43 protein-coding genes, 2 tRNA genes and 3 pseudogenes are annotated in these 44,098 nt (G+C 37.3%); 20 read left to right on the top strand and 28 right to left on the bottom strand.

Going from position 1 to position 44,098, the window contains the following annotated elements; genetic code table 11:
• Positions 1-54 precede the first annotated feature (54 nt).
• From AVJ19_RS13065 to AVJ19_RS13035, 7 genes and pseudogenes are all read right to left on the bottom strand, one after another.
• Positions 55-567 (bottom strand): tetratricopeptide repeat protein, encoded by a 513-nt coding sequence (locus AVJ19_RS13065; RefSeq protein WP_111860121.1) that lies wholly within the window; start codon positions 565-567, stop codon positions 55-57.
• Between the two features lie 88 nt (positions 568-655).
• On the bottom strand, positions 656-994 hold the full coding sequence (locus tag AVJ19_RS13060; protein ID WP_111860120.1) for a DUF3325 domain-containing protein: 339 nt from the start codon (positions 992-994) through the stop codon (positions 656-658).
• On the bottom strand, positions 991-2,694 hold the full coding sequence (locus AVJ19_RS13055) for a PepSY-associated TM helix domain-containing protein (RefSeq protein ID WP_111860119.1): 1,704 nt from the start codon (positions 2,692-2,694) through the stop codon (positions 991-993). Before AVJ19_RS13055 ends, AVJ19_RS13060 begins: the two co-directional genes overlap by 4 nt.
• 1 nt (position 2,695) lies before the next feature.
• Positions 2,696-3,052: a hypothetical protein gene (locus AVJ19_RS13050; protein WP_111860118.1), complete on the bottom strand. Its 357-nt coding sequence runs from the start codon at positions 3,050-3,052 to the stop codon at positions 2,696-2,698.
• A 215-nt stretch (positions 3,053-3,267) separates the two neighbouring features.
• Complete coding sequence (locus AVJ19_RS13045) at positions 3,268-3,654, bottom strand: carboxymuconolactone decarboxylase family protein (RefSeq protein WP_111860117.1); 387 nt, start codon at positions 3,652-3,654, stop codon at positions 3,268-3,270.
• Between the two features lie 129 nt (positions 3,655-3,783).
• Positions 3,784-4,182, bottom strand: a complete 399-nt coding sequence (gene paaI, locus AVJ19_RS13040) for a hydroxyphenylacetyl-CoA thioesterase PaaI (protein ID WP_111860116.1) — start codon at positions 4,180-4,182, stop codon at positions 3,784-3,786.
• A 216-nt stretch (positions 4,183-4,398) separates the two neighbouring features.
• A pseudogene (locus AVJ19_RS13035) lies at positions 4,399-5,185 on the bottom strand (rRNA large subunit pseudouridine synthase E).
• A 753-nt stretch (positions 5,186-5,938) separates the two neighbouring features.
• Here AVJ19_RS13035 and AVJ19_RS22040 point away from each other — a divergent pair.
• Positions 5,939-6,130: a hypothetical protein gene (locus tag AVJ19_RS22040; protein ID WP_162626604.1), complete on the top strand. Its 192-nt coding sequence runs from the start codon at positions 5,939-5,941 to the stop codon at positions 6,128-6,130.
• A 238-nt stretch (positions 6,131-6,368) separates the two neighbouring features.
• Here AVJ19_RS22040 and purD read toward each other — a convergent pair whose 3' ends face one another.
• The 7 genes and pseudogenes from purD to AVJ19_RS12995 all read right to left on the bottom strand — a co-directional run.
• Positions 6,369-7,655, bottom strand: coding sequence for a phosphoribosylamine--glycine ligase (gene purD / locus AVJ19_RS13025; protein ID WP_111860114.1), 1,287 nt, complete (start codon positions 7,653-7,655; stop codon positions 6,369-6,371).
• Positions 7,656-7,833: 178 nt separating this feature from the next.
• Positions 7,834-9,408, bottom strand: coding sequence for a bifunctional phosphoribosylaminoimidazolecarboxamide formyltransferase/IMP cyclohydrolase (purH, locus tag AVJ19_RS13020; RefSeq protein ID WP_111860113.1), 1,575 nt, complete (start codon positions 9,406-9,408; stop codon positions 7,834-7,836).
• Positions 9,409-9,502: 94 nt separating this feature from the next.
• Positions 9,503-9,772, bottom strand: coding sequence for a DNA-binding transcriptional regulator Fis (gene fis / locus AVJ19_RS13015; protein ID WP_001086304.1), 270 nt, complete (start codon positions 9,770-9,772; stop codon positions 9,503-9,505).
• 373 nt (positions 9,773-10,145) lie between these two features.
• Entirely contained in the window at positions 10,146-11,018 is an 873-nt protein-coding gene (locus AVJ19_RS13010; protein ID WP_111860112.1) for a DUF3426 domain-containing protein, read from the bottom strand.
• Positions 11,019-11,038: 20 nt separating this feature from the next.
• Positions 11,039-11,941: a 50S ribosomal protein L11 methyltransferase gene (gene prmA / locus AVJ19_RS13005; protein ID WP_111860111.1), complete on the bottom strand. Its 903-nt coding sequence runs from the start codon at positions 11,939-11,941 to the stop codon at positions 11,039-11,041.
• Positions 11,942-12,080: 139 nt separating this feature from the next.
• On the bottom strand, positions 12,081-12,971 hold the full coding sequence (locus AVJ19_RS13000) for a bile acid:sodium symporter family protein (protein WP_111860110.1): 891 nt from the start codon (positions 12,969-12,971) through the stop codon (positions 12,081-12,083).
• A 433-nt stretch (positions 12,972-13,404) separates the two neighbouring features.
• A pseudogene (locus tag AVJ19_RS12995) lies at positions 13,405-13,638 on the bottom strand (hypothetical protein); the annotation flags it as partial.
• A 247-nt stretch (positions 13,639-13,885) separates the two neighbouring features.
• On the opposite strand from AVJ19_RS12995, the gene mnmG reads away from it, so the two are divergent.
• Positions 13,886-15,766 (top strand): tRNA uridine-5-carboxymethylaminomethyl(34) synthesis enzyme MnmG, encoded by a 1,881-nt coding sequence (gene mnmG, locus AVJ19_RS12990; protein ID WP_111860109.1) that lies wholly within the window; start codon positions 13,886-13,888, stop codon positions 15,764-15,766.
• An 89-nt stretch (positions 15,767-15,855) separates the two neighbouring features.
• On the opposite strand, the gene AVJ19_RS12985 is transcribed toward mnmG, so the two are convergent.
• From AVJ19_RS12985 to AVJ19_RS12970, 4 genes are all read right to left on the bottom strand, one after another.
• Complete coding sequence (locus tag AVJ19_RS12985; RefSeq protein ID WP_162626603.1) at positions 15,856-16,443, bottom strand: hypothetical protein; 588 nt, start codon at positions 16,441-16,443, stop codon at positions 15,856-15,858.
• Positions 16,444-16,498: 55 nt separating this feature from the next.
• Positions 16,499-17,068, bottom strand: a complete 570-nt coding sequence (locus AVJ19_RS12980; RefSeq protein WP_111860107.1) for a hypothetical protein — start codon at positions 17,066-17,068, stop codon at positions 16,499-16,501.
• Positions 17,069-17,253: 185 nt separating this feature from the next.
• A tRNA-Asn gene (locus tag AVJ19_RS12975) sits at positions 17,254-17,329 on the bottom strand.
• A gap of 5 nt (positions 17,330-17,334) precedes the next feature.
• Positions 17,335-17,410, bottom strand: a tRNA-Asn gene (locus AVJ19_RS12970).
• Positions 17,411-17,653: 243 nt separating this feature from the next.
• Between AVJ19_RS12970 and AVJ19_RS12965 the strand changes: the two genes are divergently transcribed.
• Positions 17,654-18,406 (top strand): class II aldolase/adducin family protein, encoded by a 753-nt coding sequence (locus tag AVJ19_RS12965; protein WP_111860106.1) that lies wholly within the window; start codon positions 17,654-17,656, stop codon positions 18,404-18,406.
• A gap of 77 nt (positions 18,407-18,483) precedes the next feature.
• Here AVJ19_RS12965 and AVJ19_RS12960 read toward each other — a convergent pair whose 3' ends face one another.
• A complete protein-coding gene (locus AVJ19_RS12960; RefSeq protein WP_111860105.1) occupies positions 18,484-19,173 on the bottom strand; it encodes a pirin family protein in 690 nt (229 codons plus the stop codon).
• 181 nt (positions 19,174-19,354) lie between these two features.
• A complete protein-coding gene (locus AVJ19_RS12955) occupies positions 19,355-20,635 on the bottom strand; it encodes a L,D-transpeptidase family protein (RefSeq protein WP_111860104.1) in 1,281 nt (426 codons plus the stop codon).
• A 219-nt stretch (positions 20,636-20,854) separates the two neighbouring features.
• Between AVJ19_RS12955 and hemE the strand changes: the two genes are divergently transcribed.
• The 3 genes from hemE to AVJ19_RS12940 all read left to right on the top strand — a co-directional run bounded on the left by hemE (position 20,855) and on the right by AVJ19_RS12940 (position 23,515).
• Positions 20,855-21,928 carry a uroporphyrinogen decarboxylase gene (hemE, locus tag AVJ19_RS12950; protein ID WP_111860103.1) on the top strand — a complete coding sequence of 358 codons (1,074 nt, stop codon included), beginning with the start codon at positions 20,855-20,857 and terminating at the stop codon, positions 21,926-21,928.
• 12 nt (positions 21,929-21,940) lie between these two features.
• Complete coding sequence (locus tag AVJ19_RS12945; protein WP_111860102.1) at positions 21,941-22,747, top strand: DUF817 family protein; 807 nt, start codon at positions 21,941-21,943, stop codon at positions 22,745-22,747.
• Positions 22,748-22,849: 102 nt separating this feature from the next.
• Complete coding sequence (locus tag AVJ19_RS12940) at positions 22,850-23,515, top strand: hypothetical protein (RefSeq protein ID WP_111860101.1); 666 nt, start codon at positions 22,850-22,852, stop codon at positions 23,513-23,515.
• 30 nt (positions 23,516-23,545) lie between these two features.
• Here AVJ19_RS12940 and AVJ19_RS12935 read toward each other — a convergent pair whose 3' ends face one another.
• The 7 genes from AVJ19_RS12935 to AVJ19_RS12905 all read right to left on the bottom strand — a co-directional run bounded on the left by AVJ19_RS12935 (position 23,546) and on the right by AVJ19_RS12905 (position 28,605).
• A complete protein-coding gene (locus AVJ19_RS12935) occupies positions 23,546-23,905 on the bottom strand; it encodes a cupin domain-containing protein (RefSeq protein WP_111860100.1) in 360 nt (119 codons plus the stop codon).
• A gap of 87 nt (positions 23,906-23,992) precedes the next feature.
• Positions 23,993-24,541: a GTP cyclohydrolase I FolE gene (gene folE / locus AVJ19_RS12930; protein WP_171334213.1), complete on the bottom strand. Its 549-nt coding sequence runs from the start codon at positions 24,539-24,541 to the stop codon at positions 23,993-23,995.
• Positions 24,542-24,668: 127 nt separating this feature from the next.
• On the bottom strand, positions 24,669-25,370 hold the full coding sequence (locus tag AVJ19_RS12925; protein ID WP_111860099.1) for a Smr/MutS family protein: 702 nt from the start codon (positions 25,368-25,370) through the stop codon (positions 24,669-24,671).
• A gap of 161 nt (positions 25,371-25,531) precedes the next feature.
• Positions 25,532-26,041, bottom strand: coding sequence for a GNAT family N-acetyltransferase (locus AVJ19_RS12920; RefSeq protein ID WP_111860098.1), 510 nt, complete (start codon positions 26,039-26,041; stop codon positions 25,532-25,534).
• Between the two features lie 88 nt (positions 26,042-26,129).
• Positions 26,130-26,936, bottom strand: coding sequence for an indole-3-glycerol phosphate synthase TrpC (gene trpC / locus AVJ19_RS12915; protein WP_111860097.1), 807 nt, complete (start codon positions 26,934-26,936; stop codon positions 26,130-26,132).
• Positions 26,937-26,966: 30 nt separating this feature from the next.
• Positions 26,967-28,013, bottom strand: coding sequence for an anthranilate phosphoribosyltransferase (trpD, locus tag AVJ19_RS12910; protein WP_068976101.1), 1,047 nt, complete (start codon positions 28,011-28,013; stop codon positions 26,967-26,969).
• Between the two features lie 7 nt (positions 28,014-28,020).
• On the bottom strand, positions 28,021-28,605 hold the full coding sequence (locus AVJ19_RS12905) for an anthranilate synthase component II (protein ID WP_111860096.1): 585 nt from the start codon (positions 28,603-28,605) through the stop codon (positions 28,021-28,023).
• Between the two features lie 690 nt (positions 28,606-29,295).
• On the opposite strand from AVJ19_RS12905, the gene AVJ19_RS12900 reads away from it, so the two are divergent.
• From AVJ19_RS12900 to AVJ19_RS12870, 8 genes are all read left to right on the top strand, one after another.
• Positions 29,296-30,075: a hypothetical protein gene (locus AVJ19_RS12900; protein WP_228203365.1), complete on the top strand. Its 780-nt coding sequence runs from the start codon at positions 29,296-29,298 to the stop codon at positions 30,073-30,075.
• Positions 30,076-30,083: 8 nt separating this feature from the next.
• The gene (locus AVJ19_RS22560; protein WP_228203364.1) at positions 30,084-30,239 is read left to right on the top strand and encodes a hypothetical protein; all 156 of its coding nucleotides are present in this window, start codon (positions 30,084-30,086) and stop codon (positions 30,237-30,239) included.
• An 82-nt stretch (positions 30,240-30,321) separates the two neighbouring features.
• A complete protein-coding gene (locus AVJ19_RS12895) occupies positions 30,322-30,855 on the top strand; it encodes a GTP-binding protein (RefSeq protein WP_111860095.1) in 534 nt (177 codons plus the stop codon).
• Positions 30,856-31,348: 493 nt separating this feature from the next.
• Entirely contained in the window at positions 31,349-32,764 is a 1,416-nt protein-coding gene (gene glnA, locus AVJ19_RS12890) for a type I glutamate--ammonia ligase (protein WP_171334211.1), read from the top strand.
• Between the two features lie 86 nt (positions 32,765-32,850).
• On the top strand, positions 32,851-33,126 hold the full coding sequence (locus AVJ19_RS12885; RefSeq protein WP_111860093.1) for a hypothetical protein: 276 nt from the start codon (positions 32,851-32,853) through the stop codon (positions 33,124-33,126).
• A gap of 145 nt (positions 33,127-33,271) precedes the next feature.
• Entirely contained in the window at positions 33,272-34,159 is an 888-nt protein-coding gene (locus AVJ19_RS12880; RefSeq protein WP_162626605.1) for a tyrosine recombinase XerC, read from the top strand.
• Between the two features lie 94 nt (positions 34,160-34,253).
• Positions 34,254-34,628, top strand: a complete 375-nt coding sequence (locus AVJ19_RS12875; protein ID WP_111860091.1) for a hypothetical protein — start codon at positions 34,254-34,256, stop codon at positions 34,626-34,628.
• 178 nt (positions 34,629-34,806) lie between these two features.
• Positions 34,807-35,187, top strand: coding sequence for a hypothetical protein (locus AVJ19_RS12870; RefSeq protein WP_111860090.1), 381 nt, complete (start codon positions 34,807-34,809; stop codon positions 35,185-35,187).
• On the opposite strand, the gene AVJ19_RS12865 is transcribed toward AVJ19_RS12870, so the two are convergent.
• A complete protein-coding gene (locus AVJ19_RS12865) occupies positions 35,180-35,770 on the bottom strand; it encodes a GNAT family N-acetyltransferase (protein ID WP_111860089.1) in 591 nt (196 codons plus the stop codon). The two genes, AVJ19_RS12870 and AVJ19_RS12865, sit on opposite strands and share 8 nt — an antisense overlap.
• 593 nt (positions 35,771-36,363) lie before the next feature.
• On the opposite strand from AVJ19_RS12865, the gene AVJ19_RS12860 reads away from it, so the two are divergent.
• The 6 genes and pseudogenes from AVJ19_RS12860 (at position 36,364) to gyrA (ending at position 43,961) form a co-directional block, all read left to right on the top strand.
• Complete coding sequence (locus tag AVJ19_RS12860; protein WP_087552476.1) at positions 36,364-37,116, top strand: electron transfer flavoprotein subunit beta/FixA family protein; 753 nt, start codon at positions 36,364-36,366, stop codon at positions 37,114-37,116.
• A gap of 18 nt (positions 37,117-37,134) precedes the next feature.
• Positions 37,135-38,066, top strand: a pseudogene (locus tag AVJ19_RS12855) (FAD-binding protein).
• A 168-nt stretch (positions 38,067-38,234) separates the two neighbouring features.
• On the top strand, positions 38,235-39,158 hold the full coding sequence (locus AVJ19_RS12850) for a DUF2628 domain-containing protein (protein WP_111860088.1): 924 nt from the start codon (positions 38,235-38,237) through the stop codon (positions 39,156-39,158).
• Positions 39,159-39,316: 158 nt separating this feature from the next.
• Positions 39,317-39,733: a hypothetical protein gene (locus AVJ19_RS22345; RefSeq protein ID WP_213067228.1), complete on the top strand. Its 417-nt coding sequence runs from the start codon at positions 39,317-39,319 to the stop codon at positions 39,731-39,733.
• Between the two features lie 302 nt (positions 39,734-40,035).
• Positions 40,036-40,527 carry a DUF2147 domain-containing protein gene (locus AVJ19_RS12840; RefSeq protein WP_111860087.1) on the top strand — a complete coding sequence of 164 codons (492 nt, stop codon included), beginning with the start codon at positions 40,036-40,038 and terminating at the stop codon, positions 40,525-40,527.
• Positions 40,528-40,964: 437 nt separating this feature from the next.
• Entirely contained in the window at positions 40,965-43,961 is a 2,997-nt protein-coding gene (gene gyrA / locus AVJ19_RS12835) for a DNA gyrase subunit A (RefSeq protein ID WP_111860086.1), read from the top strand.
• Positions 43,962-44,098 lie beyond the last annotated feature (137 nt).

Genomic DNA, 44,098 nt, shown 5'->3' with positions numbered 1-44,098 from the left:
AATTTAAAAATAAAAGCCCACATACGTGAGCTTCTTCATTGTATTTGCTTAATTTTACTCAGCAGCCTGCGCTTTTTCCGCCCAATAATCTGCTTTTTCTTCATCAATGTCGACACCTAAACCATGCTCATAGATCGCAACAAGATCACGCATAGCTTGAGCATCGCCCCATTCAGCAGCTTGTTTGACCAATTTCACAGATTTTTCCACATCTTTTTCGATGACATCACCACGGCGAAAATAGCCCGCTAACTCTAAAGTCGCAGCAGGGTGCTTTAAAATATTGGCTTTACTTAACCAATAATATGCCAATTCAAAATGTGATTTAGCTTCTTCAGGTTCTTCTTCACGCAATTCTTTGGCATATACGGTATAGCCCTCACCGAGCCAATACATTGCTTCAACATTGCCATTTTCAGCCGCTTTCAATGCCCATTCTTCAGCAAGTTCAATGTCATCATCATGCTCACTTTGCATATAGTATTCAGCAAGTTCAAATTGTGCTTCAGCATTTCCAGCAAGCGCACGATTTGCTAGTGTGATTGGGATTGAAACACGTTTAGACATAATGATTCCAAAATAAAGCAGTTCTAAAAAATAAAAACCAATCCGAAGATTGGTTGTCTATTGTAACGCAAAATAAAAATGAAAGAGCTTATATTAAAATGATCAAGCCACTTATTAAGCCAAGAGCGATATTACATAATGCAATGATTTTAATTTTCTCAGCGATGTAGCTCAAACATAGCCCAACAAAAAGTGCAGAAAAAGTTAATACACCCACCCAATAGCTCAACATATTGCTTAAATTTCCAGAATAAGCGCAGATGATCATGGCAATAATGAGCAATAACCATCCAAGCCCTGACAGAATTCGTGTCTGTTGTTCAGATAATGTTTTATTGAAAATCTGTTTTTGATGTTTCGACATTGCACTGGCAAGCGCAAAAAATCCTAAATTACACACAGACCAAATCAAGATAAAGAAGATCAATTTTCAACCTCCTGTGCATTGCCTTGTTTGGCTTTTTTGCTAGGAATAGGTGAATGATTTTTCACTTTGCGATAAGCACAGAAGAATAGAATCGCCAATAACCACATAGCAAGGTCAAATGTTGCAATCATCCATTGTCCAGATGGGATGGATTGCCAAAGTGCTGCACCACCTGTGAGTCCATTGAGTATGGGTAAAAATGCAAATGCAAGGCTTGCAAATATGAGTAATTCTAACCAAGCTTGTCGATGTGAACGCACAGCAGCGTAGATGAAACACAGTAACCAAACACAAAAGAATGTACGGATTTCCCAGTTTAAGCGCATATCCATTGCAGCAGGAATTAAACGATTGGCATAAAAATAAGCAGCACATGCAATTGGTAAACCGATGATCGCCGTAATATTGGCAATTTCAACAAAGTGGAAACCTACAGATTTATAGCCTTGTTTTTGTTGCTGTGGCGCACGTTTTACACACCATAAAATCAGACCCGTTGCGACCATGAATGTACCCATGATCCCCGATAAAAATAACAACCAACGTAATGCAGTGCTGATACCACGTCCTTCATGTAGTACTGTCGTGACGTTATAAATTCCATTGGCAATAGATGGATTATTTAACTGTGTTGCAGGGGTGAGATTTTTGCCTGTTACACCATTAAATTCCAAACTGTCATAAACATTACGATGAGCCACACTGACTGCATGTAAAGCACGTATTTCGATTTTCGCTTGGCTGGTATTTGGTGCAATGATGCTGATCGAACCAATTGGGTTGCCTTTCCATTCAGACTGTGCAAATTGCACAATGGGTTTTAAATCGGTGAGTGCTGCGGCTTGAACATGCTCTTGGCGGGCTTTTCTATCACCACGTTTTGCACCATTTTCAGTATTTCCATCACGATTTCGAGCTGGATTTTCTCCACGAGCAATTTCATTTTTCTGTGAATGATCTTGGATAAGCGCCTGTCGTTGGTCTTGTAAAAATTCACCACGATTGGCATAGATCTGATTAATTCCCCAAGGCATAAACGTGAACATCAGTAAAAGTAGTCCACTGAAAGTAATCATCAAATGAAAGGGCAGTGCAAAAATAGCAGTGGCATTATGCGCATCTAACCATGAGCGTTGACCTTTACCTGTACGGAAAGTAAAGAAATCTTTAAAGATTTTTTTATGGGTAATGATACCACTGACAATCGCCACTAACATCAACATGGTGGCTAAACCCACGATCCAACGCGCCCAAATACGCGGCAAACCATATAACTCAAAATGAAAGCGATAGAGGAAGCTACCACCACGTGTGTCACGGGCTTGCAACACTTCACCAGTATGGCTGTCGAGATAAATTCGTTCACCACCACGTCTTGCACGAGGGTCTTCACCTTGTTTGCGAATAGTGACTGTGGTGATATTTTGCCGAGCATCGGGGAGTTGAATTGACCAACTGCCTGCTTGTGCGTGATTTTTTTGTAAATAATTCAATGCCACTTGAGTATTTTCAAGCTGCGAATCACTTGGGATGGATTGGTGAAATTCAGGCTTCATCCATGAACTGATCTCGGTTTGGAAGAAACTTAAAGTTCCTGTCAGGAAAATGGCATAGAGCAACCAACCTAAAATTAAACTTGCCCACGTATGCAGCCAAGACATGGATTGGCGAGGACCTTCAACTTTTGCATCTGCACGCATCTTAACTTCCTAACAGCTTGTAGATCGACCATAAAATCAGGCAAGGAATGAGTATTCCCAAACTTGCTTTTAAGGTTTTATTCACCATGAATACCCAAATAAAAGCAGCACAATGCAGGCTGAAAGCAATCAGAACTGATGCCGTTGCAGCACTAGAACGATAGTCTGCAAAATACTGGGCGATCACCAAAGCTGAAAGCGTGGCAAGTAAGTAACCACCAAAGATTGCCAAAATAAAACGATAAAAAATCATCACACGGTAGGAGATGGAAACAGAAGATTTTACTTTGGCTTTTCTAGATGAGGGCGTTGTTGCAAGAGAAGCTGAGTTTTGTATCTCAAAGTCGGTGCTAGACATAAGCATCATTCAACACAAAAATTAACATTAATGTAAATGATAACAATTATTATTAATAATTAAAATATTGACAAAATAATATATTTATCAAATGAATAATTTAGAATGCCTTGAATCAAAAATTTAAATTAGAAAAGTAGTGATAGAAAGGATATGTAGGTAGGGGGAGAAATGTTGAAAATTAAGGCTGAACATATTCAGCCTTAATATAAAAATCATTCAGCTTTTTGGTATTCATTAATCACTTCAAGTGCAGCACGAAAAGCTTCTTGCGTTGCAGGTGCACCACAATAAGGTAGGCTATGAAGCAAAACTTCTTGGATTTCTTCAACAGTTGCGCCATTGTTCAATGCACCACGTACATGACCTTTGAGCTCAGTTGGGCTTTTTTGAGCAGTTAAAAAAGCAATGGTGATGAGTGAGCGATATTTACGTGGTAACACACCTTCACGTTGCCAAGTTGAACCCCATGCATGTTCATTGATCCAATCTTGTAAGGGTTGAGTAAATGGCACAGTATTGTCTTGTGCACGTTGAACAAAACTTTCACCCATCACTTCAGTACGCACTTTTAAGCCATTGTCATAGTCTTGTTGTGACATTGATTTATCCTAAGGAGTTAAAATGATGCATATTAGCCTAATCCTTTTTAGGCAGAAAACCATAGGCGGAACGTCTAACTTTGCGATAAAAATGTGACAATGCAGCATGATTTTGATGAGCATTTAGAGCTATTTGGTCAGATTGACCATTCTCGAAATACCACGAAACTCGGCAATAATTTCGTCTTTTTGATTATAAACACTAATGTCATAAATCTCAGAACGACCACTTGGTGCTTTAAAGATGGCTTTTGCCGTTAATGTATCACCAACTTTACCCGGTTTGAGATAGCTGATGGTGCAGTGCTGTCCAACAGAAGTTGTTTCAGAATTACAAGCAACAGCAAATGCACTATCTGCTAATGTAAAAATAATACCGCCGTGACAAGTGCCATGTCCTTGTGTATGTGCTGTGGTGACAGTGAGTGAGAGTTGGGCTGCTTTATGTGAATAGTGGTCAAGTTGAATCCCTAAATTTTGCATGACAGTGTCATTTTCAAAGATTGTTTGTTGTAAATCTTGAGTCATTGTAAATTCCTTTTATTGATACTTAAATATTTTAAAAAATAAAATAACGTATCATAAATAGCATTTTGATCTTTTTTAGGCAAGTTGAATTTAGTTTTTAATTTTGATATTCAGTGCTAATATTTTAAAAAATAATGAAAAATATCTAAGATTTATTTACACAATAAAAAAGCCCACATCTGTGAGCTTGATTAAACATGAACTGAACGCTAAATATTAACGTCCGTTACGTCCACGACCACGTGCGCTTTGTTATTTGGACGAGTTGTACCATTGGTTTTACGTTTTGGCTTTTCGCTGTCATCCATTTGCCAAATACGTTTAGTCCCTGATTTTTTGACTGAACCATCTTTATTTTTACGAACCATTGGCTTACCACCTGTACCACCCGGTTTTTTCACATAAGAACGTGAACGGTACGGTTCTTCCGCAGGCACATTTTGAAAATCAGGATAGAGTAATGGCTCGATTTCTTTGGTTTCACCCGGTTTTAAAGCCATTTGCACCAAATCAATCGCACCAATACGGGTACGAATCAAACGTAACGTTGGAAAACCAACAGCACCTGTCATACGGCGCACTTGACGGTTACGACCTTCACAGATCGAAATTTCAACCCAGGATGTTGGAATATTGGCACGGAAACGCACAGGAGGATCACGATCCCATAACCATTCAGGTTGTTCAACTTTTTCAGCTTTGGCAGGTAAAGTCATACCATCTTTCAGCTCTACGCCTTTGCGCAGTTGCTCAAGGGCTTCTTCTGTAATGTCACCATCGACCTGAACCAAATAGGTTTTAAACTTTTTATTGGCAGGGTTGGTAATGTATTGGTTCAGACCACCGTGATCGGTCAGAAAAACCAAACCTTCTGAGTCCATATCCAAACGACCCGCCAAACGTAAAGTGAGTCATTGACGAAGTCCGACATGGTCATGTGCGCTTCGTCTTTACGGAATTGGGAGAGAACCCCATAAGGTTTATTCAGGATGACAATTTTCATAAAATTAGCTATTTAAATAGAGAATATCGTTGGGCATGAACGAGATGAACCGTTAACTGACCCATTTCAAAATGGTGGTGTGGGAGTGCGGAAAAATTGAAGCCCACAGAATGTTGCTGATTATAGCAGAATTAAATTTGATGCTCTGCAAATTTCTATGCTGATCTTTCTTTGCAAATAATGTATAGGTGTTTTGCATGATTAATCATCATTTTGAGTATGATTTTAAAGGATAATTTTTATAAAAAATGCAGCTTCGCTTTAGATCAATTCAAAAAACAGTATATTTTATTCAATAAAGGGAGGTACTTCAAAAAGCATGCTGACTATATTTTACTCACCACCTCAATGTTATAAAATCTTGAAAATATAGTGAATTTAGTTCCTATATTTTCAATTTTTCTATTGACAGATTTGGGTAACATACTTTTTAGAACACCACCAAAAAATCTTCAAAATTTTCACGTATAATCACACGATAACCAATATCTTTATGGTATTGAACCCCCTTTTTGAGATTTCCATTTTTGAATTATTACAGCTCCAATAACTGGTATCCAAGGAAAGGTAAGTATTACAAGATTCCATGTATAAATACGAAGAGGAATGGACTTTTCAGAACTAAACATTCCCCACCAAATCAACTCTAATAAGATAGTCATAAGCAATACACTGAGGATAATGCTCAGCATAAAACTGGTGGTTTTCTTATGGATTTTCTGAAATATGTGATGTATGCACAGGAATGTTGCAATGAAACAAACATGTCCTAAGAGAAAACTGGAAATTACTAAAAATGGTGAAATAAGTATAATTATAGCTTCTCCGAGTACAGCTGAACCATTCGCATTATGTTGCCCTAAATCTATAATAAATATGTACCAGATAAATGGTAGAAATGAAATTGCGACCCAAAAACACCGTTTTATAAATAGATGGATGTAAGTGTTTTTATATTGTTGATCAAATTTTGATATGATGAATCCTATTGGAATCATTAAAAAAAAATGTAAAAATAAGAGAAATATACATAAAACAGATTCAAAGGTTATTGCAATGATCATCCTGTATTAGTGTCAATGTGAAGTGAAGTATATGTGAAATGATTGTGATTTTTATTGGTTGAATGAACAATAAAAAAAACCGCCTAAGCGGGTTTTTAAAATACTGAGACTCTGAAAACTTATTCAGCATTTTCACGTGCAATGGCACGGTAACCAATATCTTTACGGTATTGAACACCATCAAAAGTCACTTTTTGGCAAAGTTCTAAAGCTTTCGCTTGCGCTTCACCAATGGTATTACCCAGCGCTGTTACGCAAAGTACACGACCACCTGCAGTTACGATGTCGCCATTTTCATTGGCTTTCGTACCTGCATGGAATACTTTAGCATCTGCCATTTCAGTATCTAAACCTGAAATTACATCGCCATTGCTTGATGTTTCAGGATAGCCTTTCGATGCTAAAACGATACCAACTGTTTTACGCTCATCCCAATCAGCTTCTTTTGGTAAATTACCTGCAATACCCGCTTCAACCAAATCAACAAGTGATGATTTTAAACGCATCATGATGGGTTGAGTTTCAGGATCACCAAAACGACAGTTGAACTCGATCACTTTCGGTTGACCTTGTTCATCAATCATCAAGCCTGCATACAAGAAACCAGTGTAAACGTGACCATCTGCTTTCATACCATCTACAGTTGGACGCATCACTTCACGCATGGTTTTTTCAAATACATCCGCAGTCACAACAGGCGCAGGAGAGTAAGCACCCATACCGCCAGTGTTCGGACCTTGGTCACCTTCAAAAATACGTTTGTGATCTTGAGATGTTGCCATTGGTAAAATGTTGTCGCCATCAATCATACAGATGAAAGATGCTTCTTCACCTGCTAAGAATTCTTCAATCACGACACGAGAACCCGCATCACCAAATTTGTTGCCTGCAAGCATGTCATCAATTGCATCAAATGCTTCTTGATTGGTCATCGCAACGATCACACCTTTACCCGCAGCAAGACCGTCCGCTTTGATGACAATCGGTGCGCCATTTTTTTCTACAAATGCTTTAGCTGCATCTACTTCTGTAAATACATCATAGAAAGCTGTTGGAATGTTATGGCGTTTCAGGAAGTGTTTCGCAAATGCTTTCGAGCCTTCAAGCTGTGCAGCAAACTGAGTTGGACCCCAGATTTTAACGCCAGCTTCACGGCAAGCATCAACTACACCATTTACAAGTGGTGCTTCAGGGCCAACGATGACTAAATCAACTGCATTGTTTTTTGCAAAGTCGATGATCGCAGCATTGTCTAAAATATTTAAGGCAACATTTTCGCATTTATTTTCAGTTGCAGAACCAGCATTACCTGGTGCTACAAATACTTTTGCGACTTTGTCATCTTGTGCGATTTTCCATGCAAGTGCATGTTCACGACCGCCATTACCCAAAACTAAAATATTCATCTAAAAATCCCTCAAAAGAATAGAATCCCACCTTGCGAACTCAGAATATATTCTGAGGATTCTCACCCTTTAAAAAGGGGAAGGGCATCGCAAATAAAACACAGTTTTATGATGCGAAAAGTCCCCCTTTTTACAAAGGGGGATTTAGGGGGATTAATAAATACGACTTATATATTAATTAGTGACGGAAATGACGCATACCCGTGAACACCATTGCAATACCAGCTTCGTCAGCAGCAGCAATGGTTTCTTCATCACGCATAGAACCACCCGGTTGGATAATGCATTTGATACCTGCTTTCGCAGCATTATCAATACCATCACGGAATGGGAAGAATGCATCAGACGCCATTACAGCACCTTCAACCACTAAGCCAGCATGTTCAGCTTTGATCGCAGCAATACGTGCAGAGTTTACACGGCTCATTTGACCAGCACCTACACCAATCGTTTGACGCCCTTTAGCATAAACAATCGCATTTGATTTCACGTATTTCGCAACTTTCCAAGCAAAGATTAAGTCATCAATTTCTGCTTCAGTTGGCACACGCTTCGTCACAACTTTAAGGTCATCTTTAGTGATCATGCCTAAGTCTTGATCTTGAACTAGTAAACCGCCGTTTACACGTTTATAGTCAAGTTGAGCCTGACGTGCATCGATTGCAGGAAGTTCGCCACATACAAGTACACGGACATTTTTCTTCGCGCCAGTCACTTCAAGTACACCATCAGCGATGCTTGGCGCAATGATCACTTCAACGAATTGACGGTCTACAATCGCTTGCGCAGTTGCAACATCTAATTCACGGTTGAATGCAATGATGCCGCCGAATGCTGATTCAGGATCGGTTGCATAAGCAAGATCATAAGCAGCTTGGATACCATCTAAAGAAACCGCAACACCACAAGGATTTGCATGTTTCACGATCACACAAGCAGGTTTTGCAAATGATTTCACACATTCAAGTGCTGCATCTGTATCTGCGATGTTGTTATAAGACAGCTCTTTACCCTGAAGTTGTTTCGCTGTAGAAACAGACGCTTCAGTCGCAGTATCCTCTACATAGAATGCAGCAGATTGATGCGGGTTTTCACCATAACGAAGGTCTTGAACTTTGTTTAATTGGGTATTGAAAGTACGTGCAAATTTGTCTGCTTGACCTTCTGCTTTACCTACGCGAGCGCCTAAGTAAGAAGCAATCATACCGTCATACTGTGCAGTATGTTCAAATGCTTTAACTGCTAAGTCAAAACGTGTTGCATGAGATAAAGCACCGTTTGCTTTTAACTCTTCAACGATAGTTGCATAGTCAGATGCATTGACAACAATACCGACAGAAGCATGGTTTTTCGCAGCAGCACGAACCATGGTTGGACCACCGATGTCGATATTTTCAATCGCATCTGCAAGTGAACAGTTAGGTTTTGCCACAGTTGCAGCAAATGGATATAAGTTCACAACAACAAGATCAATCGCATCAATGTTGTGTTCAGCCATTACAGCTTCGTCTAGACCACGGCGAGCCAAGATCCCACCATGAATTTTTGGATGTAATGTTTTTACACGACCATCCATCATTTCTGGGAAACCTGTGTGCTCTGAAACTTCAACTACGGCAACATTGTTGTCTTTAAGCAACTTGTATGTACCACCTGTAGATAAAATTTCCACCCCAAGAGCAACAAGGTTTTGGGCAAATTCAACAATTCCAGTCTTATCTGAAACAGAAATTAAAGCGCGTTTAATAGTCATGATCTTCGTCAACAGTTCTTTAGTCTAGAGATTTAAACAAATAGGCAAAACGTAGGTAAAAAAATGCCCACGCAAGCCGTGAGCATTTTATCATTTATTCACTCATTAAACCGTGAGCTTTCAACTTTTTACGTAAAGTTCCGCGGTTTAGTCCGAGAATTTCAGCAGCGCGAGTTTGATTACCACGCGTATATTCTAAAACAACAGATAAAAGAGGTTTCTCCATTTCTGCTAGCACCATGTCGTACACTTGAGATGGTTGCTCACCTTGCAATTGTGCAAAATAGTGACGAACTGCGCGATCTACGTGAATACGAAGAGCGACATCAGATTGTGCAGTAAAAATAGGAGATTTGCTATTCATGCGAGTTAATCCGAAAATTCAGATACTACTTGGGTAAAGTAATATAAATGTGGTCTAAAAAATATCGAGCTCCGTTTTAGATCCTAAAACGGTGGGCTCTAAAACAAGAACAATTAGCTTGCCACAACTTACGCAATTGAGTGAAAAATAAGCGTAACAATAAATTAATATTTGTTACTGATCACTTTAAAACAAAAATAATCCCTGATGCGCAAAATAGAAGATTAAGCACATGGTCAAGACTATATTTGTTGTGAAAAATTGCGAGGAGTTTGCGGTACAAAGCTTTCGTGGCGCGTATGATACCATTGTCTAAGAAAAAGTGAGCAAGAAAACTACATTTTTTTTAATTTTTTTATAGTTTTTTTCAATATTAAGGGTGAATTATTTCTAATTTCCAACTGTCAATGCTGTTTTTTGAAATTGGTAAGGTAAATTTAAAGGTATAAGGACTATTTTGTGGAATACGTCGAATCCCTGTTAAGCTTTCCACGAGATATTCGTCTGAGGATACAATAAAAGTTTTGATTTGCTGATTCTCCTTATATAAAGAGACTTTAATTAAAGGTAACTCTAAGCTTTTGGAAAACTGATTGAGTAATTGACCTGAAAATTCAGTTTCGTTGATCGTTATTACTTTGACTTGTAGATTCTTGACCAAAATTTGTTTATAGCGTTGGTCAATGGTTTCACAACGTAAAATAGAACAAGTCTGGGTAAATACTGTATTTAAAATCGGATAACGGTCTAATAAATTCGGGTTAAACCACAACACTTGGAAGCTAAGTATAGAGACCAAGGCAATATTAATCAGTGTCCACATGATGTAATAAAGACGTGTCTTTTGAATTTGTGTATGTGGTTTATGGTTATGATGGGTCGCTAAATGTAAAGATGGAAATGTATTTAGCGTATTGTCTTCGACAAACTTCAGCGTATTTAGATAGGTTCTTAAGTCAATATTGGAATTTTTAATTTTGCGGTTAAAGAAATCGGCGAGGTTTTGTTTTTCGAGTTTAAAGTCGACCAATTCTTCTCTGCTAATTTGTTGAAAAATCGGTTGAGTGACTGTTCGAGGTGGGGAGGTCTCAATGAGGTCGTTTTGATTCACCACTAAATTTAATAATGCATTAAATTCGGCTGAACATTTAGGACAACAGACCCTACCTTCCGCAACAGTCAGTTGCATCACAGAGACTTTATATAAAGTTAAGCAATTTGGACAGCGGGTCTGTTTGTCACTCATAGTTTCATCAATTTTGGGGTTTATACTTGATGACGTTTTCCTGAAATACGACACCAATTTTCATCACGTTTTTCAACTTCTAATATATCAAAAAATTGAGAATAAACATCAGAAACATCAGTTACTTGTTCTTCAATTACACCTGCGAGTGCGAACTCACCCTCAGATTTGATTAAAGTTGAGAATTCTTCAGCAAGCATCATTAACGGACCTGCAAGAATATTGGCAACAAAAACATCAGCTTTTTGATCAGCGAGCTCTTGGTTAAATTCTTCAGGTAAGCCAACATAGAGTTTATCTAATACACCATTGAGCTCAGCATTTTGTTGGGTCGCCAAAACGGCTTGAGGGTCAATATCAGTGGCATAGACTTTTTTTGCACCAAGTAAGAGAGCAGCAACGCCTAAAATACCTGAACCACAGCCATAGTCGATGACAATCTTATCTTTTACATCAGTTTTACCAAGCCATTGTAAGCATAAGAATGTTGAAGCGTGATTACCTGTACCAAATGCTAAGCCTGGATCAAGTTTAATATTCACTGCATCTGCTTCAGGGGCTTCCATCCATTCTGGTACGATCCAATATTTTTCAGCAATCTGAATGGGTTCATAGGCATCCATCCAAGTGCGCTCCCATTCTTGATCTTCGATGAACTCGCTACGCATAGGTGCATCAGGCATTTGTGAACGGATAAATGTTTCTAAAGCAGCAACATCGATTTCTTCATCATCTTCTTGCGCATAAATGCCAGTAACGATAACTTTTTTCCATAGTGGTGTTTCACCTGGAAGCGGTTCTAATAAGTCTTGGTTTTCCGCATCGTCCAAAGTCACACTGACTGCACCAATAGAACTCAGTAATGTTTCAGTAAAATCGACTTCTGCTTGTTCAACAGTAATATGAATTTGTAACCACTTCACGATTAAAAACCTAATTTATTTTCATCAAAGGGCTATTGTAGCCGAATAGCATCTGATTCACAGAAAAAAATAAGAGAATAAATCAGATTCTCTTATTTTTATGGGAAAAGACAGGTCATTTGCAGTATTTAAACATTACTTATTGAGGCTTTACTAAAGCGGAGTTGTTGATCTCGATCGGATGAAACTTATTGAGTAACATGCCAAAAATAGCGGCGAAAACATACATGAAAATTGAATATACTGCTGCAGGCATGGCAACTGTGGTATTGGCGATCACAGTCAAGGCGATGGTCATTGCCAAAGTACTGTTGTGAATGCCGATTTCAAATGCACAAGCGCGAGCTTGGGCGCTATTAATCCCTAAAAGTCTAGGTACAAAATAGCCAATGACTAGACTACAAATACAGAAAACGACTGTGGCTAAACCGACTTGTGTAAGGTATTGTAGAATATGTGCACGTTCTTTGGCTATCGCTCCGATGATAATTAAAATCAAGAACACGACTGAGAATATTCGTAAAGGCTTATTGAGTTTCTCTGTAAAATGTGGCGCATAATTGCGAATCAACATACCGATACAGACTGGCACTAAAATAATCGCAAAAACTTGTAAGATTTTACTGAATTGCATACTAATTTGTTGTCCATCATTCATAAAGTATTGAATGGAAAAATTGACAATCAAGGGCAGGGTAAAAGCAGCAATCACAGAATTAATCGCCGTTAAAGTAATATTTAAGGCGATATCACCTTTAAATAAATAACTAAATAAATTTGCTGTACTACCCCCAGGTGAGGCTGCGAGCAGCATTAAACCGACTGCAAGTAACGGCGGTAAAGCCAAGATTTTACAAAGAATAAAAGCAATGCCAACCAAGAGCACCAATTGACAAAATAATGCAATTAATACTGCTTTAGGGTGTTTAGAAACACGAGCAAAATCTTTGGGAGTAAGTTCTAACCCTAAGCCGATCATGATGATGGCAAGTGCTAGGGGTAACATAATGGTAATAATCCCTGAATCCATATCTTTTCCTTTGTTGTTGTTTTAAATCATCCTTCGGTTTAGCCTAAACGATTTATAGAAAAGTGGAATAGAAAATTAGATGAAATTACACATTTTTGATCACATTTAAATTTTTATTTGATTTATCTGAGCAATATAAAAAGCGACCAACAGATGATGATCGCTTTTTGCCTTATATTTTCACAATGAAAATATAATTTGAAGTATTTAGTTTTTATTATTGTGCTAGAGCTGGAGCTTCTACATCGGCTTCAGGACTAGCTTGTTGTGTTGCGTCTGTTGCAGGTGCAGCAGCTTCAGGACTAGCTTGTTGTGTTGCATCGGTTGCAGGTGCAGCGGCTTCTGGTTGAGCAGCAGGAGTATTCTCTACTGCAGGTGTATTTTCAATAGCAGTTGGCTCTGCTTGAGCAGCGGCTGCTGAAGCACCTCCAGCGGGTGCAGGGAAAGCAAATTGTAATTTACCATTTTCATTAGGTTCACATGAACCATTGTAGGTCACGCCTTTATTGGCATAGACTACCCAATCACCTTGCTTTTTATTTTTGCACACTTGAACTTGTTTGTTTACTTCGGCTTTGCTTGAGTTCTCATCAGCTGCATGTGCAAAGCTTGTACCAACAAAACACATAAGTGAAAGAGAAAGTGCTTTTAAAATAGTATTTTTCATAACATGCGTCCTTTATTTAATCAAATAATATAATGAGGGAAAAGCAACCCTGACCTCTGTTCGTTATTCATACTAGGAACTTTTTTAAAAAAGTTATATTTAGTTTGTAGGAGTGAACTGCTACAAAATGTGACGGTATGTAAGGGTGTGAAACGGCAAAGGAAAATAAAAATTGTAAATCGTTCTCATACTAAAGTTAAAAATTTGCTATAATTTTACGTCATTTTATTTTCTCTCAATTACCACTATGCATTATCCTAAAGTTTACGATGTTATTGTTATCGGCGGCGGTCACGCAGGTACGGAAGCGGCACTTGCTGCGGCACGTATGGGTCGACAGACTTTACTCCTTACTCATAATATTGAGACTTTAGGGCAGATGAGCTGTAACCCAGCGATTGGTGGTATTGGTAAATCACATTTGGTCCGTGAAATTGATGCCTTAGGCGGTGCGATGGCACTTGCTGCTGATAAAGGCGGTATTCAATTCCGTATTCTCAACTCACGCAAAGGTGCGGCAGTTCGAGCGACACGTGCACAAGCAGATCGTATCCGTTATAAAGCAGCGATTCGTCATACTTTAGAAAATCAAGCCAATTTGGACATTTTCCAACAAGCGGCGGATGATTTGATCGTTGAAGGCGATACCGTTAAAGGTGTTGTGACACAAATGGGCATTCGCTTTGATGCGAAAACGGTTGTATTAACAACGGGGACTTTCCTTGGCGGTGTGATTCATGTTGGTTTGAATAATTCATCAGGTGGTCGTGCGGGTGATCCTCCATCTATTTCACTTGCGGCACGTTTACGTGAATTAAAACTTCCTGTTGGTCGTTTAAAAACAGGTACACCGCCACGTATTGATGCACGTTCAGTTGATTTTTCTGTGATGACACCACAACCGGGGGATTTCCCATCGCCAACCATGTCATTTATGGGCGATGTGTCGATGCATCCTGAGCAAGTGAACTGCTACATCACACATACCAATGAACGCACGCATGACATTATTCGTGGTGGTCTAGATCGTTCACCGATGTATACGGGTGTGATTGAAGGCGTTGGTCCTCGTTATTGCCCATCGATTGAAGATAAAATCAATAAATTTGCAGATAAAAACTCACATCAAGTCTTCCTTGAGCCTGAAGGTTTAGATACCCATGAGCTTTATCCAAATGGTATTTCGACCTCTTTACCGTTTGATGTGCAGTTTGAATTGGTGCGTTCGATTCGTGGTATGGAAAATGCACACATTCTTCGACCAGGCTATGCGATTGAGTATGATTATTTCAACCCGCAATCTTTGAAGTTCTCTTTAGAAACCAAATCAATCAATAACTTGTACTTTGCGGGTCAAATCAACGGGACTACAGGTTATGAAGAAGCAGGCGCACAAGGTTTATTGGCAGGTCTAAATGCTGCTCGCCGTGCGTGGGATCAAGAGCAATGGACACCAAAACGTGATGAAGCGTATATGGGCGTACTTGTTGATGATCTTATTACATTGGGTACCAAAGAGCCGTACCGTATGTTTACTTCGCGTGCGGAATATCGTTTGATGCTTCGTGAAGACAATGCTGATCAACGTTTAACACCAATGGGTCGTGAATTGGGCTTGGTGGATGATGCACGTTGGGATTCTTACTGCCAAAAAATGGAAGCAGTAGAAACTGAAAAAGCTCGTTTACAACATCTTTGGGCTGCGCCAAATAATCCATTGGGTAAAAAATTCGTTGAATTGACCGGTGATGATCTGTCTAAAGAAACCAATGCGATTGATTTGTTGAAACGTCCAAATATTAATTTTGCTCAAATCGCTGAAATCACAGGTTCTGAAGTCACTGCATTTGTGGGTGAGCAGATCGAAATTGCGGTGAAATATGCAGGTTATATTCACCGTCAGCAAGAAGATGTTGCGCAAATGAAGCGTTTGGAAGAAACCCGTATTCCTGCTGACTTTGATTATGATGTAGTTTCTGGTTTATCTCGTGAAATTACCTTGAAATTAAAAGATGTTCGTCCTGAGACTTTGGCACAAGCAGGTCGTATTCCGGGTGTAACTCCTGCGGCAGTACAATTGTTGATGATTACGATTCGTAAGAATAATCAAGCGAAAAAATCGGCTTAATTGTTAGATTGTAATAAAACCCGCTCAGTGCGGGTTTTATTATGTTTGAAATTTACGAAGTGTAAGTTTGATAAAAATCAAATGCTGATTTAAGGGGAAATAAGCAAATACCCCAATAGATCTAATTGAAAATTTTGTTCGATATCTAAATACTGTTTGAAATTAATGTGTATATCTTTTTGATAATATTGAATAAATTCATCACGTTTAGATTCAGGAAGATAATAAATCAAAGACAATAAAGTGATGACTTCAAAATGCACATGTTTAGGTAAAAAGAATAGGGGAATTACATGGTGTTTATTTATTGCTTTTTGATCAAGATGCAATATTACGGTGGAGTGGAAGAAATTTAGATCTTCTACACTGATATTGGTTTGCTCAATATCTTCAAGCAAAATATCCAAAGATTTAAATAAAGTCCGAATTTCTAATCGCTGCTTAGAAATACGTAAATAAGGTTTGCCAAAACGAATAAGAAATACAATGTAGTAAAGTGAGATAAGAATAAATAAAATACTGATCAATGCACAGCCAAGTGCGAATAAGGGATGGTCGAATTGAAATTCACGATTTAAAAAATAGAACAGAAAAGCAAACGCATAAATTGTTATAAAACTGAAAATGAGCATACTCAGGCGAGAGCTGAATTTTAATGTAGAGTGTGTAGGCATCATTGTAATTTTTCACTCAGTTTTTGAATAACAAAATATATTGATCGCTGCATGGCACTTATTTTTGTCGTTGTTCTGCATCATGTTGAAATGCTAATCGAACATTTTTGCGAATTAAAATAACATTATTCTCTTGATAATATTGATGTTCCTTTTCAGTAAAATACTGGGTCAGTTCAGGCTTTATACCACGATTCCATTGTTGAATAACATCAATACGTTGTTGAGTATTCATACGTTTGAGTATGGTGATCCACGTGGCAAAATCAAGATCAATGAATTGATAGCATTCTGGAAAAATACGGATACGTAAAACTTCTTTATATTCACCATAACCTGTTTTTTGCTGCTTTTGAACATCCCAAGTATTTAATTGTAAATCACATAAAGAACTGCCGTGCATGGAAAATATTTTTAAATCTGACGTTTCTATATCAATCCATTTCACATATTCAGATTTCTTCCAAATTCCCTCATGAAATAGGGCTTCAGGTGTAATTTTTAAATGTGGATGAGTAATTTTAAATAAACGATAAGTGGCAAAACTACACAGAAAAATCATATAAGCAAAAAATAGTGCAAGTGCTGCATAAATGATGCTGTGGTGTGCAATCGCATTTATAGCCATGACAAGTGCTGCAAAGATAAACATTAGGACAAGGAAGGGAAGAAAGAATTTATTGAGTTTAGATTTCTTTAAATAAAAAATATGAAAATTTTCAGACATGCTTTATTAAATCAAATATTTTGTTTTATGATTTGAATAGTAAAATAAAAAAGCCCATGTCGCAATGCATGGGCTTTTTAAAATCTTGGCTCTTCCACCTGGGCTCGAACCAGGGACCTGCGGATTAACAGTCCGTCGCTCTACCGACTGAGCTATGGAAGAATAGATGGCTCTCCAACCTGGGCTCGAACCAGGGACCTGCGGATTAACAGTCCGTCGCTCTACCGACTGAGCTATTGGAGAATCTGATGCGCATTTTAGGGATGAAATGGCAACTCGTCAATAAGATAATGTAAAGAAATGAATTGTTTGCTTTAATAATATGCATTTTTAAAGAAAAACCTTTATAAATCATATTTTATGTTGAAAAAATATTCAAAATTTTAAATAAGTTGATCTATCTATTTCATCATTTAACTTGCGAAGTTTCTTAAGAGCCTTTAAAACTAAGGCTTTGTGATCAATTAAAATAACAAGGATGTTAATATGAATACACCACAACATATTCATGAAATAGAATGGCAAGCACGTTGTCAACTTGCAGCACTGTATCGTTTGATTGCTTACTATCGGATGACAGATTTGATTGATACGCATATCAGTTTACGTGTGCCGAATGAACCGAATCATTTTTTAATCAATCGCTATGGTGTGACATTCGATCAAATGACGGCTTCAGATTTGGTGAAAATTGATCATGATGGCAATATTGTCGCTGAATATGATCAAGGTAAACTGGTCAATGTTGCTGGCTTCGTGATTCATTCTGCATTACATCATGCTAATGCTGAAATCAACTGTGTGATTCACACCCATACAGCAGATGGGATCGCAGTATCTGCACAAGAAGATGGACTTTTACCACTTTCGCAACATGCTTTAAAGTTTTATAACAATATTGCGTATCATGAATATGAAGGAATTGCTTTTTCAACAGAAGAACGTGAGCGTTTAGTTGCAGATTTGAAAGACTTTCGCTGTATGATTTTACGTAATCATGGCTTATTGGCGACAGGGGATTCAATCGCACGTGCATTTCATGAAATCTATTTTTTAGAAAGAGCTTGTCAAATTCAAATCAAAGCCATGAGTAGCAGTAAATTGCATTATCCAAGTCAAAGCGTTTGTGAATATACGGTGAAACAGTTTCAAAGTGATGCGGCGGAGCCAATTATTCAGGCAGCATGGCAGGCAGCTTTATCATTGATCAAAGATCAACAAAGTGATTATTCCCGTTAGTTTGTAAGTGAATACAGCCATAATAAAAATCCCCTACGTGTGTAGAGGATTTATATTGATCAATTTAAATAATAGGATTAGTTACTTAAATCAAACCAAATAAATTGGCTATTTTCATTGGCATTGATAGTTGCTTCTTGGTCAAATAGATAAGCATCACCTGCTTTGACGATTTGACCCGCAATATCAATTTCACCCTCGATCACATGCACATAGTTAAATTTCTGTGTTGCTTTCACAGGGAGTGAATGACCTTTTTCCAAATATGCTGCTTTGATTTCTGCATTTTGGCGAATATGCATAGGTGCATTGTCATTTGGACCTGCAATCAATTGCCATTCATTCGGTGATTTTTTAGGATCACGTTCGATTTGTTGATAATTTGGTTCAGCATCACGAACATTTGGAATGACCCAAATTTGTAACATGTGTACAGGAATATCACCATTGTTGATTTCACTGTGTTGTACACCTGTACCTGCACTCATAAGTTGCCATTCACCAGCAGTAATGTGACGTTCGTTACCCATGGTGTCTTTATGGGAAATCGTACCGTTGAGGACGCAGGTCAAGATTTCCATATTGTCATGAGGATGTGTGCCAAAACCATTATGTGCAGCAATGGTATCATCATTGATTACACGTAAAGAGCCAACACCCATGTATTTAGGGTTGTACCAACTGCCAAATGAAAAGCTATGTTTGCTGTCTAACCACCCTATTTGGGCATGACCACGGTCTTCACTGCGATGTAAGAAAGTATTCATCTCAAATCTCCAATTCTTTATTTTTTAACTTGAGATTATAGTAGTCTTTGCTAAATGGAGTTTAAATATTAAACACGCAACGTATTGTTGTATTTTTAGAACGATAGGGCATTATATGTCAAATAAAAAAACCCAGTAACGAATTACTGGGCGCTGAAATCATCATACAGATATAAAATGATTATTCTAAGAATTTAACAGTAACACCTGATTTCACTTTTTTACCTAAATCATTGGCATCCCAGTTGGTAAGACGAATACAACCATGGGATGCAGTCTTAGAAATGGCAGATGGATTTGGTGTACCATGAATACCAAATGATTTTTTACTTAAACCAATCCAGATGTTTCCTACAGGACCATTTGGACCTGGTGGTAAAGATAATGGTTTGCGGTTATTTCCTTGTACAAAGTTGCTTGGTGAATAGCTATACCAAGGGTTTGGTGCTACACCTGTAATTTTGTAGGTTCCTGTTGGTGATGGTGTATCAGAACTACCAATCGTTGCAGGGAATGAACCAACCATTTGATTTTGTGCGTTAAACAAATAAAGTTGTTTTGCACCTTTATGTGCTACGATCAAATGAATATTTTCAGGTAATTCATTGCGAATATTGGTCACAATGATTTTTTCACCCGCTTTTTTAAAGGTTGCTTTAGGATTTAATTTCTTTAAAAAATCTTCATCCATGTGGAATTTTTCACCCAACATTTCTGTGGTACGAGTGTAATACAAACCTTTCATTTTGGATTGTAATGCATAGTCACGTGGAATAGATGCAGCATAAGGACCTTTAAGATCCGCATCTGTGATGGTGTATTCAATGAATGCAGCTTTTCCACCTTGTTTTGCAACTAAGGCATCCCAAGTTTCTTGGGTGAGTTCACCTGTTGGCTTTAAACCATTCATTTGTTGGAAAGAAGAAATCGCTTTGAGGGTATTCATTCCACTTGAACCATCAATTGCACCTGGTGATGCATGTGAATTGTTTAACATCACATGGGCACGGGCATAGACAGGGAATTGACCTTTGCCAATATTTTCATACCATTGGGCATTGTTTAAACCATCTAAAGTCCATGATGCTTTGCTTGCATTTGTCGACTTTGTCGTTGATGTATCTGCTGTTGTTGTATTTGCAGTCTTAGTTTCAGTTGTTGTACTTGGTGCAGCAGCTGTATCTGCAGTTTTATCTTCTGTTTTTTCTAAGTTTTGCAGTGTATTGGCAGCTTGGTCTAAATCTTTAAGCTCTTGTTGAGAAATTTGAGCTTCACTCGCACTTGTTGTATTTACTGCTGAAGCAGCAGAAGATTCAATAGCAAGAGGATCGATAGGATCTTCAACAGCAGTTGATGTAACTTTATGAGGAGTGAGGGTTTGCTCAGCCGTTGTAGGTGCAGCAAATGCTGTACCTGTAAGGATACAACTTAAACTCAAAGCAAGAATTGAGCGAACGAACATGTAATTCAACCTTAAGAATTATTCATACTAAATTTATAAACTCAACAAGTATTGCAGAAAATAAATGGAGATGCAGTATTTGTTTTGTGTAAATCTTATTATTTAAAAATGAAAATTCAAGTAATTATCAAAAATTAAAATCTCACTTAGACATACCGATATGGGAAAGATTTTTGCTATGATGGACGATATTGTTCAATTTAAAAAATAGGAAAGTAAATGACGACCCTCAAGAATGATCGTTTTCTACGTGCTTTGCTACGTGAACCTGTCGATACCACGCCAGTGTGGATGATGCGTCAAGCAGGTCGTTATCTACCTGAGTATCGTGAAACACGAGGTAAAGCAGGTGATTTTCTTTCTTTATGTAAAAATACCGAATTTGCTTGCGAAGTGACCTTACAGCCTTTGCGCCGTTATGATTTAGACGCTGCGATTTTATTTTCTGATATTTTAACCATTCCAGACGCATTGGGTTTGGGTTTGTACTTTGAAACTGGCGAAGGTCCTAAGTTTCATAAAACTATTCGCACTGAACAAGACGTTGCGAATTTACCAAAGTTTAATGCCAAATCTGATTTAGATTATGTCATGAATGCGGTGTCCACCATCCGTTCTGCCCTAGGCGGACAAGTCCCTCTGATTGGGTTTTCGGGTAGTCCATGGACACTTGCAACATATATGGTCGAGGGTGGTTCAAGTAAGGATTTCCGTTTTACCAAGCAAATGATGTATGCGCAACCTGAAGTTTTACATGCATTATTGGCACGTCTGGCGGATGCGGTCACTGAATATCTAAATGCACAAATTGATGCGGGTGCACAAGCGATTCAAATTTTTGATAGTTGGGGTGGGGCATTAGCGCATCGTGAATATATTGAATTTTCACTCAATTATATGCAAAAAATTGTCTCAGGCTTACAACGTGAAAAAGATGGTCGTAAGATTCCTGTGATTTTATTTACCAAAGGTGGCGGGCAGTGGTTAGAGCCATTGGTTGCAACAGGTGCTGATGCGCTCGGTTTAGATTGGACTACACCACTCAATGTTGCACGTCAAACTGTCAATGGTCGTGTGGCACTACAAGGCAATTTAGACCCTGCGACTTTATATGGTTCAGCAGCAAGTATTGAAAAAGCCACCAAGGCGATGCTAGATGATGCTTATGCCAATGGTGAAAAAACAGGCTATGTGGCAAATTTAGGACACGGTATTACCCAATGGGTCGATCCTGCGCAACCGAAAATTTTCATTGATACTGTACATGAATACAGTGCGAAATATTTAGGTTAAGCCATTTCGGACATGTTGTATTTAAAATCAAGTGTAGAATTTATCTTTAAGGCAGCATCGGCTGCCTTATTTGGTGTTTTATTGTTGCTTGCATTTGCTTTCACTGCGCAGATGGGAAGTCACGAGTTTTATGGTTTATTTCGCTACGATTATTTGTTGATTTATGCACTTATTATTCAAGCATGCTTGCTTTATTTAAAACTAGAATCTTGGGCGGAAGCCAAAGTTATTGCGTTGTTTCATATTTTGGCAATGGGTATGGAAATATTCTTAACCCATCCACAGATCGCTTCATGGCAATACCCGCAACCTGCTGTTTTTAAAATTATGACTGTGCCATTGTTTGCAGGATTTATGTATTCAGCGGTGGGCAGTTTTTTTGCACGTTCACTGCGACTTTATCAAGTGTCATTGAGTCATTTGCCAAGTTTTGCCAATATGCTCAGTTTGGCAGTATTGTCTTATATTAATTTTATGAGCAAATTTTTTGTGCCTGATATTCGTAATTTACTGTTTATTTGGAGTGTAATAATTTTTTGGAAAACAAAAATTCGTTTTCAATTACAACAACATCAGTTTCAACTGCCGATGTTACCGATTCTTATTTTATTGGCTTTTATTATTTGGATTGCGGAAAATATCAGCACATTTTATAAAATTTGGTTGTATCCAAGCCAAGTTGATGCATGGCATATGGTCGGTTGGGGCAAATTAGGTTCTTGGTATTTATTACTTTTATTGAGTCTTGTCCTTGTTTTAAAAATTCTAGGTCATAGAACTTCTATAGGTGAGTGGTCATTAAAGCAGTCTGAAAAGTAATGAATATTCATTGTGGGTATGAATTAGAATAAAAATAGGAGTTTATGCATTATTAGTGAGAGCGTGATGATATTTAAAAGATTTCCCATTAATTGTTTGTTGATGAGTTTTAGCCTTTTAAATCTTGAGGTTAATGCTGCACAGGATGCATCTTTGCAACGTGTCCAGCAAATCGCAGAATATACGATAAAAATGCAAATTCTTGATGCGCCTAATCCACAACTGATTACGCAAAAACTAGCAGAATTAATGGTCGGTAATCCACTTGATCATGTCGCAGTTCAACGTTTTACAGATCCGATTCCTGTAGAAGGAATTGCAAATTACTTACGTAAAAGTAATCTACAAGGTTTGTCATCCATTGAAGCAAAACAAATGAAACCTGTTATTGAAAAAGAAATTCAACAAGTCAGCAGTATGTTTCGAAGTTGTAAAATTGATTCTGATATTCAAAAAATACAAACTGATTATTTGGTGGAAATTACTTGTCGAGTGCCGAAACCAAATGCAGATGAAAAAAATGCATTTCAACAACAACTGCTGAAATTTAAATCAGAATCTGCGGCTGTACAAAAAATTAACTATCTGCATACAAAGCAACAAATCTTTGCTCAAAGTGAATATCAAGATTTTAAAAGCACCTTATGGATTGAAATAGAAGACAACGGCATTTTAAGAGCGGTCATTGAAAATGATGCTTATTTTCCAAATATTGTGATTGATCAACGTGATCGAGCATTGGAATTAAGAAAATCTGCAACGGATTGAGTTGATACAAGGATTCCTTGATGCCAAAAATTAGACTTCTACCACAACAAAGTATTTTTTCACCGCTTCAACTACTTCAAAAGTGCCTTTAAATGAGGGAGGAATCACGCCTGCTTCACCTGCTTTGACCTCAATAAACGTATTATTTTCGGCATCGTGAATACGGACAATACCTTCAATAATATTAAAAAATTCCTGCTTATTGTCTGCAAATACAATATTCCAAGCACCGACTTCACATTGCCAAATGCCACAATTCATATAGGGGTGTTCGTATAAACTTTGAGTTAAGCGTTTTGGATTGCCATTTACCAAACGATCAGGACGAGGATAATCTACAGTCGTTTCACTATGCGCTAAACCTTGACCTGCTAAATATAAATTTGTCATTACATGATCCTGATTGCTATATTTTGTTATTGCACTGATAAAACAAAGCCCCAATAAAATTGAGGCTTCGAATGGTATTGCTACATCTTAGTGTGCTTCAGGTACAGCCGATAAAAACTCACGACGTGCTTCTTTATCTGTTTTAAAATCACCGACAAAAGATACAGTACGGGTTGTGGATTCTTGTTTGCTCACACCACGCATCATCATACACATGTGTGCAGAGTCAATCACCACGGCAACACCGCGAGCATCAGTCACTTCTGCAACCGCATCGGCAATTTGCTTGGTGAGTTGTTCTTGAATTTGCAAACGACGTGCAAACATTTCAGTGATACGGGCAAATTTAGACAGACCTAAAACATTACCTGATGGTAAATAGGCAATATGCACACGACCATGAAATGGCAATAAATGGTGCTCACATAACGAATAAAATTCGATATTTTTCACTAACACCATTTCGTCATTGTCAGAAGGGAAGACCGCATTATTGGTCACTTCTTCAAGTGTTTTGCTATAGCCAGACGTCAAGTACGAAAAAGCTTTAGCCGCACGCATAGGCGTATCTTTTAGACCTGGACGATCGAGGTCTTCACCAACGGCAGTTAAAATATTTGCGTAGGATTGCTGCATAGACATAAAACGTGTTCACTTATAACGGTTCGAACAAGGACGGCATTGTAGCAGAAAAAACCATATTTTTTGCTATCTATAAGATAAACCGTCACTTAGGAGAGTGATTAGCTTTGAAAATAAATGGTTAAGGTGTTGAATTAAATTTTGGATTTTTTTCAGCACGTTTTAGAAGCACTAAAACCGCACCTGTACCACCTTGTTTTTCAGGCGCACTGACAAATGCCAATACATCACGATGCTGACGTAACCAACCATTGACATAGGTTTTGAGAATCGCATCTGGACCTTTGCCATGTACGATTTTAATTACGTTTTGGTTCTCTTCTTTCGCGATCTGAATGATTTGTAAGACCGCAGAACGCGCATCTTCAACAGTACAACCATGCAAGTCCACCGCTTCGAACCAGCGTAGATTACCCGCTTTTAAATCTTCAAAAACTTTGTGCTGTAAAGTCGCAATGCGATAGCTTAATGCAGCCTGACTTGCGACAGGGTTTAAAACTGCTTGAGTATCAGAGAGTTCTGCATCATCAGTTTCAAAAGCGCCTTCAGCCGCAGCACGTTTAGCTAAAGTTTTGGCATCAGGTTTTTTACGAATATTTGTCCGTTCAATTTTGGCAATATTGCTATTGTCGATTTTTTTCACGCCACCGAGTGCTGTTTTAAATAAATCAGCATCACTGATTTCTTCAGGTGCAACTTCCTGTACTTTCTTCGGCTCAGGCTGTAATGCCACTTTGGAAGAATGTGGATGAGTGATTTGTTTTTTGAATTGTTTTAATAAATCCAATTGAGATTTGGAAAAAGAAGAATCAGAATTACTCATAGTTTCTAAAACAGTCAAAGAACAGGATTTGTTTTATATTATAGTCTGAAATAAAGGAAAATTGAACTGAATTGGATTTAGTTCACATGTTATCAGTATAATTTTATATTTTTAGTATGAATGACAGTGACTTTTAATTGATGTGAAATATGACTTTAAATTCATTTCGTTGCATTAAAGGCTGCATCATATTTTACTGTTGCTTTTGGGATAACCTCATTAAAACTTAAAGCTTGGAAATATTGCGGTGGTACATCTTCTAAAATCAAATCAGCATAAGATTTAAAACCAAAGCGTTGATAATAGAGTGGATCACCCAATAAAGCACAACCTTTGGCTCCTTGTTTTTTCAAAAGCTCTAAAGCAGAGTTCATCAATTGTGAACCAATCCCTTGTTTTTGCATTGCGGGTAAAACGGCGATAGGACCTAATCCATACCAACCTGATTCCTGTGAGGAGAGTGCCACAGGTGAAATTGCCACATGCCCAACGATGTGCTGATCAATTTCAGCGACTAGAGAAAGAGTGAGTGTATGATTTCGACGCAATTCATTTATAATAAATTGTTCAGTATGACTTGAATATTCGACATCCAAAAAAGCCAAACGAATGACTTCTGAAATAGCATCTATATCTTGTGCTTTTTCTGGACGGATGATGATTTTATTCAAAGTGTTTTCTCATTCTGCTGAATTTATTATGATTTAAACAGTTAAGAATAATGATTCTTAACTGTTTGATTTATATTTAAAAATAAAACTAAATGGCTTGAGGCACACCAAACAATTCAGTAAACGCATAATCAGGGCGAGGTTGTTTCATAAAGCTTTCCCCGACTAAGAAAGCATGAATATCATGCTCCTGCATTTTGCGTACATCATCAGGTGTGGCAATACCACTTTCCGTGATTAATAAACGAGATGGATCAAGTAATTTTTTCAAACGGAATGAATTGTTTAAATCCACATCAAAGGTTTTTAAATTACGATTATTCACACCCAATAAACAACGATCAGACAATTTCAATGCACGTTCAAGTTCATCTTCATCATGTACTTCCACAAGTACATCCAAATTGTGCTCAAAAGCAGTTTTAGACATTTCTTCAAGTTGTTGATCAGACAAACTTGCAACAATCAATAAAATACAATCAGCATGCAAAGCACGTGCTTCGATCACCCCATAAGGGTTAATCAAAAAGTCTTTACGTAGGGCAGGTAGTGAACAATGACTGCGTGCAATTTGAATATTTTCATCTGCACCTTGGAAGAAATCGACATCCGTCAATACAGACAAACACGCAGCGCCTGCATGTTCATATTGCTGTGCAATTTCCGCAGGATTAAAGTTTTCACGAATAATCCCTTTAGATGGCGATGCTTTCTTAATTTCAGCAATCACCGCAGGACGTTTACTGTACAAAGACTGCGCAAAACCACGTACAGGTGTTGCCACCTGAGCAAGTTCTTCAACATCTTTTAAACTACGTTGCTTTAAACGTGAAGCAAACTCTTCATATTTACGATCAACGATTTTACCAAGCATGGTATTGGCAATATCCACCATAATAATTTCCTTAATTCGGCTTCGAAGTGCTTAAGCTTCGTATTCTTTTAATGTTTTGGTAAATTCAGACAACACGCCCATTTTCTCTAAAGCTTGACCGCCATAGATAATGTCATGTGCCAAAGCTACACCTTGTTTGTAGGTATTGGTTAAACCTGAAACATAGATGCCTGCGCCCGCATTGAGTGCGATCATACTTGCTGCTTTTTCGCCTTTCGGTGATTTTTTCTTACCCAAAGCATCTTTAATTAATGCCAAGCTTTCAGCAGCGCTATCTACAGCTAAACCAGTTAATGTTTGCGATTCAATATCGACATCTTCAGGCTGAATCATCCATTCAGTGACTTCGCCATCTTTCAGTTCAGCCACATAAGTCGCAGATGCTAGACTAATTTCATCTAAACCATCACGTGAATGAACCACCATCACATGTTCAGCACCGAGTTGTTTTAACACTTCAGCCATAGGACGGCAGAGTTCAGTTGAAAACACACCAATCACAAAACGTTTTACACCAGCCGGATTCGTAAGCGGGCCAAGTAAATTGAAAATACTGCGGAAACCCAATTCCTTACGTGGGCCCGCAGCATATTTCATGGCTTTATGATGATTGGGTGCAAATAGGAAACCCACGCCCATTTCACGGATACAACGTTCGGTTTGTTGCATATTCAGATCAAGATTAATACCCGCTTGTTCTAATAGATCAGAAGAACCTGATTTAGAAGACACACCACGATTACCATGTTTGGCAATGGTTGCACCTGCGGCAGCAATCACGAAAGAAGATGCAGTAGAGACGTTAAACAGGTTTTGACCATCACCACCTGTACCGACAATATCAATCAAATAAGGAATATCACTGACATCAATTTTAATCGCAAACTCACGCATCACACGTGCAGCAGCCGTGATTTCGTCAATACTTTCACCTTTTAAACGCAGACCCATCATCAGTGCACCAATTTGGGCATCTGTCGCTTCACCACTCATGATGGTACGCATCACTTCTTCCATCTGCGGTTGAGTGAGCTCAATATTTTTAGTGACGTTATTTAAAGCTTGTTGAATATTCATTTTTTAACTACACATAAATTTCTAAGAAGTTTTTAAAGATTTGGTGACCGTGTTGGCTCAAGATTGATTCAGGATGAAACTGCACGCCTTCGATTGGCAATGTCTTATGTTTAACACCCATGATTTCTTCCATTGAGCCATCGGCTTGATTGGTCCAGCAAGTCACTTCCAAACATTCAGGTACAGTCGCTTGATCAATCACCAATGAATGATAGCGTGTTGCTGAAAATGGAGAAGGTAAGTTACTGAAAATGCCTGTGTCACTATGATACATATCAGACAAACGCCCATGCATCACAGTTTTGGCACGAATAATATCGCCACCAAAAGCTTGCCCAATTGCCTGATGACCTAAACATACACCAAGCAAAGGAATTTTCCCTGCAAAATGCTGAATCGCAGGAATCGAAATACCCGCTTCAGAAGGTGAGCAAGGACCAGGACCAATCACTAAATACTTTGGTTGCCATCGCTCAATATCCTCCAAAGTGACGGCATCATTGCGAACGACTTTAACTTCTTGGTTTAACTCGCCAAAATATTGGACGATGTTATAAGTAAAGCTGTCGTAATTGTCGATCATCAGAAGCATGAGCTAATTAACCTATTGAAATCCATGCACTTAAAAGTGCTTTATTGTCTAAAAATACACAATGTATAGCGAATGAAAAATTTTCATGAATTCATGGAAAAATATTCAGCTTGTGGAATACAAATGCATAGGACTTAATCATAACAAAAAAGATTGCGTGCTGTTTAACTATTTTATAGTGTGCTGTATATTGCTTTTTAATAAAAATATCAAATAACTAAATAGAATAGTTTTATAAATAGTGTATTAATTTTATTATCATTATATGCTAAATTAATTTAATTCTTAGATGTATTTGATTGTGATTTAGTAAATTTAACATGTTATTTAAGAAAATATTTTCAAACAGTATTTCTAATATTAAAGGAATAATCAATTTGATAGGGAGAAAATCATATATGTATACGTATGATTTTATGATGAAAAATAAAGTTTTTCAGATTTTTATTTTAAATGTAAATAGTTTGAAACTTGATCGAAATATAGATGACAAATCACTTGAATTTATGTAAATATTAATTCTGTTTGTAATATATCAATTCAATTAATATTTGTTTATCAATTAATATATTAATATATTGATATGCCTTGTAAAAAATTAACGCATCGGTCATCTTTTTTGTTTGTTAATTCTTTTGCATTTTTGTTGAAAAATGATAATATCGTCACATGTTTTTAGGGGCAGAATTTGTGAGAGAAGAAGTAAAAATAGCAATTTTTGGATTAAGTCTAAATGTATTAGAAAGCCTAAAACAAAAAATTCAGGCGCTATATGACGAATCCATTCAGATCAATTGGGTCAATATCGCTGATCCTCAGTTAGATATACTTTTGGTCAATGATATGTTTTTTGGTTCTCCGACTATACAGAATTTAGTGGGAAATCAACAAGTTGCTTATTTACGTTTGGTGAATAAACAAGATAAAGCTGGGTCTATTGAAAATGATGCTTTATATTTACCATTTTCCGCATCAGAGGATATTCGAGATTGGTTTAAAGCGCGTTATCTAGGTACACCTTTAAGAAAGTCAAATCATGATATCAATGTTGCCAAAGCGTCCCAAACGACTGACATGAGTAAACTGGTCAAAGAGTTAATTGACCCACGTAATAGTAATATTCAGGTTTTTGATCATCAGGGAAATATAGCACTGATTAATATCCGTAAGGAGCAGGTGTGGGTAGATCCAGAGCGTAAAGCAAATAGTACAGATAACTCACTGAACTATACCTATGCAACAATGCAAAAAGTACAGAGTGTAGATTCTGTACAAGGACTAGATTTAAAAATTTGGTTGTGGAATTTACTTTGGTATTCTCCACAATTACTGAAAAACCAAAATGAAAATACTTTTTATAAATTAAAGTTTTGGCCGCAACCACAGTCTGCTTATGATCGGCAAGATGTATTTAAAATAGCAGCGTGTTTTGAAAAAGGTGCGAGTATTAGCCAAGTTGAAAAAAACTGAATATTAAATTGTCGATTATTCAACACTTTGTATCAGTGGCTGTGCTCGTGGATGCTGTACGGGAAATTCCTGAGTCAGAAGCAAAATTAGTTGTAAAATCAGAACAAACTGAGGGTGTGCTTAAAGGTTTCTTTGGTAAATTAAGACGCAAACTTGGTTTATAAAGTATACTGAAATTTTATTTAAAAATTTTAATTCAAGAATTAAAGCTGTTAATCGTCCATAAACTGGGCAAGGGAGAGAAAATTGATCTTACAGAAATACAAAATTGTATTTGGTGGCACTATGGGAGCTGGTAAGACCGAAGCTATTAAATCACTTTCTGAGGTTTCAGTACTTTCAACTGAAGCATTTAATACAGATCAAGACGCGCATACCAAGGCTTTAACAACAGTTGGTATTGATTATGGTGAGATCAAATTAGAAGATGGTGTTGTTGTGGGTTTATATGGCACACCAGGGCAAGACCGTTTCGATTTTATTTGGTCGGTGATCTGTAAAGGTGCAATTGGTGCAATTGTGTTGATCGATCACTCGCGTAAAAGTGCTTTAGATGATTTAAAATTTTATTTGGAATCTTTTAAAGCACATGTGGGGAATATTATTGTCGGTATTACCCATGTTGATGAAAATCCGCAAAGCCTTTTAAAAATTTATCGTGATTTCAGTGAAATGGAAAATTATGATTTACCAATTTTTGCGGTAGATGCTCGTAAAAAGGATGATGTACTGCTTGTGGTTGAAGCACTAATTGCACGAGCTGAAATAGAAATGTCTTAATGGTGCAAAACTTATTTAAAATAAAAAATAGGGTTTGTTGTAGTGGATTCATTTTAAAGATGATGAACACTCAACAAACCCTAATTTTATTTAAGTTGTACTTGATAAAAGCATATAAATTTCAATAAAAACAAGATGAAATTTTTATTCAAAACGAGAAGATACAATTGTGTCATGTAGGTTAATACAAGCATGAATTGTTAAGCTGATAAATAAAATAAGCACCAAGATAATACATTTATAAATAATTGCACAATAATAGTGCAGTCAATCAGCGGAATAAATATTTAAAACAAAGAAGTGTGTATGAAGATGGTGCATTTATAAATACGGCTTGTATAATAGTGTGGGTATATACAAATTAAAGCGTGTTTTCTGATAGGGAATTCAACCTTTTAGCAAATATTCTTGAAGTTGGTACGGTAATTGCTTTTATTAATACCAACTACTAACACGCACACTAACATGTGCAACAAAAAATCATCGGAGCAAAATGAGCATGGCGAACAAGGTCCTACAACTCATCCAAGAAAGTGGCGCAAAATGGGTCGATTTTCGCTTTACTGATACTAAGGGTAAAGAACAGCATGTAACTTATCCTTCAGATAGTATCGATGAAGATACTTTTGAAGACGGTAAAATGTTTGATGGTTCTTCAATTGCTGGTTGGAAAGGCATTGAAGCGTCTGACATGATCTTGCGTCCAGATCCTGAATCATGTTTCTTGGACCCATTCTTTGCTGAAGCAACTGTAGTTGTTACATGTGATGTTATCGAACCGTCTACAGGTCAAGGTTATGAACGTGACCCTCGCTCGATTGCTCGCCGTGCTGAAGAATATTTAAAATCAACAGGCATTGGTGATACTGCATTCTTTGGTCCAGAACCAGAATTCTTCGTATTTGATGAAGTGAAATGGGACATCGACATGTCTGGCGCACGCCATACATTAATCGCTGAAGAAGCTGCATGGTCTACAGGTAAAGACTATGAAGCGGGTAACTCTGGTCACCGTCCACGTGTAAAAGGCGGTTATTTCCCAGTACCTCCTGTTGACTCTTCACAAGATATGCGTGCAGAAATGTGTGCAAAAATTGAAGACATCATGGGTCCAGGTCGTGTAGAAGTACATCACCATGAAGTTGCTTCTTGCCAATTAGAAATTGGTGTGAGTTTCAATACTTTGGTACGCAAAGCTGACGAAGTTCAACAGTTTAAATATGCTGTTTGGAATGTTGCACACCAATTTGCAAAAACAGCAACCTTTATGCCTAAACCAATGGTTGGTGATAATGGTTCTGGTATGCATGTGCATATGTCAATCTCTAAAGATGGTAAGAACTTATTTGCTGGTGATGAATATGCAGGCTTGTCAGAAATGGCGTTGTATTTCATCGGTGGTGTGATTAAACATGCACGTTCACTGAATGCAATCACGAATCCATCTACAAACTCGTATAAGCGTTTAGTTCCGCATTTTGAAGCGCCGATTATGCTTGCTTATTCAGCACGTAACCGTTCTGCATCTATTCGTATTCCTTACGTATCTAGCCCGAAAGGTAAACGTATTGAAGCACGTTTCCCAGATCCAATGATGAATCCATACTTAGGTTTTGCAGCATTGTTGATGGCGGGTATTGATGGTATTCAAAATAAAATCCATCCAGGTGAAGCTGCTGACAAGAATTTGTATGATCTTCCTCCTGAAGAAGAAGCAAAAATCCCAACAGTTGCGCATAGTTTAGATATGGCACTTGAAGCACTTGCTGCGGATCATGACTACCTTCTTAAAGGTGGTGTATTCACTAAAGATATGCTTGATGCATATATTGAACTTAAAACTGAAGAAGTTCGTCGTCTTAACACAACAACTCACCCAGTTGAATTTGATATGTACTACAGCTTGTAATTCTTTTAAGAATTTCATTGTAAAAGACCCGCCTTGTGCGGGTTTTTTTGTATGATAGCGTTATCTTTGAGTGATGATAAAATAATATGACACAGCGTAAAAAGCATATTGGATTTTTCCCTTGGATTGATCCGAGTGATCATGAGAAAGGTTTTAAGTTAAACTTCTCTGAAGTTACTTATGTTGAAGTTGGACGTACTGTAGAAGGGTATAAGCAAGCTGAGTTTGTTGCGCTCAAAAATCCAGAATTAGCACTAGATTTTGATTATCCAAAAAGTTTTTATATGAGTGCTGAAGGTTTGATTTTAGTGAAAACAGCGCAAGGTGAATTTGAGATCATTGCAAAAACTGACAATGCCTAATGGGATTTAAACGTATCTAAATTCAGGTATTCTATTTCATTCGGATGAGCGATGAAGATTGAAACCAAGAATTTTTTGTCAGACTTAATATGGGTTAAATATCACAGGATGATGTATGCAATACGGTGCAATGCAGTTGCTATCCATGTGGATCAAAGATAGACAAATTCAAAATCAATCTGAACATACATTGGATGCTTATTTTCGTGATGTTTCAGGTTTTATTGATTTTTGTTACACAAGGCAAATCGAGCTAAATCAAATAGAGGCTTCGGATTTACGTGAATATCTTGCTTATAAGGTCGAAAGAGATCAATTAACATCAAGCAGTTTACAGCGCCATCTCACCTCAATTCGTCAGTTTATGAAATGGGCAAAGCAAAGTCATTATTTGCAAATAAATCCTGCGGATGATTTACAACTCAAGCGACAGCCTCGACCATTGCCTGGTATGATTGATATTGAAACAATCAATCAAATTATGGATCAAGTCGCACCTGAGAAGCCTTCGGAACAACAATTGTGGTTGCGTGATAAAGCGATTTTAGAATTGTTATATTCAAGTGGTTTACGTTTGGCTGAAATACAGGGTTTAAAGATTCGAGATATGGATTTTAATCGGCAATTGCTTCGAGTCACAGGTAAAGGGAATAAAACACGTATCGTTCCTTTCGGAGGAAAGGCAAAGCAAAGTTTGATTGAATGGTTAAAAATTTACCGTATTTGGCAGGGTGAATTTACACCTGATTCGGCGGTTTTTATTACCCAAAAAGGCAATGCAATCACACCTAGACAGATTGAAAATAGAGTAAAATATCAAGCACAACGAGCAGGTGTAAACGTGGATTTACATCCACACTTATTGCGCCATTGTTTTGCCAGTCACATGTTGTCAAATAGTGGTGATCTGCGTGCAGTGCAAGAAATGCTTGGACATAGTAATCTGACAACGACACAGATTTATACCCATATTGATTTCGATCGTTTGGCACAAGTCTATGATCAGGCTCATCCAAGAGCAGTGAAAAAGTAGCTTAATTTACCGCTATAAAAAGAATAAATGACATTGTTTAAACTCATTGCACACTCTATATTTTGTGATTCTTTAATTATACGAATATTTAAAAATGCTAAAAAAAATTGCATGCTCAGTTTTACTTTTACAATCAAGTGTCAGTTTTGCCCAAATGGTGCAATTAGATGAACTTTATCAACGTTATGTTGAAGCTGATTATATGTCTTCAGAATTAGAGGAGTTTAATACTAAAATTGAATTTAAAAGTATTATTGCTGAATTGGATGAGAACCTTGCTGGAGACTTGTTGCTTCGCTTGGCAGGTCCAAATGAACCAAATGCGGTGATTGCTCGTGCAACATCATCAAATGCGCAAGTTAAAAAATTTAGCCAATTACAAGAAGGTGATATTGTGAAAATGCAATGCCTTCTACAATTTACAATGAATGCAGATTATTTAGCATTATCTGAGTGTGAAATTAAATAATATTAAAAATTAAATATTTATGTTTTTGGTGCATATGCTTGGTATTATTTCTTCATAAAAAAGCCAAAAGGATAATTGTTTTTCAGAGTACTCTGTTGTATATGTTTTAGGCAGAATGTGGTTTGCACGATTCCTTTTTATTTTTAAAAATTATGTCAGATATGTACTGGGTAATAAGATGATTCCTGAGCTAGAGCAAAAATATCAGCAATTGACTGAAGCACAAAAAGAAATTTTTCGTGGCTATGGATTACGTCAAGTAAAACACTTTATTGAATTGAGTCTTCCTAAAATTGAGGCGACTTTACCGCAGCAAGGCAAAGTTTTAGGAATCAATGCTGAGGGTAAAGTGCAAGCGATTAATACAGAAACACAACAAGTGTATTTGTGGATTTCAGATCAACAATGGCAAGCAGCAAATAGTAAATCTAACCATGTTGACCTAAAAGAAGACTTTTTGGTGGTATGGGAAATATTTGATTTAAAACATCAAGATCTCATCTCACTGAGTCATATTCATCGTGATTTTTTGGAAAACCAAAGTAGTTTATCTAATTAGTGGTTTGTATGGTGTAGCTCCACGGACTTTGTGGATGAGCTAGAAATGCATCTTGTGTAATCTGATACAGTACATGCAGAGCTAAAGAATCATTTTGTGCCAATGCAGGATGATTAAAATCTTGTAGATAAGTCATGCCTAAACGTTGCATGACTTTTACTGAAGCTAGGTTTGAATGCGCTGTAAATGCAACGACCGCTTCTAATTTTAGTACTTCAAAAGCAAAAGCCAAACATGCCTGAGCAGCTTCAGTTGCATAGCCCTGTTGCCAATATTGCTGTGTTAAGCGCCAACCAATTTCCACGCAGGGTGAAAAGGAAAACTGTTCAGGCTGAGCATGCAGCCCTACAAAACCAATAAATTGTTGGTTTTCCTTTAATTCAACTGCCCAAAATCCCCATTGTTTTTCTTGAATCAAGTCGTGAAAACGCATTGCTAATTGCTGGCTTTCAGCTGTGCTTAGACATTTTGGAAAATATCGCATTACTTGAGCATCAGCATTTAATTGTGCAAATACAGGAAAATCTGAGGGCTGCCACTGACGTAAACGTAAACGTGCAGTTTCAAGTTGATAAAATGACATGCTTTCAAATGACCTATGTGGCAAAGAGATAAAAGTTTGACCTGTAATAAGCATAATATAAATCGACCGAGGTCGATGCTTTGTTAAAGGCAAAAATCCATTTTTTGCATTAATTTTGAATATTTTTGTGCATATATTTCGTTGTTTATCTGAAAGAATGTGCTGAATTGCAAAGAAAGTTGTGAGCAAACGTAAAAAAAAATCATAAAAATAGGCTGATTTTCGGTTTTATATCTTAAATGACAATTTTTGATATATAGCATCAGTAATTTTTAGTGAAAAAAGATTACAGAAAAATTTATTGTTTTTAAATCTTAAAAAATGCAGATTTATATTGAAAAATAAATATTAAATTATAAAAATCAACATTTAAAAAAAATGTAAATAATAGCTAAAACAAACTGAATTGATCGAAAAAAATATTTTTGAACTGTGCGTTCAACTATTTTTACGCTTTTTTACATCACTTTGATGAATTGTGACTTGACCGAAATGCCAAACACATTGCAAGATAGGACACCTAAATAATTTTAAATGAAGCGTTATTATAACTCTTCTTAACATTTACTTTTGCTAAAACAGCCGAGGATTACATGAAGGCTCTTGTTGCTGTAAAACGTGTGGTTGATGCCAACGTTAAAGTTCGCGTTAAACCGGACAATAGTGGGGTAGACCTTACTAACGTTAAAATGTCAATTAACCCATTCGATGAAATCGCAGTGGAAGAAGCGGTTCGCTTAAAAGAAAAAGGAACTGTTTCAGAAATCGTTGTTGTTTCTATTGGTCCTAAAGAAGCCCAAGAACAAATTCGTTCTGCTATGGCGCTTGGTGCAGATCGCGGTATCTTAGTTGAAGCTGATGACAGCCAACTGGGTGCTTTAGAAGTTGCTAAAATCCTGAAAGGTGTTGTTGAACAAGAACAACCACAACTTGTACTTTTAGGTAAACAAGCAATTGATGACGACTCTAACCAAGTGGGTCAGATGCTTGGTGCTTTGCTTGGCGCAGGTCAAGGTACATTCGCTTCAGTTGTTACTGTAAATGGCGATAAAGTACAAGTAACTCGTGAAGTTGATGGTGGTTTACAAACTGTTGAGTTGAACACGCCAGCGATCATCACAACTGATTTACGTTTGAATGAACCACGTTATGCTGCATTGCCTAACATCATGAAAGCACGTAAGAAACCGCTTGATACTAAATCTCCTGCGGACTACGGTGTGACTGCAACTTCTAAACTTAAAACAGTGAAAGTTGAGCCACCTGCTGAACGTAAAGCGGGCGTACAAGTGAAGTCTGTAGACGAGCTTGTTGAAAAACTTAAAAATGAAGCGAAAGTGATCTAATACAGAAGGATAAAAATCATGAGTATTTTAGTTATCGCTGAGCACGACAATAAAGCACTTAACGGTGCAACATTAAACGTTGTTGCTGCGGCTCAAAAAATCGGTGGTGATATCACTGTATTGGTTGCAGGTTCTGGTGCACAGGCTGTTGCTGACCAAGCTGCTAAAGTTGCAGGTGTAAGTAAAGTATTACTTGCTGATGATGCTGCTTATGCAAATCAATTGGCTGAAAACGTTGCAAAATTAGTTGCTTCAATTGGTACGGGTTATTCTCACATCCTTGCTGCTTCTACTACTACAGGTAAAAACATTTTACCTCGCGCTGCTGCACTTTTAGATGTAAGCATGATCACTGACATCATCGCTGTTGAAGGTCCTAAAACTTTCAAACGTCCAATCTATGCGGGTAACGCGATTGCAACTGTAGAGTCTGGCGAATCAGTTGTTGTTGCAACTGTTCGTGGTACTGCATTTGATGCTGTTGCTGCTGAAGGTGGTTCAGCTGCTGTTGAAGCTGCGACTTCTACAGGTGATGCTGGTATTTCTAAGTTCATTTCTGAAGAAATCGTGAAATCTGAACGTCCAGAATTAACTGCTGCGCGTATCGTTGTTTCAGGTGGTCGTGGTGTAGGTTCTGGTGAGAACTACCATAAAGTACTTGATCCACTTGCTGACAAGCTTGGTGCTGCTCAAGGTGCTTCACGTGCTGCGGTAGATGCAGGCTTCGTTCCAAACGATATGCAAGTGGGTCAAACGGGTAAAATTGTTGCACCTGACCTATACATCGCTGTCGGTATTTCTGGTGCGATTCAGCACTTGCAGGTATGAAAGATTCTAAAGTGATCGTTGCGATCAATAAAGATGAAGAAGCGCCAATCAATGCTGTAGCTGACTACTGGTTAGTTGGTGACTTGAATACTGTCGTTCCAGAATTGGTTTCTAAAATCTAATTTTGTAATTTCAGTTGTAAAAGACGCTCTTGGTTTTACTAAGGGCGTTTTTTATTGTAGGTAGGAGAAAAATATAAAAATAATCATTTACATGTAATATTCATGAAAATGAATAGCTTATAAATATATCAAGATAAAAGTTAAAACTCTTAAAGGGGAATTAAAAGAATGAAGTGTCAAAATTGTCATCAAGATATTGGTTTACATGAAAAATTTTGCTCAGCATGTGGTACTGAAATTACAGTACATCCATCTAGTCGTGATATTCAAGTTGAGTTATATAAGGCACTCATTGGTCCGAATAATCAATCATATTATTTAGAGCGTTTTTTAAATTATGATAAAACTGGTGCAGTTGGTTTGGGATGGCACTGGCCTGCATTTTTTGTAACATTCTACTGGTTTCTGTATCGTAAAATGTGGTTAAACGCATTTTTGTATTTTATATCACCATTTATCTTTAGTTTTATCATAGGTTTTATTTTTTCATTTTTGGGTGTTGGGGAATCTAATATAATTGTATTTACTCAACTTATACTCATGGTTATCATTTTTTTAGTGTTACCTAGTATGGCGAATCGATTGTATTATCGTCATATTCAAAAAAAGATAAGTAGAATTCAACAGCAATTTAGAGATACAAGGCAGCAATTAGAGAGTGCAGAAAAGCAAGGTGGAACAAGCAGTATTGTTTTAATTTTAGCGACTATTTTTGGATTTATTTTTGTCATTGGTATTTTAGCAGCAATTGCAATTCCTGCTTATCAGTCTTATGTTCAGAGAGCACAGTTCATTTCTTTTCAAGAGAAAGTTAAGCAAGATCAAAATTATATTACTGAATATTATAATACTAAACAGCAATTTCCTGAGAGAATGGATTCAGTTTCAACCCAAAAACCATTCCCACAAATCATTAAAGGTGTAATGTTTAATGTGAGTGGTGATATTTTAGTTGAAGTAGAAATCAGTGCACACAGTGGGACGGGCTTAGTGACCTATAGCCCAATCATTGCAAACCATCAAATACAAGGTTGGAGTTGTCATAGTGAAGGTGTTGTAAAACAAATATTACCAGCAAATTGTCGTGAATAATATTTTACATAAAGATTGATATGATTATTTTGAATCACATCGTGTATTAAAGCAAAGTGAATGAGTTTGAGGCTCATTCACAAATATTTGGGTGAAGTGATGAATTTATTTTATCTATCTATGGTATAGAATAATTATCAGAAAGTTGAAAAATTAAAATGAAATGTCATAAGTGCTATGCCGAAAATATCAATGAGGCAGTGAAATGTGGAATCTGTGGTGTACGTTTAAAGCATACTAAGCCTTTTGATGGTTTTACGGGGCGTCAGCGTACTCAGCCTTCAAGTCGGCATGACACTCAAGAGCAGCAGATTTTTAAGCAAGATTCAAATATAAAGCCAAATACAGATTTACACTCTAGCCAAAATCAATTACTCAGTTCTAATAGAGATCAGAAAGCTGAAAAGAAAATAAGAAAATTATGGATTTCGGTGCAAGAAAGAACGTTAAGGGCACAAGGTCAATATGTTGAAAATCCACTGAAAAATAAGAAAGTATTTCTTTATATTGTGTGGGTCTTGATTATTTTTGTGATGGCGATTATAGATGGAATTAAGAATAATTCGACTTTCTAAATCATAAAGTGAATTAGGAGATTTCTTATATTTGTATAACAAAAAAGATATTATACGTCTGTATTATCGATATTTGAATTTAAAGCTTTACTATTTTAAATAAAAATCTGGAAAGGCTAAATTATGTAGAATGTTTCATAGGTATAATTTCAATAAAAATTATATGAATAGTATTGTATTTTTAAAATACTTAAACTTAATCAGTAATTTATTTTAAAAATAACAATTGTATTTTATAAAGGTGTAAGTAATATAAACCTTGCTTCCAGTGAGGAAGGGTAATAATTCTTATAGGACATAAGATGAAACAGAATATTTTAAAAAAAATTGGGTTAGTTGCTTTATTGGGAATGGGATTGTTAACACAGGTCTATGCAGCAAGTCCATTGGTGGGGTATTGGAAAAGTGTGGATGACCGTACAGGCGAGGCACTTTCTTTGATTGAAATTAAAAAACTTGAAGATGGCACGTATGGTGGTTTTATTTTGCATCGTTTTGCAGCACCAGGTAGTGTCGCATTAACACATTGTACTAAATGTCCTGAGCCGTATAAAAACAAACCGTTGGTTGGAATGCAAATTCTTTCAGGCTTCATTGAAGACCCTAAGAAGCCAAATAATTTTATTAATGGTAAGGTTTTGGAGGCGAAAAGTGGGAAAATTTTTGAAGGGAAAGGACAGTTGGTAGCAGATGGTCGTCGTTTACGTTTAAGAGGTTTTATAGGGGTATCAATGTTGGGACGTACTCAAGTCTGGTTAAAAGTGAATGATCCGAAAGCTGAGATCAATAAATAACTAAAAATTTTATATAGCAAAACCTTCTAAATCATTTTAAATGTTGGTTTAGGAGGTTATTTTTTATGTACGGCGAATAAATTAAAAATTTTATATGATTGAACGATTAGGGATGGTTTAGTTAGTGTGACATGTGTTTTTGAAATGGGTAAAAACTTAAGTCAATTATTTTTATAAATATGAAATTTTCAGGAATATTTAAGGTCTTTTCAGCACTTTCAAAAATGATTTTTTATCCTGTTGAAATTGTTTGATAAATATACGCTTATTTCAACAAAATTAACAGGATTCACAACAATATAAAGCCACAAAATTGGAAGTTTTTGTGCTATAATTTTCGGCTGAATTTTAGATTTTGGCTTATATCTTTTAAGTCAATTTTTGCAAGATTGACGATATAAATCGAGTAACTTTGTTGCTTGAAATAAGGAGTATGCATGAGCGTATCGGAAACTAGACCGATTGCCATTGAGGATGAACTCAAGCACTCATATCTAGACTATGCGATGAGCGTCATTGTCTCACGTGCATTACCAGATGTTCGCGATGGTCTAAAGCCTGTTCATCGTCGTGTGCTATTCGCTATGCACGAGTTAGGCAACGACTATAACAAAGCGTATAAAAAATCTGCCCGTGTTGTCGGGGATGTCATCGGTAAGTATCACCCACATGGTGATTTTGCTGTTTATGAAACCATTGTTCGTATGGCGCAAGATTTTAGCCTACGTTATCAGTTGGTAGACGGTCAAGGTAACTTCGGTTCTGTCGATGGTGATAGCGCAGCAGCAATGCGTTATACCGAAGTCCGTATGCGTAAGTTAACCCATGAAATGTTGGCTGATTTAGAAAAAGATACAGTCGAATGGGAAGATAACTACGATGGTTCTGAACGTATTCCTCAGGTAATGCCAACGCGTATTCCAAACTTATTGATCAATGGTGTGACAGGTATTGCAGTTGGTATGGCGACCAATATGGCACCGCACAATATGACTGAAGTGATCAATGCATGTTTGGCTTATGCGGAAAACCCACAAATTTCAATTGAGGGATTGATGGGGCATATTTCTGGTCCAGATTTCCCTACAGGCGGTATTATTTATGGTAAATCAGGCATTGTAGATGCTTATCGTACAGGTAAAGGTCGTCTGCATATCCGTGGTAAATACCATTTTGAAGAAGATCAAAAAACAGGTCGTACGACGATTGTATTTACTGAAATTCCTTATCAAGTCAATAAAGCAAAAACCATTGAACGTATCGCTGAATTGGTCAAAGAGAAAAAGCTTGAGGGAATTTCTGAGTTACGTGATGAGTCTGATAAAGACGGGATGCGTATCGCAATTGACTTAAAGCGTGGTGAAAATGCTGAAGTCATTGTCAATAATCTATTCCTCAATACTCAATTAGAAAATTCATTCAGTATTAACATGGTCTGTCTCGATAATGGTCAGCCTAAGTTAATGAATTTGAAAGATATCATTGCGGCATTTATTCGTCACCGTCAAGAAGTGGTCACACGCCGTACCATGTTTGAATTGCGTAAAGCACGTGAGCGTGGTCATATCTTAGAAGGTTTAACGGTTGCTTTAGCCAATATTGATGAAATTATTGAAACCATTAAAACTTCTGCAAATCCACAAGAAGCACGTGAGCGTTTACAAGCAGGTGAATGGGCAGGTGGAAATGTACTTGCCTTGCTTGAAAAAGCAGGTGCAATTTCTGTGCGTCCAGATGAGATCGAAGGTGAAGACCCGAATCGCCCATTTGGTTTAGATGGCAATATTTATCGTTTATCACCTGCACAAGTCAGTGCAATTTTAGAATTACGTTTACACCGCTTAACAGGTCTTGAACAAGACAAGTTACAGGCAGAATATTCTGAAATATTGGCACAAATTGCTGAACTTACAGCAATTTTAAATGATTTTAATTTGTTGATGGGTGTCATTAAAGAAGAACTTGCTTTAATCCTGCAACAATATGGCGATGCACGTAAAACCGCAATTGTTGAGTCACGTATTGATTTCTCTCGTGAAGATTTAATTCCCGAAGAGCAAGTTGTATTGACTGTTTCTAAAACAGGTTATGCAAAAACTCAGCCATTGTCTGACTATGCCGCACAACGCCGTGGTGGTCGTGGTAAATCTGCAACGTCGATGAAAGAAGATGATTATATTCAACATCTTATTGTGACTTCGAATCATGCAACCGTACTTTGCTTCACCAATGTCGGTAAAGTTTATCGCTTGAAAGTGTTTGAAGTACCACAAGCATCACGTGGTGCGAAAGGTCGTCCGATGGTGAACTTGTTGCCATTAGATGCAGATGAAACGATTACAGCGATTCTCCCTGTAATTGATGCACCGAAGAAATTTACAGAGCGTTTAGCTGAGTTTAGAACTTTTGTGCGTTCGAATGTGGCTAAACTTCGTGAAAATCAAATCATTGATGGTCATTACGAAGCATTGAAAGCTGCATTTGCAGAATTGGGTGAAAATCCAGATGACTTATCAGATGCTTTACGTAAGCAATTGAAAGAGTTAAGTGCAGAACTCACAGCATCTGATTGTGATGATGAGTTGGTTGCTGAGTTTGCTGAACGTGCTGAAAATGTTCGTAAAAATTTCTATGTCTTCATGGCAACTGCATCAGGGACGGTTAAACGTGTTGAATTAGAACAGTTTAGTAATGTTCGTTCAAACGGTTTACGTGCAATTGAGTTAAAAGAAGAAGATACCTTGATTGGTGTTGCAATTACCGATGGCGAGCAGCAAATCATGTTGTTCTCGAATGAAGGTAAAGCAATTCGCTTCTCTGAAACAGATGCGCGTGTAATGGGTCGTACTGCGAAAGGTGTTCGTGGTATGCGTGTAACACTTGCTGCGGCTCAAGCGGATGAAGAAACTGAAACTGATGTAGATTCAGATGATGAGGATTCTACAGATTCAGCATTTATCAGCCGTATCGTATCGCTCGTGGTTGTACCTGAAACTGGCGAAGTGCTGTGTGCTTCTGCAAATGGTTATGGTAAACGTACTCCAGTCGATGACTTCCCAACCAAGAAACGTGGTGGTAAAGGCGTCATCGCCATTAAGACCTCTGAACGTAATGGTGAATTGGTTGGTGCAGTTGCGATTGATGTGACCAAAGAAGTGATGTTGATTTCTGATGGTGGTACTTTAGTACGTACTCGTGCTTCTGAAATTGCACAAACAGGTCGTAATGCTCAAGGTGTTCGTTTGATCCGTTTGGGTAATGAAGAAATCTTAGTTGGTGTTGTGGCTGTAGATGCCGTTGAAGAAGATGAAGTTTTAGATGCACCTGAAGTGGTTGATGGCGCAGCTTTAGTGGATAATGAAACACTTGTTGGTGATGAAACAATCATGGAAGAGGGTGATACTGATTCTATGGATCATGAGTCTGACGAGTAATTTTTGAGATTTGAAAGAGAGCGCTTAGGCGCTCTTTTTTATATTTAGTGTTATATATGTATATATTAAAAAATTAATCACATTTATTTGTATGGTTATCGTGAAAGTTAAATTTTTTAATTGATGTATTTTAAAAC

The sequence above is a fragment of the Acinetobacter sp. CFCC 10889 genome (assembly GCF_003268395.1).
Taxonomy (GTDB): domain Bacteria; phylum Pseudomonadota; class Gammaproteobacteria; order Pseudomonadales; family Moraxellaceae; genus Acinetobacter.
The sequence above is the reverse complement of the archived record's forward strand: the minus strand, read 5'-3'. Positions and strand labels throughout refer to the sequence as shown.

Excerpts from the sequence above, each read along its gene's own strand:
- AVJ19_RS13065 (WP_111860121.1), bottom strand. The coding sequence starts at position 567 with ATGTCTAAACGTGTTTCAATCCCAATCACACTAGCAAATCGTGCGCTT.
- AVJ19_RS13055 (WP_111860119.1), bottom strand. The coding sequence starts at position 2,694 with ATGCGTGCAGATGCAAAAGTTGAAGGTCCTCGCCAATCCATGTCTTGG.
- AVJ19_RS13050 (WP_111860118.1), bottom strand. The coding sequence starts at position 3,052 with ATGTCTAGCACCGACTTTGAGATACAAAACTCAGCTTCTCTTGCAACA.
- AVJ19_RS13045 (WP_111860117.1), bottom strand. The coding sequence starts at position 3,654 with ATGTCACAACAAGACTATGACAATGGCTTAAAAGTGCGTACTGAAGTG.
- paaI (WP_111860116.1), bottom strand. The coding sequence starts at position 4,182 with ATGACTCAAGATTTACAACAAACAATCTTTGAAAATGACACTGTCATG.
- AVJ19_RS22040 (WP_162626604.1), top strand. The coding sequence starts at position 5,939 with ATGAAACAAACATGTCCTAAGAGAAAACTGGAAATTACTAAAAATGGT.
- purD (WP_111860114.1), bottom strand. The coding sequence starts at position 7,655 with ATGAATATTTTAGTTTTGGGTAATGGCGGTCGTGAACATGCACTTGCA.
- purH (WP_111860113.1), bottom strand. The coding sequence starts at position 9,408 with ATGACTATTAAACGCGCTTTAATTTCTGTTTCAGATAAGACTGGAATT.
- fis (WP_001086304.1), bottom strand. The coding sequence starts at position 9,772 with ATGAATAGCAAATCTCCTATTTTTACTGCACAATCTGATGTCGCTCTT.
- AVJ19_RS13010 (WP_111860112.1), bottom strand. The coding sequence starts at position 11,018 with ATGAGTGACAAACAGACCCGCTGTCCAAATTGCTTAACTTTATATAAA.
- AVJ19_RS13000 (WP_111860110.1), bottom strand. The coding sequence starts at position 12,971 with ATGGATTCAGGGATTATTACCATTATGTTACCCCTAGCACTTGCCATC.
- mnmG (WP_111860109.1), top strand. The coding sequence starts at position 13,886 with ATGCATTATCCTAAAGTTTACGATGTTATTGTTATCGGCGGCGGTCAC.
- AVJ19_RS12985 (WP_162626603.1), bottom strand. The coding sequence starts at position 16,443 with ATGATGCCTACACACTCTACATTAAAATTCAGCTCTCGCCTGAGTATG.
- AVJ19_RS12980 (WP_111860107.1), bottom strand. The coding sequence starts at position 17,068 with ATGGCTATAAATGCGATTGCACACCACAGCATCATTTATGCAGCACTT.
- AVJ19_RS12965 (WP_111860106.1), top strand. The coding sequence starts at position 17,654 with ATGAATACACCACAACATATTCATGAAATAGAATGGCAAGCACGTTGT.
- AVJ19_RS12960 (WP_111860105.1), bottom strand. The coding sequence starts at position 19,173 with ATGAATACTTTCTTACATCGCAGTGAAGACCGTGGTCATGCCCAAATA.
- AVJ19_RS12955 (WP_111860104.1), bottom strand. The coding sequence starts at position 20,635 with ATGTTCGTTCGCTCAATTCTTGCTTTGAGTTTAAGTTGTATCCTTACA.
- hemE (WP_111860103.1), top strand. The coding sequence starts at position 20,855 with ATGACGACCCTCAAGAATGATCGTTTTCTACGTGCTTTGCTACGTGAA.
- AVJ19_RS12945 (WP_111860102.1), top strand. The coding sequence starts at position 21,941 with ATGTTGTATTTAAAATCAAGTGTAGAATTTATCTTTAAGGCAGCATCG.
- AVJ19_RS12940 (WP_111860101.1), top strand. The coding sequence starts at position 22,850 with ATGAGTTTTAGCCTTTTAAATCTTGAGGTTAATGCTGCACAGGATGCA.
- AVJ19_RS12935 (WP_111860100.1), bottom strand. The coding sequence starts at position 23,905 with ATGACAAATTTATATTTAGCAGGTCAAGGTTTAGCGCATAGTGAAACG.
- folE (WP_171334213.1), bottom strand. The coding sequence starts at position 24,541 with ATGCAGCAATCCTACGCAAATATTTTAACTGCCGTTGGTGAAGACCTC.
- AVJ19_RS12925 (WP_111860099.1), bottom strand. The coding sequence starts at position 25,370 with ATGAGTAATTCTGATTCTTCTTTTTCCAAATCTCAATTGGATTTATTA.
- trpC (WP_111860097.1), bottom strand. The coding sequence starts at position 26,936 with ATGGTGGATATTGCCAATACCATGCTTGGTAAAATCGTTGATCGTAAA.
- trpD (WP_068976101.1), bottom strand. The coding sequence starts at position 28,013 with ATGAATATTCAACAAGCTTTAAATAACGTCACTAAAAATATTGAGCTC.
- AVJ19_RS12905 (WP_111860096.1), bottom strand. The coding sequence starts at position 28,605 with ATGCTTCTGATGATCGACAATTACGACAGCTTTACTTATAACATCGTC.
- glnA (WP_171334211.1), top strand. The coding sequence starts at position 31,349 with ATGAGCATGGCGAACAAGGTCCTACAACTCATCCAAGAAAGTGGCGCA.
- AVJ19_RS12885 (WP_111860093.1), top strand. The coding sequence starts at position 32,851 with ATGACACAGCGTAAAAAGCATATTGGATTTTTCCCTTGGATTGATCCG.
- AVJ19_RS12880 (WP_162626605.1), top strand. The coding sequence starts at position 33,272 with ATGTGGATCAAAGATAGACAAATTCAAAATCAATCTGAACATACATTG.
- AVJ19_RS12875 (WP_111860091.1), top strand. The coding sequence starts at position 34,254 with ATGCTAAAAAAAATTGCATGCTCAGTTTTACTTTTACAATCAAGTGTC.
- AVJ19_RS12870 (WP_111860090.1), top strand. The coding sequence starts at position 34,807 with ATGATTCCTGAGCTAGAGCAAAAATATCAGCAATTGACTGAAGCACAA.
- AVJ19_RS12865 (WP_111860089.1), bottom strand. The coding sequence starts at position 35,770 with ATGTCATTTTATCAACTTGAAACTGCACGTTTACGTTTACGTCAGTGG.
- AVJ19_RS12860 (WP_087552476.1), top strand. The coding sequence starts at position 36,364 with ATGAAGGCTCTTGTTGCTGTAAAACGTGTGGTTGATGCCAACGTTAAA.
- AVJ19_RS12850 (WP_111860088.1), top strand. The coding sequence starts at position 38,235 with ATGAAGTGTCAAAATTGTCATCAAGATATTGGTTTACATGAAAAATTT.
- AVJ19_RS22345 (WP_213067228.1), top strand. The coding sequence starts at position 39,317 with ATGAAATGTCATAAGTGCTATGCCGAAAATATCAATGAGGCAGTGAAA.
- AVJ19_RS12840 (WP_111860087.1), top strand. The coding sequence starts at position 40,036 with ATGAAACAGAATATTTTAAAAAAAATTGGGTTAGTTGCTTTATTGGGA.
- gyrA (WP_111860086.1), top strand. The coding sequence starts at position 40,965 with ATGAGCGTATCGGAAACTAGACCGATTGCCATTGAGGATGAACTCAAG.